The organism is Streptomyces spinoverrucosus, from assembly GCF_006539505.1.
Taxonomy (GTDB): Bacteria; Actinomycetota; Actinomycetes; order Streptomycetales; family Streptomycetaceae; genus Streptomyces; species Streptomyces spinoverrucosus.
Window position 1 is genome coordinate 1 of record NZ_BJND01000027.1, and the last position, 57671, is coordinate 57671.

47 protein-coding genes (1 of these 47 running past the window's edge) are annotated in these 57671 nt (G+C 69.6%); 14 read left to right on the forward strand and 33 right to left on the reverse strand.

The features are described from left to right. Nucleotides 1-90 precede the first annotated feature (90 nt). The 3 genes from SSP24_RS19925 to thyX all read right to left on the reverse strand — a co-directional run bounded on the left by SSP24_RS19925 (nt 91) and on the right by thyX (nt 3810). A complete protein-coding gene (locus SSP24_RS19925; protein WP_141311015.1) occupies nt 91-1776 on the reverse strand; it encodes a ribonuclease J in 1686 nt (561 codons plus the stop codon). Between the two features lie 153 nt (nt 1777-1929). After that, complete coding sequence (gene dapA / locus SSP24_RS19930) at nt 1930-2829, reverse strand: 4-hydroxy-tetrahydrodipicolinate synthase (RefSeq protein WP_141311016.1); 900 nt, start codon at nt 2827-2829, stop codon at nt 1930-1932. 222 nt (nt 2830-3051) lie between these two features. Continuing rightward, the gene (gene thyX / locus SSP24_RS19935; protein ID WP_141311017.1) at nt 3052-3810 is read right to left on the reverse strand and encodes an FAD-dependent thymidylate synthase; all 759 of its coding nucleotides are present in this window, start codon (nt 3808-3810) and stop codon (nt 3052-3054) included. A 214-nt stretch (nt 3811-4024) separates the two neighbouring features. On the opposite strand from thyX, the gene SSP24_RS19940 reads away from it, so the two are divergent. Beyond that, the gene (locus tag SSP24_RS19940) at nt 4025-4264 is read left to right on the forward strand and encodes a hypothetical protein (protein WP_141311018.1); all 240 of its coding nucleotides are present in this window, start codon (nt 4025-4027) and stop codon (nt 4262-4264) included. A gap of 101 nt (nt 4265-4365) precedes the next feature. Further along, on the forward strand, nt 4366-4920 hold the full coding sequence (locus SSP24_RS19945) for an SCO5741 family PH domain-containing membrane protein (RefSeq protein ID WP_141311124.1): 555 nt from the start codon (nt 4366-4368) through the stop codon (nt 4918-4920). A gap of 36 nt (nt 4921-4956) precedes the next feature. Here the strand turns inward: SSP24_RS19945 and SSP24_RS19950 are convergent, their stop codons facing one another. The 5 genes from SSP24_RS19950 to rpsO all read right to left on the reverse strand — a co-directional run bounded on the left by SSP24_RS19950 (nt 4957) and on the right by rpsO (nt 10455). Then, nucleotides 4957-5409, reverse strand: a complete 453-nt coding sequence (locus SSP24_RS19950; RefSeq protein WP_141311019.1) for a tetratricopeptide repeat protein — start codon at nt 5407-5409, stop codon at nt 4957-4959. An 11-nt stretch (nt 5410-5420) separates the two neighbouring features. After that, nucleotides 5421-6173: a 4-hydroxy-tetrahydrodipicolinate reductase gene (gene dapB, locus SSP24_RS19955; protein ID WP_141311020.1), complete on the reverse strand. Its 753-nt coding sequence runs from the start codon at nt 6171-6173 to the stop codon at nt 5421-5423. 28 nt (nt 6174-6201) lie between these two features. Then, a complete protein-coding gene (locus tag SSP24_RS19960; RefSeq protein ID WP_141311021.1) occupies nt 6202-7581 on the reverse strand; it encodes a M16 family metallopeptidase in 1380 nt (459 codons plus the stop codon). Next, entirely contained in the window at nt 7578-9797 is a 2220-nt protein-coding gene (locus tag SSP24_RS19965) for a polyribonucleotide nucleotidyltransferase (protein ID WP_141311022.1), read from the reverse strand. Before SSP24_RS19965 ends, SSP24_RS19960 begins: the two co-directional genes overlap by 4 nt. A gap of 370 nt (nt 9798-10167) precedes the next feature. Beyond that, nucleotides 10168-10455: a 30S ribosomal protein S15 gene (gene rpsO / locus SSP24_RS19970; RefSeq protein ID WP_059415298.1), complete on the reverse strand. Its 288-nt coding sequence runs from the start codon at nt 10453-10455 to the stop codon at nt 10168-10170. Nucleotides 10456-10767: 312 nt separating this feature from the next. Here rpsO and SSP24_RS19975 point away from each other — a divergent pair, with 312 nt between their 5' ends. After that, nucleotides 10768-11064 (forward strand): DUF397 domain-containing protein, encoded by a 297-nt coding sequence (locus tag SSP24_RS19975; RefSeq protein ID WP_141311023.1) that lies wholly within the window; start codon nt 10768-10770, stop codon nt 11062-11064. A gap of 45 nt (nt 11065-11109) precedes the next feature. Here the strand turns inward: SSP24_RS19975 and SSP24_RS19980 are convergent, their stop codons facing one another. Further along, a complete protein-coding gene (locus tag SSP24_RS19980; RefSeq protein ID WP_229866028.1) occupies nt 11110-12648 on the reverse strand; it encodes an outer membrane protein assembly factor BamB family protein in 1539 nt (512 codons plus the stop codon). 58 nt (nt 12649-12706) lie between these two features. Beyond that, nucleotides 12707-14215, reverse strand: a complete 1509-nt coding sequence (gene eccD / locus SSP24_RS19985; protein WP_141311024.1) for a type VII secretion integral membrane protein EccD — start codon at nt 14213-14215, stop codon at nt 12707-12709. Nucleotides 14216-14545: 330 nt separating this feature from the next. On the opposite strand from eccD, the gene eccCa reads away from it, so the two are divergent. Together eccCa and SSP24_RS19995 are read left to right on the forward strand one after the other, a co-directional pair. Continuing rightward, nucleotides 14546-18523: a type VII secretion protein EccCa gene (eccCa, locus tag SSP24_RS19990; RefSeq protein ID WP_141311025.1), complete on the forward strand. Its 3978-nt coding sequence runs from the start codon at nt 14546-14548 to the stop codon at nt 18521-18523. Nucleotides 18524-18849: 326 nt separating this feature from the next. Next, nucleotides 18850-19311: a GNAT family N-acetyltransferase gene (locus SSP24_RS19995; RefSeq protein ID WP_141311026.1), complete on the forward strand. Its 462-nt coding sequence runs from the start codon at nt 18850-18852 to the stop codon at nt 19309-19311. A gap of 206 nt (nt 19312-19517) precedes the next feature. Here the strand turns inward: SSP24_RS19995 and SSP24_RS20000 are convergent, their stop codons facing one another. The 5 genes from SSP24_RS20000 to SSP24_RS20020 all read right to left on the reverse strand — a co-directional run bounded on the left by SSP24_RS20000 (nt 19518) and on the right by SSP24_RS20020 (nt 23999). Continuing rightward, nucleotides 19518-19817 (reverse strand): WXG100 family type VII secretion target, encoded by a 300-nt coding sequence (locus tag SSP24_RS20000; RefSeq protein WP_141311027.1) that lies wholly within the window; start codon nt 19815-19817, stop codon nt 19518-19520. Between the two features lie 91 nt (nt 19818-19908). Beyond that, nucleotides 19909-20259 (reverse strand): WXG100 family type VII secretion target, encoded by a 351-nt coding sequence (locus SSP24_RS20005; RefSeq protein WP_141311028.1) that lies wholly within the window; start codon nt 20257-20259, stop codon nt 19909-19911. A 108-nt stretch (nt 20260-20367) separates the two neighbouring features. After that, nucleotides 20368-21642, reverse strand: a complete 1275-nt coding sequence (locus tag SSP24_RS20010; RefSeq protein WP_280527085.1) for a S8 family serine peptidase — start codon at nt 21640-21642, stop codon at nt 20368-20370. 66 nt (nt 21643-21708) lie between these two features. Continuing rightward, on the reverse strand, nt 21709-23490 hold the full coding sequence (locus SSP24_RS20015) for a WXG100 family type VII secretion target (protein WP_141311030.1): 1782 nt from the start codon (nt 23488-23490) through the stop codon (nt 21709-21711). 2 nt (nt 23491-23492) lie between these two features. Then, the gene (locus SSP24_RS20020; protein WP_308439650.1) at nt 23493-23999 is read right to left on the reverse strand and encodes a DUF2563 family protein; all 507 of its coding nucleotides are present in this window, start codon (nt 23997-23999) and stop codon (nt 23493-23495) included. A gap of 458 nt (nt 24000-24457) precedes the next feature. Between SSP24_RS20020 and SSP24_RS20025 the strand changes: the two genes are divergently transcribed. The 3 genes from SSP24_RS20025 (at nt 24458) to SSP24_RS20035 (ending at nt 27939) form a co-directional block, all read left to right on the forward strand. Then, nucleotides 24458-24973, forward strand: a complete 516-nt coding sequence (locus SSP24_RS20025) for a hypothetical protein (RefSeq protein WP_141311031.1) — start codon at nt 24458-24460, stop codon at nt 24971-24973. Nucleotides 24974-25079: 106 nt separating this feature from the next. After that, complete coding sequence (locus SSP24_RS20030; protein ID WP_141311032.1) at nt 25080-27383, forward strand: hypothetical protein; 2304 nt, start codon at nt 25080-25082, stop codon at nt 27381-27383. Between the two features lie 22 nt (nt 27384-27405). Beyond that, nucleotides 27406-27939 carry a hypothetical protein gene (locus tag SSP24_RS20035; RefSeq protein WP_229866031.1) on the forward strand — a complete coding sequence of 178 codons (534 nt, stop codon included), beginning with the start codon at nt 27406-27408 and terminating at the stop codon, nt 27937-27939. A gap of 133 nt (nt 27940-28072) precedes the next feature. Here SSP24_RS20035 and SSP24_RS20040 read toward each other — a convergent pair whose 3' ends face one another. The 3 genes from SSP24_RS20040 to eccB are packed head-to-tail and all read right to left on the reverse strand — an operon-like array spanning nt 28073 to nt 31486. Beyond that, nucleotides 28073-28672 carry a hypothetical protein gene (locus SSP24_RS20040; RefSeq protein ID WP_141311033.1) on the reverse strand — a complete coding sequence of 200 codons (600 nt, stop codon included), beginning with the start codon at nt 28670-28672 and terminating at the stop codon, nt 28073-28075. Further along, nucleotides 28666-29937, reverse strand: a complete 1272-nt coding sequence (gene mycP / locus SSP24_RS20045; protein ID WP_141311034.1) for a type VII secretion-associated serine protease mycosin — start codon at nt 29935-29937, stop codon at nt 28666-28668. Before mycP ends, SSP24_RS20040 begins: the two co-directional genes overlap by 7 nt. Before the next feature lie 22 nt (nt 29938-29959). Continuing rightward, the gene (gene eccB, locus SSP24_RS20050; RefSeq protein WP_141311035.1) at nt 29960-31486 is read right to left on the reverse strand and encodes a type VII secretion protein EccB; all 1527 of its coding nucleotides are present in this window, start codon (nt 31484-31486) and stop codon (nt 29960-29962) included. 205 nt (nt 31487-31691) lie between these two features. Between eccB and eccE the strand changes: the two genes are divergently transcribed. The 3 genes from eccE (at nt 31692) to SSP24_RS20065 (ending at nt 36962) form a co-directional block, all read left to right on the forward strand. Next, nucleotides 31692-33020 (forward strand): type VII secretion protein EccE, encoded by a 1329-nt coding sequence (eccE, locus tag SSP24_RS20055; RefSeq protein ID WP_141311036.1) that lies wholly within the window; start codon nt 31692-31694, stop codon nt 33018-33020. Continuing rightward, complete coding sequence (locus SSP24_RS20060; protein ID WP_141311037.1) at nt 33020-33805, forward strand: hypothetical protein; 786 nt, start codon at nt 33020-33022, stop codon at nt 33803-33805. The genes eccE and SSP24_RS20060 overlap by 1 nt, the downstream gene beginning before the upstream one ends. Nucleotides 33806-34073: 268 nt before the next feature. Further along, a complete protein-coding gene (locus tag SSP24_RS20065) occupies nt 34074-36962 on the forward strand; it encodes an SCO5717 family growth-regulating ATPase (protein ID WP_141311038.1) in 2889 nt (962 codons plus the stop codon). Nucleotides 36963-37058: 96 nt separating this feature from the next. Here SSP24_RS20065 and SSP24_RS20070 read toward each other — a convergent pair whose 3' ends face one another. The 9 genes from SSP24_RS20070 to rimP all read right to left on the reverse strand — a co-directional run bounded on the left by SSP24_RS20070 (nt 37059) and on the right by rimP (nt 48886). Beyond that, complete coding sequence (locus SSP24_RS20070; protein WP_141311039.1) at nt 37059-38015, reverse strand: bifunctional riboflavin kinase/FAD synthetase; 957 nt, start codon at nt 38013-38015, stop codon at nt 37059-37061. A gap of 123 nt (nt 38016-38138) precedes the next feature. Next, entirely contained in the window at nt 38139-41555 is a 3417-nt protein-coding gene (locus SSP24_RS20075) for a trypsin-like peptidase domain-containing protein (RefSeq protein WP_141311040.1), read from the reverse strand. 271 nt (nt 41556-41826) lie between these two features. Beyond that, on the reverse strand, nt 41827-42732 hold the full coding sequence (gene truB, locus SSP24_RS20080) for a tRNA pseudouridine(55) synthase TruB (RefSeq protein WP_141311041.1): 906 nt from the start codon (nt 42730-42732) through the stop codon (nt 41827-41829). Next, nucleotides 42729-43175 (reverse strand): 30S ribosome-binding factor RbfA, encoded by a 447-nt coding sequence (gene rbfA / locus SSP24_RS20085; RefSeq protein WP_141311042.1) that lies wholly within the window; start codon nt 43173-43175, stop codon nt 42729-42731. The genes truB and rbfA overlap by 4 nt, the downstream gene beginning before the upstream one ends. Before the next feature lie 40 nt (nt 43176-43215). Beyond that, the gene (locus SSP24_RS20090; protein ID WP_141311128.1) at nt 43216-43509 is read right to left on the reverse strand and encodes a DUF503 domain-containing protein; all 294 of its coding nucleotides are present in this window, start codon (nt 43507-43509) and stop codon (nt 43216-43218) included. A 251-nt stretch (nt 43510-43760) separates the two neighbouring features. Further along, entirely contained in the window at nt 43761-46820 is a 3060-nt protein-coding gene (gene infB / locus SSP24_RS20095; protein WP_141311043.1) for a translation initiation factor IF-2, read from the reverse strand. A 148-nt stretch (nt 46821-46968) separates the two neighbouring features. Continuing rightward, nucleotides 46969-47265, reverse strand: a complete 297-nt coding sequence (locus SSP24_RS20100; protein ID WP_141311044.1) for a YlxR family protein — start codon at nt 47263-47265, stop codon at nt 46969-46971. Between the two features lie 113 nt (nt 47266-47378). Next, entirely contained in the window at nt 47379-48365 is a 987-nt protein-coding gene (nusA, locus tag SSP24_RS20105) for a transcription termination factor NusA (RefSeq protein ID WP_141311045.1), read from the reverse strand. A gap of 2 nt (nt 48366-48367) precedes the next feature. Continuing rightward, nucleotides 48368-48886 (reverse strand): ribosome maturation factor RimP, encoded by a 519-nt coding sequence (rimP, locus tag SSP24_RS20110; RefSeq protein ID WP_141311046.1) that lies wholly within the window; start codon nt 48884-48886, stop codon nt 48368-48370. Between the two features lie 195 nt (nt 48887-49081). Between rimP and SSP24_RS20115 the strand changes: the two genes are divergently transcribed. From SSP24_RS20115 to SSP24_RS20125, 3 genes are all read left to right on the forward strand, one after another. Further along, entirely contained in the window at nt 49082-49615 is a 534-nt protein-coding gene (locus tag SSP24_RS20115) for a hypothetical protein (protein WP_141311047.1), read from the forward strand. Between the two features lie 430 nt (nt 49616-50045). Then, nucleotides 50046-50510, forward strand: coding sequence for a ferritin-like domain-containing protein (locus SSP24_RS20120; RefSeq protein ID WP_141311048.1), 465 nt, complete (start codon nt 50046-50048; stop codon nt 50508-50510). Nucleotides 50511-50537: 27 nt separating this feature from the next. Further along, nucleotides 50538-51428, forward strand: coding sequence for an aminoglycoside phosphotransferase family protein (locus SSP24_RS20125; protein WP_141311049.1), 891 nt, complete (start codon nt 50538-50540; stop codon nt 51426-51428). Nucleotides 51429-51505: 77 nt separating this feature from the next. Here SSP24_RS20125 and SSP24_RS20130 read toward each other — a convergent pair whose 3' ends face one another. From SSP24_RS20130 to dxr, 6 genes are all read right to left on the reverse strand, one after another. Beyond that, nucleotides 51506-53215, reverse strand: coding sequence for a proline--tRNA ligase (locus SSP24_RS20130; protein ID WP_141311050.1), 1710 nt, complete (start codon nt 53213-53215; stop codon nt 51506-51508). Nucleotides 53216-53287: 72 nt separating this feature from the next. Then, nucleotides 53288-53815: a GNAT family N-acetyltransferase gene (locus SSP24_RS20135; protein WP_141311051.1), complete on the reverse strand. Its 528-nt coding sequence runs from the start codon at nt 53813-53815 to the stop codon at nt 53288-53290. 89 nt (nt 53816-53904) lie between these two features. Next, complete coding sequence (locus tag SSP24_RS20140) at nt 53905-54753, reverse strand: GNAT family N-acetyltransferase (RefSeq protein ID WP_141311052.1); 849 nt, start codon at nt 54751-54753, stop codon at nt 53905-53907. A gap of 201 nt (nt 54754-54954) precedes the next feature. Next, entirely contained in the window at nt 54955-56112 is a 1158-nt protein-coding gene (ispG, locus tag SSP24_RS20145; RefSeq protein ID WP_141311053.1) for a flavodoxin-dependent (E)-4-hydroxy-3-methylbut-2-enyl-diphosphate synthase, read from the reverse strand. Nucleotides 56113-56281: 169 nt separating this feature from the next. Beyond that, a complete protein-coding gene (locus SSP24_RS20150; protein WP_167529638.1) occupies nt 56282-57586 on the reverse strand; it encodes a M50 family metallopeptidase in 1305 nt (434 codons plus the stop codon). After that, nucleotides 57583-57671, reverse strand: partial view of a 1-deoxy-D-xylulose-5-phosphate reductoisomerase gene (gene dxr, locus SSP24_RS20155; RefSeq protein ID WP_141311054.1) — the 3' end only. The gene runs 1192 nt beyond the window's last position; only the last 89 of its 1281 coding nucleotides appear in the window; its start codon lies off the right edge, out of view — the gene reads right to left on this strand; its stop codon occupies nt 57583-57585. The genes SSP24_RS20150 and dxr overlap by 4 nt, the downstream gene beginning before the upstream one ends.

Genomic DNA, 57671 nt, shown 5'->3' on the forward strand with positions numbered 1-57671 from the left:
GCTTCCGACTTTATCAGATGTTCTGAGTCGGAATTTCCGCCCCGCTCCAAGTCCGCGCGTACGAAGGGACGTACGACCGGTCGTACGCGGTCAGACCTCCACGACCACCGGCAGGATCATCGGCCTGCGGCGATACGTGTCGGAGACCCACTTGCCCAGTGTGCGGCGGATCAGTTGCTGCAGCTGGTGGGGCTCCACCACGCCGTCCTGCGCCGAGCGCTCCAGGGCTTCGGTGATCTTCGGGAGGACGTCGACGAAGGCCGCGTCCTCGATGCCGGAGCCGCGGGCCTGGACGTGCGGGCCTCCCGTGATCTTGCCGGTGGACGAGTCCACGACGACAAAGACCGAGATGATGCCCTCCTCGCCGAGGATCTTGCGGTCCTTCAGCGCCGGCTCGCCGACGTCGCCGACCGAGAGGCCGTCGACGTACACATAGCCCGCCTGGACCTTGCCGGAGATCTTCGCCTTGCCCTCGACGAGGTCGACGGCGACGCCGTCCTCGGCGATCACGATGCGGTCGTGCGGGACGCCGGTGAGGGCGCCCAGTTCGGCGTTGGCGCGTAGGTGCCGCCACTCGCCGTGGACCGGCATCAGGTTGCGCGGTCGGCAGATGTTGTAGAAGTACAGGAGCTCGCCCGCCGACGCGTGGCCGGAGACGTGGACCTTGGCGTTGCCCTTGTGGACGACGTTCGCGCCCCAGCGGGTGAGGCCGTTGATGACGCGGTAGACGGCGTTCTCGTTGCCGGGGATCAGGGACGACGCCAGGATCACTGTGTCGCCCTCGACGATCCGGATCTGGTGGTCCCGGTTGGCCATACGCGACAGCGCGGCCATCGGTTCGCCCTGCGAGCCCGTGCAGACGAGGACCACCTCGCCGTCCGGGAGGTCGTCGAGCGTCTTGACGTCGACGACGAGGCCCGGCGGAACCTTCAGGTAGCCGAGGTCCCTGGCGATGCCCATGTTGCGGACCATGGAGCGGCCGACGAAGGCGACCCGGCGGCCGTACTCGTGGGCGGCGTCCAGGATCTGCTGGATGCGATGGACGTGGCTGGCGAAGCTCGCCACGATGATCCGCTTGCGGGCGGATGCGAAGACCTGGCGCAGGACGTTGGAGATGTCGCGCTCGTGCGGCGTGAAACCGGGGACCTCGGCGTTCGTGGAGTCGCTGAGGAGGAGGTCGATGCCTTCCTCGCTCAGCCGTGCGAACGCGTGGAGGTCGGTCAGGCGGTTGTCCAGCGGGAGCTGGTCCATCTTGAAGTCGCCGGTGTGCACGACCATGCCGGCGGGCGTGCGGATGGCGACCGCGAGCGCGTCTGGGATCGAGTGGTTGACCGCGACGAACTCGCAGTCGAAGGGGCCGATGCGTTCGCGGTGGCCCTCGGCGACCTCAAGCGTGTAGGGGCGGATGCGGTGTTCCTGGAGCTTGGCCTCGATCAGGGCGAGGGTCAGCTTGGAGCCGATCAGCGGGATGTCCGGCTTCTCGCGGAGCAGGAAGGGGACGCCGCCGATGTGGTCCTCGTGGCCGTGCGTGAGGACGATGCCCTCGATGTCGTCGAGGCGGTCCCGGATCGATGAGAAGTCCGGCAGGATCAGGTCGATTCCGGGCTGCTCCTCCTCGGGGAAGAGCACTCCGCAGTCGACGATCAGCAGGCGGCCGCCGTACTCGAAGACCGTCATGTTGCGGCCGATTTCACCGAGGCCGCCGAGCGGGGTGACCCGCAGGCCGCCTTCGGGGAGCGGCGGGGGCGGGCCGAGTTCAGGATGCGGATGACTCAAAAGACTCTCCTCACCACGCGCGCCACGTACCGGTTGGGCACGTGGCGCGCGTGACGTTCGTGCAGAAGCAGTTGTCGTTGTGGGGTGCAGGCACCGGTGTCCTGCGTATTCAGTTGTGAAGTCCATGCGCGCCCGGTCGGGCGAAGTCTGATGTCAGAGCTGTACCCCGCCGGCGGCAAGATCGATCTTGAGCTGCTCGATCTCCTGTTGCGTGAGCTCGACCATGGGCGGCCGCAGCGGGCCGCCGGGCAGGCCCTGGAGGGCGAGGGCGGCCTTGGTGGTCATGACCCCCTGGGTGCGGAACATGCCGGTGTAGACCGGGAGCAGCTTCTGGTGGATCTCGGTCGCCTTCTGGACGTCACCGCTGGTGTACGCCTCGACCAGCTCGCGCAGCTCGGGGGTGACCACGTGGCCCACGACGGAGACGAAGCCGACGGCGCCGACGGAGAGCAGCGGCAGGTTGAGCATGTCGTCGCCGGAGTACCAGGCGAGGCCGGAGCGGGCGATGGCCCAGCTGGCGCGGCCGAGGTCGCCCTTGGCGTCCTTGTTGGCGACGATCCGCGGGTGCTCGGCGAGGCGGACCAGTGTCTCCGTGTTGATCGGGACGCCGCTGCGGCCGGGGATGTCGTACAGCATGACCGGCAGCTCGGTGGCGTCGGCGACGGCCGTGAAGTGCCGGTAGAGGCCCTCCTGCGGGGGCTTGTTGTAGTACGGGGTCACGACGAGCAGGCCATGTGCGCCGGTACGCTCCGCGGCGCGGGCCAGCTCGATGCTGTGGTGGGTGTCGTTCGTACCGACACCGGCGACGATGTGGGCGCGGTCGCCCACGGCCTCCAGGACCGCTCGTACGAGGTCCGCTTTCTCCGCGTCGCTGGTGGTGGGGGACTCGCCGGTGGTGCCGTTGATGATCAGGCCGTCGTTGCCTGCGTCCACCAGGTGCGTGGCGAGCCGCTGCGCGCCGTCGAGGTCAAGTGCGCCGTCCGCCGTGAAGGGCGTGACCATGGCGGTGAGGACCCGCCCGAAGGGGGTCTGCGGAGTGGAGGTCGGAGCCATGGGTTACACGCTACTCGTTACTCAAGGCGTGGTCTGCCCTCGGGGTGCGGGATAAGTCAGGACAAAGATGGAGCCCGGCACTGCCTGCTCGGGGGTTCAAGCAGTGCCGGGTCCGTTTGATCAGGCTAGATGAACTTCTCCAAATGCCGCAATACGGACACTTCGCCCGGCTGACCCGCACATCCGTGCCCGGCGGGGAATCACTGGGCAAACATGTGTGCGTTACGGCGCCACGCGGCCGTTGGCGTTGAAGGCGGCGTACGTGAGCGGCATGAGCCTGGCCCACTCGGCCTCCATCTTCTCGCCGACCATCTCGATCTCGCGCTGCGGGAAGGACGGGACCTTGGCGAGCTCGTGCTGGGTGCGCAGGCCGAGGAAGTGCATCAGCGAGCGGGCGTTGCACGTGGCGTACATCGAGGAGTACAGGCCGACCGGGAGGACCGCGCGGGCGACCTCGCGGGCGACGCCGGCGGCGAGCATCTCCTGGTAGGCCTCGTAGGACTGGCGGTACGAGTCCTCCATGACGCGGCCGACCAGCTCCTGCTGGGCCTGCGTGCCCTCGACGAAGCGGTACTTGCCGGGGCGGCCCTCCTGGACCAGCTTGCGGGACTCGTCGGGGACGTAGAAGACCGGCTGGAGCTCGCGGTAGCGGCCGGACTCCTCGTTGTACGACCAGCCCACGCGGTGCCGCATGAACTCGCGGAAGACGAAGATCGGGGCGCTGATGAAGAACGTCATCGAGTTGTGCTCGAAGGGGCTGCCGTGCCGGTCCCGCATCAGGTAGTTGATGAGGCCCTTGGAGCGCTCGGGGTCCTTGTTCAGCTCGTCAAGGGACTGCTCGCCGAGGGTCGAGACGCGGGCGGCGAAGAGCACGTCGGCGTCCGCGGCGGTGTGCTTGACCAGCTCGACGGTGACATCGCTGCGGAAGCTCGGCTTGAGATCCGGGGCGTCCTTGGCTGCGTCGGCGGGGGTGTCGGTCACGGCTTGGAGGGTCCCTTCCATCCACTTCTCTCGGGCGGCGCCCACTCTACGGCCCGGCACTGACATCGGGGCGTTCGGTGCCGGGCCGCGACATCTTCGGCGAACCTCGGTGAAAGTTCTGCCAATCCGGCTCAACCGGGCACCTTTCGCGGCAATCGCTCGTCTGTGTTGGTGACAGCGATTCGTTCGAGTCCAGAGAGGAGCAGGACCCCCGATGTTCCGTCGGCGCGAACCCGTACCCTTCGCCTTCCTCGCCGAAGCAGAGCGGTTCCGCAGCAATGTCGCTCCCCCGCCCCGCGAGCGAGCGACCGCCGGGCAGATAGCCGGGCGCTGGCTCATGGGGCTCACCATCGTGGCCGCGCTCGTGGGCGCCCTGGTGATCGGGATGCCGGCGCTGGAGCTGGACCACTCGTCCACGCCGACGCAGCAGTCCCAGGCGTCCGACGGGCGCTGAGCGGGGCCTGACTCGGACGGACCCCCGAGGGTGGTGAGCGGGGACACGGGTCGATAACCTCACCGGGCACAGCCCATGCATGCATGAGTGAGGACCCAGCCGTGCCCCTGCCCTTCCTGACGGCCGACCGCGCCTTCGACACCGCCGACGATGTCGCGCTGCCGTTCGATGACCGCGACCGCTGGCGGCGGCCCTACCGCCCCGGTCCCTGGCGTGTGGGCGTGGCCGCGATCTGGCTGCTGCTCGCCTCGTACGTGCTGTTCGCGGCGGTGATCATCGCGCTGACCGACACGCTGACCGCCGCCGGGGTGGTGTTCGGCATCGCGCTGGCGATCATCGCCATCGCCCTGCGGCTGCTGCGCATGGGCGTGTGGGTGAGCGCGCACGGGCTGCGTCAGGTGCGCTTCCTGCACACCCGGACGCTGCCGTGGGAGCGGGTCAGTGCGGTGCGGACGGTGCAGCAGCCGGTGCGCTGGCTGGGGCTGCCGCGGACGGTGCAGGGGCAGGCCCTGATCCTCGTACGCAAGGATCGTCCCGCGGACGACCTGCCCACGCTGCTGACCACGCACAACTCCGACTTCCTGGCCCGGCCGACGGCGTTCGACCGGGCGGCGGACGCGGTGGAGGCGTGGGCCGAGGAATACCAGCGAGGCTGAGACGTCTCGCACCGGGGCAGGGCTCCCCGGTCGGGGTCAGGCCTCGACGGGCTTGCCGTCGTGGAGGGCGATCGCGCGTTGCATCGCCTTGCGGGCGCGTGGGGTGTCGCGGGCGTCGTGGTAGGCGATGGCCAGGCGGAACCAGGTGCGCCAGTCGTCCGGCGCCGCCTCCGTCTCGGCCTTGCGCCGGGCGAAGACCGCGTCGGCCGAGTCACGGTCGATACGGCCGCTGGGCAGCCGCTTGAGCTCGTCGACGGGCAGGCCGCCCTCGGCGTCGAGTTCGGCGGTGAGGGCGTTGGCCCGGCGGACGAACTGGGTGTTCTTCCACAGGAACCACAGGCCGATCAACGGCAGGATCAGCACCGCGACACCGAAGGTCACGGCGAGCAGCGATCCGGTCTTGATGAGCAGCACGCCACGGCTGCCGACCAGGACGAAGTAGAAGACCAGGACGGCAGCCGTGACGAAGTAGGAGAGCTTGGCGCGCATGAGGGTCCGGCTCAGCCCAGGTCCAGGAAGTGTTCCAGGCCGAAGGTGAGGCCCGGGGTGCTCACCACGCGGCGGGCCCCCAGCAGGATGCCCGGCATGAAGCTGCTGTGGTGCAGTGAGTCGTGCCGGATGGTGAGGGTCTCGCCCTCGCCGCCGAGCAGGACCTCCTGGTGTGCGAGCAGACCACGCAGGCGCACCGCGTGCACGGGCACACCGTCGACGTTCGCGCCGCGCGCGCCGTCCAGGGCCGTGACCGTGGCGTCCGGCGCCGGTGCCGTACCCGCCTCGCGGCGGGCCTGCGCGATGAGCTGGGCGGTGCGGGTGGCGGTGCCGCTGGGGGCGTCGACCTTGTTGGGGTGGTGCAGCTCGACCACCTCGACGGACTCGAAGTACGGCGCGGCAATCTGCGCGAACTTCATGGTGAGGACGGCCCCGATGGAGAAGTTGGGCGCGATCAGCACGCCCGTCTCCGGGGACTGCCCCAGCCAGCCGCGCAGCTGCGCGAGGCGCTCGTCGGTCCAGCCCGTCGTACCGACGACGGCGTGGATTCCGTGCCGTACGCAGAAGTCGAGGTTGCCCATCACCGAGGCCGGCGTGGTGAGTTCGACGGCGACCTGGGCGCCGCTCTCGGCCAGCGTCTCCAGCTTGTCGCCCCGGCAGAGGGCGGCGACCAGCTCCATGTCCTCGGCGGCTTCGACGGCTCGTACCGCCTCCGCACCGATCCGCCCCTTGGCACCGAGGACCGCCACGCGCAGCTTGCTCATGTTGTTGCTTCCTTACCGGATACGGGTGTCAGGCGACGGCGTCGTGCAGACGCGACGCCTGCTTGTCCTTCAGCGGGCCGATGACCGACAGCGAGGGCCGCTGTCCCAGGATGTCGCGCGCGACCGCGCGGACGTCCTCCGGGGTCACCGCGGCTATCCGGGCCAGCATGTCGTCGACGGACATCTGCTCGCCCCAGCACAGCTCACTCTTGCCGATACGGTTCATCAGCGCGCCGGTGTCCTCCAGGCCGAGGACCGTGGAGCCGCGGAGCTGGCCGATGGCGCGGTCGATCTCGTCGTCGGACAGGCCGTGCTCGGCAACGTGGTCGAGTTCGTCGCGGCAGATCTTCAGCACGTCGTGCACCTGCGACGGCCGGCAGCCCGCGTACACGCCGAACAGGCCGCAGTCGGCGAAGCCGGAGGTGTACGAGTAGACGCTGTAGGCGAGGCCGCGCTTCTCCCGTACCTCCTGGAAGAGCCGCGACGACATGCCGCCGCCGAGGGCGGTGTTCAGCACGCCGAGGGCCCAGCGGCGGTCGTCCGTGCGGGCCAGGCCCGGCATGCCGAGCACGACATGGGCCTGCTCGGTCTTGCGGCCGATCAGCTCGACCCGGCCGGCGGTGCGCAGGGCGCGGCGGCCCTCGCGCGGGGCGATGGGCTGGGCGGCGGCGTCCTTGAGGGCGCCGGCCTGCTCGAAGGCGGCACGGACCAGTCGTACGACCTTGTTGTGATCGATGTTGCCGGCGCAGGCGACCACGAGGTGGGTCGGGTCGTAGTGCTTCTTGTAGAAGCGGCGGATGCGGTCGGCGGTGAGGGCGTTGACCGTGTCGACCGTGCCGAGGACCGGGCGGCCGAGCGGGTTGTCGCCGAACATCGTGTGCGCGAACAGGTCGTGCACGCAGTCGCTCGGGTCGTCCTCGGTCATCGCGATCTCTTCGAGGATGGCGCCGCGCTCGACGTTGACGTCCTCTTCGAGGATGAGCGAGCCGGTGAGCATGTCGCAGACGACGTCGATGGCGAGCGGCAGGTCGGTGTCGAGCACGCGTGCGTAGTAGCACGTGTACTCCTTCGCCGTGAACGCGTTCATCTCGCCGCCGACGGCGTCGAGGGCGGAGGAGATGTCCAGGGCGCTGCGCCGCTGCGTGCCCTTGAAGAGCAGGTGTTCCAGGTAGTGCGTGGCGCCGTTCAGGGACGGCGTCTCGTCGCGGGAGCCGACGTGCGCCCAGATGCCGAAGGTGGCGGAGCGCACGGAGGGCAGGGTCTCGGTGACGATGCGGAGACCGCCGGGGAGGGTGGTCTTGCGCACCGTGCCGATGCCGTTGAGACCCTTGATGAGAGTTTGGGTACGGGCGACGGCCCGCGCCTCCGAAGAGGGGCGGGCCGTCACCTTGGAGCTACGGGACGTCACTGGTCGGCGTCGTCCTTGTCGGCCTCGGAACCTTCCTCGCCCTCGATCACGGGGATCAGGGAGAGCTTGCCGCGGGAGTCGATCTCGGCGATCTCGACCTGGACCTTGTGGCCCACGCCGAGCACGTCCTCGACGTTCTCCACGCGCTTGCCGCCGGCCAGCTTGCGGATCTGCGAGATGTGCAGCAGGCCGTCCTTGCCGGGCAGCAGGGAGACGAACGCGCCGAAGGTGGTGGTCTTCACGACCGTACCCAGGTAGCGCTCGCCGACCTCCGGCATGGTCGGGTTGGCGATGGAGTTGATCGCCGTACGAGCGGCCTCGGCGGACGGGCCGTCGGCGGCGCCGATGTAGATCGTGCCGTCGTCCTCGATGGTGATCTCGGCGCCCGAGTCCTCCTGGATCTGGTTGATCATCTTGCCCTTGGGGCCGATGACCTCGCCGATCTTGTCGACCGGGATCTTCACGGTGATGATCCGCGGCGCGTTCGGGGACATCTCGTCGGGCCGGTCGATGGCCTCCATCATCACGTCGAGGATGTGGAGACGCGCGTCCCGGGCCTGCTTCAGGGCGGCGGCGAGCACGGAGGCCGGGATGCCGTCCAGCTTGGTGTCCAGCTGAAGGGCGGTCACGAACTCCTTGGTGCCGGCGACCTTGAAGTCCATGTCACCGAAGGCGTCCTCCGCACCGAGGATGTCGGTGAGGGTGACGTAGTGCGTCTCGCCGTCGATCTCCTGGGAGATCAGGCCCATGGCGATACCGGCGACCGGGGCCTTCAGCGGCACACCGGCGTTCAGCAGCGACATGGTGGAGGCGCAGACCGAACCCATGGACGTCGAACCGTTGGAGCCGAGGGCCTCGGACACCTGACGGATCGCGTACGGGAACTCCTCGCGCGTCGGCAGCACCGGCATGAGCGCACGCTCGGCGAGGGCGCCGTGGCCGATCTCGCGGCGCTTGGGGGAGCCGACGCGGCCGGTCTCGCCGGTGGAGTACGGCGGGAAGTTGTAGTTGTGCATGTAGCGCTTGCGGGTCACCGGGGAGAGGGTGTCCAGCTGCTGCTCCATGCGGAGCATGTTGAGGGTGGTGACGCCCAGGATCTGGGTCTCGCCACGCTCGAACAGCGCGGAGCCGTGCACCCGCGGGATGGCCTCGACCTCGGCGGCCAGCGTGCGGATGTCGGTGACACCGCGGCCGTCGATGCGCTTCTTCTCCTTGATGACGCGCTCACGGACCAGGGTCTTGGTCAGCGAGCGGTACGCGGCGGAGATCTCCTTCTCGCGGCCCTCGAACTCCGGCAGGAGCTTCTCGGCGGCGAGGGTCTTCACACGGTCCAGCTCGGACTCGCGCTCCTGCTTGCCGGCGATGGTGAGCGCCTGAGCGAGCTCCGGCTTGACGGCGGCGGTGAGCGCCTCCAGGACGTCGTCCTGGTAGTCCAGGAAGATCGGGAACTCGCCGACCGGCTTGGCGGCCTTGGCGGCGAGGTCCGACTGGGCCTTGCAGAGCACCTTGATGAAGGGCTTCGCGGCGTCCAGACCGGCGGCGACGATCTCCTCGGTGGGGGCCTCGGCACCGCCCTCGACCAGCTTGATGGTCTTCTCGGTGGCCTCGGCCTCGACCATCATGATCGCGACGTCGCCGTCCTCCAGGACGCGGCCCGCGACGACCATGTCGAAGACGGCGTCCTCGAGCTCGGTGTGCGTCGGGAACGCGACCCACTGGCCGCGGATCAGCGCGACGCGGACGCCGCCGATCGGGCCGGAGAAGGGCAGACCGGCCAGCTGCGTGGACGCGGACGCGGCGTTGATCGCGACGACGTCGTACAGGTGGTCGGGGTTGAGCGCCATGACGGTGCAGACGACCTGGATCTCGTTGCGCAGGCCCTTCTTGAAGGACGGGCGCAGCGGGCGGTCGATGAGGCGGCAGGTGAGGATGGCGTCCTCGGACGGCCGGCCCTCACGGCGGAAGAAGCTGCCGGGGATCTTCCCGGCGGCGTACATCCGCTCCTCGACGTCGACCGTCAGCGGGAAGAAGTCGAGCTGGTCCTTGGGGGTCTTGGAGGCGGTGGTGGCCGACAGCACCATGGTGTCGTCGTCCAGGTACGCCACGGCGGAACCGGCGGCCTGCTTGGCCAGGCGGCCCGTCTCGAAGCGGATGGTACGGGTGCCGAATGCGCCGTTGTCGATAACGGCCTCGGCGTAGTGGGTCTCGTTCTCCACTAGCGTTTTCTCCTCGTCTTCGTCCCTCCTCGCCCGTGTTGGCGGGGGGACGGTGGCGGAGAAGCGCTCCGTCTGGTGCGGGCCGGTCTTCGATCGAAGCACCCGGGGCTCGCTTCCCCCCGGGGGCCACTACCGAGGACCGGCGGCGGCGAGGCGCGCTTCTCCTCGTTCGTCTTGCGATGCCGCCTACCCCGGTGGGTACGCGGAATCACGGTGTGTCGTGCGTACTGCATGTCGTGTACGCGTGCAGTGCGTACGCGTGTCGTGCGTATTGCGTTGTGCTACCACACTACAAAGGGGCAGTGACACTCCGCACGTACAGCAAAGGGAGCGGCCCCCTCGAAGTGGGAACCGCTCCCTTCACGGCGTCTTACTTGGCGCCCGCCGCACCACGGCGGATGCCGAGGCGGTCGACCAGCGTACGGAAGCGCTGGATGTCCTTCTTGGCGAGGTACTGCAGCAGGCGGCGGCGCTGACCGACCAGGATCAGCAGGCCACGGCGGGAGTGGTGGTCGTGCTTGTGGGTCTTGAGGTGCTCAGTCAGGTCGGAGATCCGACGGGACAGCAGAGCGACCTGGACCTCGGGGGAGCCGGTGTCACCCTCCTTGGTACCGAACTCGGACATGATCTGCTTCTTCGTAGCGGCGTCGAGCGACACGCGTACTCCTCATGGTCTGTGAATGGCCACCGAGTGCCCCCGGTCTTCTTCTCGGGGGATCTTCCATGACTCGGAAGGCGGGGATCCGCTGGGCGCGGCCTCCAGAGCGGGGCTCCGGGGGTGCGTACACATACGGCCGTCACTCAGAGTACCAGGGTGGACGGGTGCCCTGGTCCGCGGTCTCCTTTGACGTGCCCAGTACGACGTGGGGTGTACGTGAGTGCGACTCTGGCAAACCTCTGACCTGGGGGAACGTCGGCAAGTAGGGTAGCGGAACAGCTCGTTCGCACAGACGGAAGGACCGGAGCCGTTATGGCCGATGCCCAGGACCAGGAACTCAAGGCACGCAAGGAGCGAGAGCGGGACGAGCTGTACGCGCTAGACATCTCGGGCGTCGAGTGGCACAGCGCGCCGGGCACCGAGGAGCACGAGGAACGGGTCGAGATCGCCTACCTGCCCGGCGGCGCCGTCGCCATGCGGTCGTCGCTCGACCCCGACACCGTGCTGCGGTACACGGAGGCGGAGTGGCGGGCGTTTGTGCTGGGGGCTCGGGACGGGGAGTTCGATCTGGAGCCGACGCCGCGGAACGGTGGGATTGCGGAGGAGTAGTCAGGTGCGGCGGTCGATGGGGGATCGGCCGCCGCCGGGCCGTGGTCACGGAGTCTTCCGCGCGGCCGACTCGATGCCGAGCACCAGGTAGACCCACCTCGGCTGGTCGGCCGCGGGGCCGGTGACCGACTTGGCGCCGAAGAAGAGGCGGCCGTCCTGGACGAGGACGTCGTTGAAGTCGATCGAGGTGAAGGTCTCGGCCTCGGCCGGCAGGTCGAAGTAGAAGAACGGCGTCTCCTCGCCCGTCTCCGGATCGAGGCTGACGAGCGCGGTGGGCGTGATGTTGTCCTGGCTCTCGCGCAGGGCGAGGAGCTTGTCGCCGCTCATCCGCACCGGGATCAGCAGGGCGTTGGGGCCGGACTCGAACTTCTTCGTGGTGTTCCCGGTCGCCAGGTCGAAGCCGATGACCCAGTTGGAGGTGTGCACACCGATGTCGTCCTCGCTGCGGAGGAAGACCTGGTTGCCGCCGACGGCGACCGTCGGGCAGTAGTCGACGACGAGATAGTCCCCGTACGAGCAGTCCCCCACGTAGGTGCCGTTCTGGAGGCGGATCGTGGCGCGGTTCTTGCCGTCATCGTCGAGGGAGAGCAGTTCGGTAATGCCGGTGTCGCCCGCGGAGACGGCCAGGACAGCCGGATCCGAGGATGGGACGCTGACGTCGCGGACGCCCTTTGCGGCCGAGTACGACCACAGAGTGCGGCCCGTGGCCGGATCGACCCTGCGCACCTTGAACGTGATGGCTTCCCAGGAGGCGACAGGCAGGCTCTTGTCGTTGCTCCAGCACTCCTCGCGCACGAGCAGCGCGCCTCCGCCGGCGGCGCCACTGTCCTGGCAGGCCCCGGTGGCCTTCGTGCTCCAGCGGATCTCGCCACGATCCATGCCGTACGCAATGGTGCCGCCGCCCCAGGTGACGGCGACCGTGTCGTGGACCAGGGTCACACTGGGGGTGTCCTGGACGGCACCGTTCGCGGGCGCACCGGGGTGGGTGCCGCTCGCGGAGGCGGGGAAGTCGTGGGACCAGATCTTGCGGCCGTCGTCGAGGTCGAAGAAGGCGACGCGGTCGCAGTAGGCCCTCTCCTCCTCGCTGTCATTCGCGCGGTACAGGACGGCCGTACGGTTCTCGCCGGTGACGTGGCGGGTGTAACCGCAGATGGGGCCGTCGAGGGGGAGTTTCCACTTCTCGTCGCCGGGTGCGGCGTCGGTGCCGATGGCCAGGCCGACGAGGGTCTTGTTGATGCCCTTGGCGAGGATCTTGTCCGTGGCCCACATGCCCGGCAGCTCGTACCGCTCGCCCGGGCTCATGTCGTCCACGGAGAAACGGAACGCCATCTTTCCAACGGTGTTCGCGGGCCGCTTCTCGACGCTCTCGCGGACGTCGAGGCGGCTCTGTCCCGCGGTGGTCTGTGTCTTCGTCCTTGAGCCGCCGCTGTCGCCGCTCCAGAGGAGCCAGCCGCCGGTGCCGAGTGCCACGACGAGCATGAGGGCGAGCGGCCACATCAGCATCTTGCGGCGGCGCTTGATGCGGGCGGCCTCCGCGGACGTTGCGGACTGCGTGTATATCGAAGGTGGTGGGCCGAAGCTCACGCTCCGAATTCCTTTCCGTGCCGTGCGGTCAGCTCGTCGCCTGGTTGCTGCACGGCGTTCAGCTCGCCATCGCCCGGGCGGCCGCGTACACGTCGAAGACGGCGAGAGCCAACGGCACCAGGGTCAGCAGGACGAAGCTCTCGCCGATCTCCATGAAGCGTCCCCAGAAGGGGCTGACGCCGCGCCGCGGAGTGATCAGGCCGATCGCGGTGACGAGGGCGGTGGCTCCGGCGATCGCCGCCGCGAGCCAGACGCTGCGGATGTCGAGCCCGATGGTGTCGCCCTGGAGGGCGTCGCGCAGGAACTCCGTGGGCGGGTTCAGGGCGAGCCCGAGGCCGAGGAAGACGAGGGCGGCGAGCCCGGCGGAGAGCGTGGCTCCGACCTGCGCGGTGTAGCGGAACAGGTGGGCGCGCATCAGCATGGCGATGCCCGTGGCGAGGGCGAGGAGCTGCGCCCAGACGTTGCTGGAGAAGCTGAGGACGATCGACGCGCCGACTGTGACGAGCGCGCAGCCGCCGACGAGGCCGACGAGGAGTTCGTGGCCGCGGCGGACCTGGGCGGCGATGCGCCGGGTGTCGACGGGCTCCTGCTCGGCGGTGGGTTCCTCGGTGGTGTAGCCGCGGCCGGGATTGGGCGGTTCGAAGCCGATGGGCAGCCGCGCGAAACGCATGGACAGGCCGGGCAGGAAAGCGAGGGCGCAGACCGCGAGCGGGGCGCAGACAGCGGCCGTCTCGATGGGCTTCAGATGCGTGAGCATCGCGATGAAGGTGGTCAGCAGCCCGATCGTCGAGGCGAACACGAACGCCACGAAAGGGCCGTCCCCGCTGGGCGACACCAGAGTGAGCACCACGGAGGCGACGAGGACCGCCGCACAGGCGAGCAGGAACTGCAGCCGTCCGATGCCCTGCCCCTCCGACACCGGGAGCAGTCCGGAGCCTGCCACGGCGATGTTCGGCAGGGCCCCCAGGCCGAGGGCGACGGCCGAGCCGCGGTCGTCGTAGACCCGCGCGCGGACGCACGCGACGGCGACCAGGAGGACACCGGTGACGGCGGCGAGGATGCCCTGGAGACTGTGCATGTCGTGGCGGATCTGCGAGCTCCAGACCACGAACGCGAGCAGTGCGGGCAGGATCCCGCCGGCGATCAGGCCGGCGGCACGGGTGAGGGTGCCGTTCCACAGGGTGCGGTCCTGGGTGACGGCGGAGGCGACCGCCTCGGAGACGTCGTCGTGGACCGCGGGCGGCAGCGACTCGGCGAACGGACGCAGCGTCAGCAGCTCGCCGTCGAGGATGCGCTGGGCGGCGAAGGAACCGGATCCGTCGAGGACGGTGCCATCCCTGCGTACGAGGTGGTAGCCGACCGGGGCGCCCTCGGCGGGGCTTTGCCGGGAGAGCCGCAGGATCTCCGGGTAGAGGTCGGCGACTGACACATCGTCGGGCAGCGCCACGTCGATGCGGCTGTCGGGCGCCACGATGGTGACCCGGCAGAACCCGAACCCGGTGCCCGCCCCGGAAGGAGCTCCGGTGCCCGCCCCGCCGGTCGCGCCGGTCGGCGCGGAGGCCGTCATGCTCACCTGCTGTTCCCCCTCGTCGGTGTACGGCGATCGCGGTGTCGAGCGCGCGATCGCCTGTAACGATCCTGTGTAGGTTGTGCCTTGCCGCCCGCGCCGCCGGCCGCATGCGCCGCGTTGCCCGGGAGCAGGCGGGGAGCACTCACAACGAACAGTGCGGATTGTCTGGTTTTCTGGGGCCCGATTCGCAACTGCTCACACGTCTCACGGGCACCCTACCGCCCACCATTGTCAGTGGTTCTCAGTAGGATCGCGCTTCGCGATCGACGTTCGCCGGACACGGGGCGGCGGACGGAACGGTCGAGCCGGTAAGGGAATTGGTGCGAAGTGAGCCACATCGTCGTCAAGCGCCCACCCAGGGCACTGCCGCGGGAAGTGCCCACGAACGAGGTCGTGCTGCAGCCGCCGCCGGAGCTGCCGCGCGGGCAGCAGGAAGGCGCTCTGATGCAGCTCCTGCCCATGCTCGGCATGGGCGGGTCCGTGGTGTTCTTCTTCAACCCCCAGGCACAGCCCTTCATGAAGATCATGGGCATGGTGATGGTGGCCTCCACCATCGCCATGGGCGTCGCGATGCTGATTCGCTACCGGCGAGGCAACCAGGGGCAGATCGCCGACATCCGCCGCGATTACCTGCGGTATCTGTCGCAGACCCGGCGGGATGCGCAGAACACCGCCAAGGCGCAGCGCGACGCCCAGTACTACCTGCACCCTTCACCGGAGCAACTGTGGGCGCTGGTCGCCGAGGGCAGCCGCGTGTGGGAGCGCCGGGCCGGCGACGAGGACTTCGGGCAAGTGCGCGTCGGTCTCGGCCCGCAGGCCCTGGCCACTCCCCTGGTCCCGCCGCAGACCGCGCCGGTGGACCAGTTGGAGCCGCTGACGGCGGGCGCCGTGGAGCATTTCCTGTCCACGCACAGCACCCTCGAGGACCTGCCGATGGCGGTCTCGCTACGGGCCTTCTACCACGTGTCGATCAGCGGTGAGCCGGTCACCGTGCGCGGCGCCGCCCGCGCGGTGACCGCCGCCCTCGCCTCACTGCACTCCCCCGAGGACCTCGTCATCGCCGTCGCCACCGGCCGGGAGTCCGCGCGCGAGTGGGAGTGGGCGAAGTGGCTGCCGCACGTGCAGGCCAAGAGCGAGGCGGACGGCGCGGGCAGCCTGCGCCTGATCACCACCAACCCGGTCGAGCTGGAGGACCTGTTGGCCGCCCGGCTCCAGGGCCGTCCGCGCTTCCACCCGAGCGCGCCGCCGGTGCCCGAGCAGCCGCACCTGGTGGTCGTCCTCGACGGTGTCTCCCTGCCGCCCACCTCGCTGCTCGCCAGCCCGGAGGGGCTGCAGGGCGTGACGGTCCTGGAGGTGGTGCCGGGCGAACTCACCACCGGGCGCGGTGACCTCTCCGTCGTCGTACACCAGCGCGAGCTGCGCCTGGAGTCGGCGCACGGCATGGTCTACGAGGGCACGCCCGACGTCCTGTCGTACGAAGCGGCGGAGGCGCTGGCCCGGCAGCTGGCGCCGCTGCGGATGGCCTCGGGCGGGGACGACGACGAACCGCTGCTCGCCAACCTGGAGTTCACGGACCTGCTGAACCTCGGCGACGCGGCCACCGTGGACCCGCGACGCACCTGGCGGCCGCGCTCGCAGTCCGAGCGGCTGCGCGTGCCGATCGGCGTCGGCGAGGACGGCCGACCGGTGATGCTCGACCTCAAGGAGGCCGCGCAGGAGGGCATGGGCCCGCACGGTCTGTGCGTCGGCGCGACCGGTTCCGGCAAGTCGGAGCTGCTGCGCACCTTGGTCCTCGGCCTCGCGGTCACCCACTCCTCCGAGACGCTGAACTTCGTCCTCGCCGACTTCAAGGGCGGTGCGACCTTCGCGGGCATGGCTCAACTGCCGCACGTGGCCGCGGTCATCACCAACCTTGCCGACGATCTGACCCTCGTCGACCGTATGGGGGACTCGATCCGCGGTGAGCTGAACCGCCGTCAGGAGATGCTGCGGGACGCGGGCAACTACGCCAACATCCACGCGTACGAGAAGGCCCGCGCGGCCGGTGCCGCGCTGCAGCCGATCCCCTCGCTGGTCCTCGTCATCGACGAGTTCAGCGAACTGCTCACTGCGAAGCCGGATTTCATCGAGATGTTCGTGCAGATCGGCCGTATCGGCCGGTCGCTCGGTGTGCATCTGCTGCTGGCCTCGCAGCGTCTGGAAGAAGGCCGTCTGCGCGGGCTGGAGACCTATCTGTCGTACCGGATCGGTCTGCGCACGTTCTCGGCGGCTGAGTCGCGTGCCGCGATCGGCGTGCCGGACGCCTACGAGCTGCCGAACGTGCCCGGTTCCGGCTTCCTGAAGTTCGGCACGGACGAAATGGTCCGCTTCAAGGCCGCGTACGTCTCCGGGGTGTACCGCTCCAGCGCCCAGCAGGCCGCGTCGTACGGCGGCCCGCTCCCAGTGGACCGCAGGCCTGTGCTGTTCACGGCTTCGCAGGTGCCCGTCCAGTACGTGGCGGTGCTGCCCCAGCAGCGGCAGGAGGACGAGCCGGACCAGACCGACGACGCGCTCGCCGACACCGTGCTGGACGTCATTGTGCGGCGGTTGGAGGCGCAGGGCCCGGCGGCCCACCAGGTGTGGCTGCCGCCGCTGGACAGCCCGCCGTCGCTGGACCTCCTGCTGCCCGGCCTGGCCGCCGTGCCCGGCCGAGGGCTCACCCAGCCCGGCTACGAGGGCGCGGGCCGGCTGGTCATCCCCGTCGGCATCGTCGACAAGCCGTACGAGCAGCGCCGTGACCCGCTGTGGACCGACTTCGGCGGCGCGGCCGGCCATATGCAGATTCTCGGCGGCCCGCAGTCCGGCAAGTCGACCCTGCTGCGCTCGATCATCGCCTCCTTCGCGCTCACCCACACCCCGCAGGAAGTGCAGTTCTACGGTCTCGACTTCGGTGGTGGCGGTCTGGCGTCCGTGGCGGGCCTGCCGCACGTGGGCGGGATCGCCTCGCGTCTGGACCCGGAAAGGGTCCGGCGTACAGTCGCCGAGGTGTACGGCATCATGACCCGCCGCGAGGAGTACTTCCGCGCCGCCGGTATCTCCTCCATCGCCGAGTTCCGCGCCCGCCGGGCCCGCGGCGACATCTCGACTACCGACCAGCCGTGGGGCGATGTCTTTCTGGTCATCGACGGCTGGGGCAACTTCCGCTCCGACTACGACGGACTGGAGCCGGCCGTCCTGGACATCGCGGCGCGCGGCCTCGGCTACGGCATGCACCTGATCCTCACCGCGTCGCGCTCCATGGAGGTCCGCTCCAACCTCAAGGACCACATGATGAACCGCCTGGAGCTGCGGCTCGGCGACACCATGGACTCCGAGTTCGACCGGAAGGTCGCGGCCAACGTGCCGAGCGGTGTGCCGGGCCGGGGCCAGACCCCGCAGAAGCAGCACTTCATGGCGGCGGTCCCGCGCATCGACGGCCTGTCCTCGGACACGGACCTGGCCGAGGCGACGCAGGCGCTGGCGGCGGAGGTTTCCCGGCACTGGCAGCAACCCGGCGCCCCCGAAGTGCGGCTGCTGCCACGCGAGTTCCCCGCTCACCAGCTCCCGCCGGGAAACCGCTTCCCCAACCGGGGCATCGCCTTCGCACTCGACGAGGACAACCTGGAGCCGGTGTTCGTCGATTTCGAGCAGGACCCGTTCTTCCTCGTCTTCGGTGAGAGCGAGTCCGGCAAGTCCAACCTGCTGAAGCTGCTCATCCAGCGGTTGACCGAGCGGTACGACGGCAACTCGGCGAAGCTCTTTGTGGTCGACAACCGTCGCTCCCTGCTCGGCGTGACCCCGGACTCGCATCTGGCGGAGTACATCCCCATGTCCAACCAGATGCAGCACCACATGGACGCGCTGGCCAACCTGATGCAGCGCCGCACGCCGACCGCCGACGTCACGCCCGAGCAGCTGCGCGACCGCAGCTGGTGGCAGGGCCCGACGGTGTACATCATCATCGACGACTACGACCTGGTGTCCACGTCCAGCGGCAACCCGCTGTCCGGCCTCACGGACCTGCTCCCGTTCGCCCGGGACGTCGGCGTCCGCTTCATCATCGCGCGCTCCACCGCGGGCGCGGGCCGCGCGGGCTACGAGCCGTTCATGCAGCGCATGAAGGAACTCGGCGCCCAGGGCGTGGTCCTCGCCGGCGACCCGAACGAGGGCGACCTGCTGGGCGGCGTACGACCGCGTTCGATGCCCGCGGGACGGGGGGTGTTCGTTTCGCGGAAGCGGGGGAAGCCGTTGGTTCAGGTGGGGTTGGTGCCGGACGCCCATCAGTGACGCGACCGTACGAACCGTGGGGCCGCGCCCGCGTCGGCGGGCGCGGCCCCGCTGCCGTCCGGGTGCCTGGACGGGGCTCAGAGGACGTTCCGGGCAGTCAGGTGAGGGACCAGATCAGCGCCGCCGCGGCGAGACAAGGGCAGGGCAGCCGCAGCCGGCCGGGTGTCCGGATCGCCGACACAGTACGAGCGGAAGTTCGCAACGCACCAGCCGGGGATCGTCTCACCCAGCGCGCCCAGATCGACGGCGAGGTCGTCCGTCGTACGCAAAGCAAGAATGACCGCAGGGTGCGAAGATCGAGAGACCCAGACCTGACCGGGGCGTGGATGAGTGTGCTGATCAGGCCGGCGCGGACGACGGAAGCCGAGGCTCTCAGTGATTTGGCACTGAGGTCCAAGGCGCATTGGGGCTATGACACGGAGTTCCTGGAGGCGTGCAGAGACGAGCTCACCGTTGAGGCGAGTGAGGTCGCATATCGGCGAGCCACGGTGGCTGAAAGGGACGGCCGCATCCTGGGCTTCACGACCCTCGAGGGAAAACCACCCACAGGCGTTTTGGGCATGATGTTCGTTGAGCCGCAGGTCATCGGCCAGGGCATCGGCCGCCTGCTGTTTGAGCACACCATGGCTGCCGGTCGAGCACTGGGGTTCGCCCAGGTCACGATCGATGCGCACCCTAACGCCGAGCCTTTCTACCGTGCGATGGGCGCGGTGCGCACAGGAAACGTACCCTCGGGCTCCATTGCCGGGAGACTGCTGCCGCGGATGGTCGTCACCATCCAGCGCTGAAACCAGAGCCGCTTTGCAACGTGATTGGGAAGCCATCTGCTCCCTACCCGCGATCAGTTCAGCCTCAGCCGCTCCGTGGCCGGATACGCTTTCGCTGAGAGCGCAGGTCCTCGTAAACGACTCCCAGGCCCCCACACAACAGCAGAGTGGGCGCCTCCCGCGCGCGCCCACCCTGGACTGCTGAACTGCTCTGAGAACCGACCGTCCTACAGGAAGTAGCTGGCGGCCTTCTTGTCGCCTTCCATGTACGTACCACCGGCCTGCCCGACGACCTGGCCGATGCCCGTCAGGGCCTGGTGGATGTCGTTGGCTTCCGTGTCCCAACGGGCCAGCTTCTGGCGGTACTCGTCCTGGGACACGCCCGTCCAGTACTGCTGGCTGCTCTCGACCATCTTCCGGAGCTCCTGAAGGTCTTGCTCCAGCTGCTTCGCCTCGTTGCCAATGTTGGTGGCCGCGAAGTCCAGCGCGTCATAAGAGACGGAAAGCCCATCGTTGTTACGGCTCATGCCTGCCTACCTCGTCTCGATCGTGTGCCGGGTGATGTGCTGTGAACTGTCGTGCTCGATACCGTGAACCAAAGGCCTTGGTTCAGGGCGCTCACATCGAGTTGAAGGCAGACGGCGGAACCGTGGGAGCACCGTCCTGGATGCTGATCCGGCTGACCGCGGCGCGCACCTCGTCCTCTTTGGAATCCTTGATGTTGCGTGCCGTGGTCATGGCTTCCATGACCTCACCGAGGATGTTGCCGATCTTGATCAGCGACTGGTTGATCTCAGCCTGCTTCCGGTCGAACTCGGCACGACCGATGCCCTGCCACTGGCCGCCTTCGAGGCTGTCGATGACGCCCTGGAGCTTGTGGACCCGCTTTCGGATGTTCTCGTACTTCTCGTACATCTGCTTCTGCAGCCTGACTACCGCTGCATCTTCGAGCTTCTGGTCCATAGACATGACCACCCATCCCTTCCACTGTCTGTTATCCGGTCGATTGGTCCGCGTCATCGCCTCGACGAGGCGAACGCGTTGTTGAGGCCGAACCGAGGCCCCATGGCGAGGTGTTCACTCGGCTGGGACAGCTGGTTCCCTCACCGCACGCCGCGCCCGCAGCACGGCCGCGCCGGCAACGCCGATCACGAGCACGGCGGCTGCGGCGCCCAGGGTGATCCACAAGGTGTTGTTGTCGTCGGCGGCGGTCGCTCCCGCGTTTGTTCCTGCTGCCGACGTGCCGCCGGTTGAAGATTCTTCCGGGGCCTGTGACGGGGCTGATGCAGAAGTGGAGGGCGCTGAGGATGAGTTGCCCGCGTTGTCTGCGTTGTTCGCGCCCCTTTCACCGGCCTTGGCCAGCACATCGCCGCCGTTCACCTTGGCCAGCGGGTCGACGTCCGGTGCGCCTGCGTCGTAATTGGGGTTCTCGAGGACCAGACGAGGGCGGATGAGCCCGTAGCCCGCGTATTTGCTCGGCTTGTCCTTCGGCCAGGAGCGGCTGGCGGTGTCGATCAGGGCGCGGGTAACCTGATTGACGGTCCAGTCGGGGTGGGCGGACCAGATGAGGGCGGCGGCGGCGGAGACGAGGGCTGTGGCGAGGCTGGTTCCCTCGCTCTCACAGTACGAACGGAAGGTCTCGTCACACCACGCCGGGAGGCCCTCACCCGGCGCAGTCAGGTCGGTGAAGCCATGGGACGACTTCTCCGAGAAGTCCGAAACCCTGCCGGAACTGTTGATCGCTCCGGTACCGATCACATAAGGCCACCTGGCTGGTGCATCAGGGACGCCCTCATTCCCTACGGCTGCGACAAGTAGCTTGCCCTTTGAGGCAGCGTAATTGACAGCGGCCCGGCTTTCTTCGGAGCTGATACCCCCGAGGGACATATTGATGATCTTGGCGTCGCTGTCAGCCGCCACCTTCAGTGCCTGCTCGAAGGGTGCCTCCTTCTCGCCTTTCTCCCCCGAATTGACCCCCAGGAGCTGCACCCGGTACGGGACGACCTTGGCCCCCGGCGCAAGCCCTTGGATGCCACCTCCGGCTCCCGTGCCGACCATCATCTCGGCGATGGTCGTTCCGTGGCCGAGGTAATCGTCAGTGGCCCCGTAGGCGACCGACTGGGGGACTTCGTCAGCCAGAACCTGTCCCTTCAGCGAGGGAGTGTTCGGGTTCACCCCGGTGTCGAGGACAGCGATTTTGACGCCCTCGCCCGTGCTGGCCTTCCACATCTGCTCGACCTGCATCGGGTCCAAGTACCACTGCTGGGACTGGACCTCAGCCGCGGATACGTTCGGGGCCAGCCCCACACTCACGGCAGCCAGGGCGCCGACGACGGCGCCCACCGCACGCACTTGCCTGCCGCACCTTGTCCTGAGGAGCGTCCCTGACTTCATGACGTTGTTGGTCCTCGCTAGCGCTCAGTTGACGACCGGCGGCACGTTGCGCCGGGGGTTGACGGGCCGGTGTGTCTCGGGGTCTTCGCCCACGTACTCGGGACGCGGTGATCCCTGCGTTTCTCTCTCGTCGTCGGGCTTTCCCCCGCCGGGCCGGCGGACAAGGCCCGCGCCTCCGCGGGTCATGCCGTTCCGCTCGGACTGACCGGCAGAGTTTCGTCCGGTCGGACTGCCGGTCACAGGCTGTACCACTCTCGTGGCACCGCCACGGGAGGCCGAGTACGTACCCGCACCAGGCCGGGCCCCTGCTTGCGGCGCCCCGAAGACGCCGCGCTGTCCGGTGCCGGTCGATGGCCGAGAATCGGCGGTCGGTCCAGTACCGATCACCGTGCCACGAGGGATTCTCGGCCCACCCTTCGCCCCGGCACCGCCGGTGGTCGTAGGCCGCCCTCCGACCACGCCGTTCGCGCGGCCTGCCCCTGTGGCCGGCCCCACATTCGCCCGCGCTCCTGTCGTGCCACCGGCGCGGGGGGTTCCTCCGGTCACGCCCGGCTGCCCCATGGGAAAGGGCTTCGAGCTGGAGCTGCCTCCCTTGCCCATCGCCTGTCCAATAGGCGTGGGGCGTCCCATCTGGTTCGTGGCACCCGGACCCGTGGTCCGCCCGGTGACGGAGTTGGTCAAGCCTGGTTGCGTGCGTCCCTGGGCGGAGACAGGGGGACGCAACCCGCTCGTTCCACCAGTGGTCCTGCCAGAGGACTTCCCTGGGAGCGAAGGCCCGTAGCTGTCGAACGTGCCGGACTGGCCGCCCACTGTGGGGGGAGTTCCGGTGGGGGGCGGTGTGTGCCCCGTGGTCGGCGTGGTCGTCGTGGGTGGCAGAGTGCCGACGCTGTCAATCGTGGTACCGACAGCGTCGTCGGGGTACTCGACCGCCTTCCCCTGGTCCGGGGTCACACGAGTCGGAGCATCACTAATGCCATGCCCTCCGGTCTGCCCCGTCGACTCAGCGGGCGGCGCGTAGTGACTCGCACCTACGGACGCTGCATCACTCGCTGCGGCGGAGCCGCCAGCAGCCACGCCCTGCGGACCCGGAGCCCTAGGCACCCCGACATTCGGCATCGGTCGAAACGTCGGAGGATTCTCCTGCAACACCGCGAGCTGCTGACTCGACACTGCGTAATACGACGCCAACCGATTCATCTGGTTGATCGCCTCTTGGCGGTCCTTCTCCACCTTTACGGCAGCGTCGTAGTCTTCCTTCTTCGCAGCCTTCTCGGCGTCGGTGAAGCTTTCGGGGCGCTTCAGATTCATCGAGTCACGCGCCGGCATGGCTTTGCGTACCGACGCCAGCCCCATCGCGGCAGCGGAGAGCTGGTCGCCCGCCTTCCCAGCGTATTCACTCAGATCCGTCGTGCTCGTGACGAGGGAAGCACCCCACTCACGGAAGGCATTGCCGGCCTCCCCAACCCAACGGACGTTGTCGATACGGCCACGAAGCTCGTCCGCGGCCGACTTGATGGCAGAGCGCGCCTCCCATAGCGCGCGACCGGACGACTCCAAGTCCTCGGGGTCCGTCTCCTCGACCAGATCGATCATTGCGTTGAGGTCGAGATCCTTCGCTGCGAAGTCCGTGCTGGCGAAGACGGCCTTGCCAGGGGCGGTGGACCCGACCGCCGCTCGCAGAGGATCGGTTACCAGCTGAGTGAAGAACGATCTGCCGGGCAAGTGCTCGACGTTCCGGGCAATGTCGGCGAAGGAGTTCTGGTTGGAGACGCGCTCCAGGTCTGCCTTGTGCTGTTCGTCGGTCATCCTCAGAGCTCCATCTCGGACTTGCCCTCGCCGGAGTACTGGCCACTCTTCTGGCCTTGGATCTGGTCGATCTCCCATTGGATCGCCCAGAACCGCTGACGCTGTTCGAGTTCAAGCTCGTCGAAGCCGTTGGCCGTACCTTTGACCGCGATACCGATCGCCTCGATCTGCAGATGCAGTGTCTTGGACAAGGTGGTGAGCTGCTCGTGGACGCTGTTGTACTGGGTGTACAGGCTCTGGGCTTCCGGAAAGACGTCAGCCCGTCCGTTGCTCAGGGACGACGCCCTGATCGTTTGTGCGCCCACCTTCGCCGGATCGCCGGCCGACTCCTCAAGCGTCCGCAGCACCGCGTCCACGCGCGACACGAACTCGCCGAGCGCCTCACCGCTGGCTTCCAGGTCCGCCGCCCTGGCTGCCGACACGCCCCCCACCATGTCCGCCGGAAGCACGACGCTCCTCCCCGTTTCCCCGTGACATCCACCGGCCTCGATCAGATCGGGACCGGTCACTCGCTCGCCGTACGATCGCAAAGCGAGCTGCGTCAGACAACGCTTTTACCACTCTAGTCAACCTGTACAACGGGCCCAAGCGCGGCAGGTCCTGACTCAGCCACAATGCTGATGCACGGACCACGGTTTGACCGATTTGCCGCTTCGCTGAGGCACGGCCCGCCCGCTGGCAGTGCCCACTTTGCGATCCTCGCAGAGCTTCTCCGTGCGATGGGTCTGCATCGCAACTGCTCGCCTCTCGGGGCTTGCCCATCTGCGCAGTTGCTACACACGCTGCTGACCCCGAACGCCTCTTCTTCAAGCCTTCACGCCGGACAAACCACCCATAGCCGGCCTGGCCCAGGTCTGCCCCCTATCAGGTTGCTAAGTTGGCCACAACTACAGCATCGGAACCAGGGCATCCATCTGACACGAGCTCCGGCAGCCGAGCAGAGCAGCACGGGGGAAGGGGTCCACCCATGGCGTGGGACGAGTGGGAGCAGCTCAAGTCTGAGGCTGCCGAACGGCAGTCCGCGCAGATGCAGTTGAACCAGCTCGACCCGGGCGACGGGTCGCCGGGGATGGCCGGAGGTCCGAGCACGTACGGCGATCTGGAGGTCCCGAACGCCTCCCTCACCAAGATCAGCAAGTCCGCGCACACCCTCTACAACGAGTTGTGGGACAAGGCTCGTGTCGCCGTTCCCACCAGCGACTCGGCGGCCAGTGACCTGTCGAAGCAGGGCTTCGCGCTCGGAGCCGGATTGCAACATGTGTCGAACCGGTGGGAACAGCAGCTCAAGTCCTTGATGGACGCCTGCGCGCAGATCACGAACCATTTGCAGCGCACCAAGAACATCCACGCCAGTGACGACAACTACATCGTGCGCCAGATGAGCAGCATCGCCACCCTTGACGCCGGGTTCGACGAGCGCGTAGGGCAGCCCGGCGAGAAGAACCCGATCTACGGGGAGAAGAAGGAGAAGAGGGAAGAGTAGCGGCGGACGGGATGGACGACGACGATTCCCGTCGCATCCCCCGGACCAACACCACCTCACCGACTCACTCAGCCGCTGCTCGACACCTCTTTTGGGATAGGGACCGATGGACCTCGACACTCTGCGCAACGCCAACTTCAAGCTGCTCGACGATGCCGTCAAGGACTGGTCGACCCTGGTCAAGCACCTTGAGACGTTGAAGAAGAACGCCGAGGACGAACTGCACCAAGCCGCGAACAAGGCGGACTGGGCCGGTGTGAACTCTCAGGTGACCAAGGAGTTCATCGGTAAGACGGCCGGCGAGTTCAGCGATGCGCACACCCAGGCCACGACCATCCACAAGATCCTGGACGACACTCGGAACGAGCTGAAGAAGTATCACCAGGAGCTCGTGGATGCCATCGAGGGCGGCCGGAAGAACAATCTGACGGTCATCGGTTACGAGGGCGGATTCACCGTCACCACGAATGTACCGCCGGAGGGGCGGGCGCAGCAGGACAAGGACAACCAGGCTGAGATCACCACGCTCCGCGACCACCTCCAGAGGATCCTGGACAAGGCGACCGAGAGCGACAATTCGGCCAAGACGGTCCTGCAGGCCATCGCCGACCAGAGCAAGCTCGGCTTCTCGGACGCCTCGTACAAGGACCGGGACAGCGCCGCCGAGGCCATCAAGCAGGCCGATGCGATGGCCAAACTGGCGCGTCAAGACCCCAAGGACCTCACGCCCGAGGAGTTCGACCGACTTCTCAAGGGCCTCAACACGTACGGCAACGACGATCTGTTTGCCGAGCGGTTCGCCACGACGCTCGGCCCGCAGAACACGCTGGAGTTCTGGACCGGGGTCAGCGACCCGCACCGGGGCAATTTCGAGCTGGGGCGGCAGCGCCACGAGCAGTTCGACGATCTCCAGCGCGTCCTGGGGACCACGCTCGCCAACGCCACGCAGAGCGACTCAGTCGCGATGACCGAGTGGAAGCGCACGATGGTCGACATCGGCGACAAACCGATCTACGGCAACAGCGGCGGCCCCATCGGCTTCCAGGTCATGAGCAACTTGATGCGGACCGGTGACTACGACGACCAGTTCCTGAAGGACTACGGCAACAAGCTCATGGCCACCGAGCGCAAGCTCACCGGCAACGGCGAGCACGCCAACCTGGCGTGGCAGCACACGGGCATGGACCCGTGGCTGAACCGCATCGGCGAGGACAGCGGCTCCGACCCGCTTACCGGCTATCTGAAGGGACTGTCCAACAGTCCTGACGCGGCCACCGATTTCTTCAATCAGCCGTTCATCTCGAGGAATGATCCGGACAATCCATTCGAGAGGGACAGGGACGGCGATGGAAAGGAGGGCAAGGTCTCGCTGTCCAACTTCCAGTACCTCTTCGAGGAACGGGACTGGCCTGAGGAGGCTGATTCCAAGGGTGACGAGCTTGACACGGGGAAGAACAACTTGGCGCTTGCGCTGGAAGCTGCCACTACCGGGCACCCCGCAGGCGAGCTGCCGACGCTGGACACGCCCGCTCACAACGCTGAGCAAGCCAAGCTGTTCAATGCCATCGTGTCATCTGTGGCAGACAACCCTGGGCGTCTCACCGACCACGGATACATGTCGGACAGTATGGGTCAAATCGCCTCCGAGTATCTTCCTGATATCAACCGGGCCACGACTGATGTTTCAAGGGACTCCAAGTCTTGGGAAGACATCGAAAAGCTCTATCCCTTGGCTGGTGTAGACGCCGCACTGACTCATCCGGATGTGACTAAGTTCCTCTTCGCTGTGGGACAGAACGACGAGGGGTACGCAGCGGTAGAAGTCGGCCAGAATGCATATATGGCGAAGCTGATGGAACACCATCTCAACCCCGACTTGCCAGCCGATCAAAGGTACTCAGACACCGAAACCACCGTTAAGTACTTCGCGGAGCGCTCAGGCGAGGTGTCGGGCACACTAGGGCTTGCCCGACAGGAAGCCATCGGGAAGCCAGGTTCAGACGAGGACAAGGCATACGACCACTCCATCGCCCAGCGTAAGAACTTGATCGCTGGTGGCGTAGGGACCGTCGTCGGAGTGGGCGCGTCCCTCATCGCCACACCCTGGGTCGGGGCTGCAGTAGGAGGAACTGCTGGCACGGTAACAAGCGTTGTCCTGGAACGAGTCTTCAAAGATGCCGAGGGACATGCACTCCAGCAAAAATACGACGCAATGGGCGATGCCTGGCAGGCCTCTCTCTCCACAAATAACGAATACGTAAGCACTGCCGCACTCACCACTGCCGAGCAATACAAACTGAATGGCGACGACGTAGACAAATGGTCTAGAGAAGCAGCCCGCCAGGGCTTCATCAACGCTCGCGCCATCCTCGACGGGCAGGCGCCCGGCAGCACGACCAATCCAGGATAAATCAACCTTAAGCGAGCACGCCATGAAGAACTCTCAAGTTCACACGCCGTCGCGCCGCGTCTGGGTAGTTGTCGGGACGACTACTTTCCTTGCCGCGCTTGCAGGATGCACAGGGGAACAGACGGAACGCGAATATGCGATTCCGCAGTCGGCGTGCGGAACGCGCATCAACGCGGAGGAACTCGCCAATTTCCTGCCGCCAGGAAAGAAGCTGTCCATCAAAACGACTTCGAAATCGGAAAATGTAGTTAAGTGCGCGATCTCTGTAGATGGCAAGTTGATCGTTCAAACCTCTCAGGAGTGGTGGAACGACATGTCCGTGATTGAATTCGCTCGTGGTATGACTCTGGAGAACCCGGAGCATCGCACAGATGACGGGAAGTACGCCTACTCGGGCTACCAAGCATTCAGTAAGATGACGGACTGCCAAAGGAAAGATCAAGTTCTTTATGCGGCCGTCCAGGCTTCTGGCTCAGAACACCGAGACGCGGAGGCAATGAAAAAAATCATCACTGATTACACACGGGCTGTCGAGGAATCTCGAGCATGCAATTGATTCGCGAATACGGCTGGGCAGGCCGCTGAGCCCGGGTTGCGCTCAGAGGTCTAATTCGACGGTATCTCGGCATTGCACAGAAGCGTCGTCATGCTGACCGTGGGCGAATCGGGCCCGGCATTCGCCTGACGGATCAGCAGGCCCCCTCCCGCGTCGTCACAGTAAGCCGGTAAGCCAACTGGGTCCAGGTGCCCTCGTCCAGCCCTGGCGGCGTGTAGTCGTCCTGCTTCGAGCGCACGCGCTTGATGTGCGTGCAGAATTCGGCGTCCGTGCCGTTGCCGGAGACGTTGAAGTAGGCATCGGTGCCAGAGTTACCGGCGGCCGGCTCGGCGGCCACGCCACCCTGCGGGGCGTCGCCTCCGCCGTTCTCGACGACCTCGCTCTCGATCAGCGTTTCGTAGTCGTCGGTAACGGCCACGGGCTCGCCCGACTCGTCGACACGGTACAGGTATCCATCGAGTTCGTAGGTGGCCTGATTCACTGCGCTCTTCAGCTCGTCGTCGCTCCACTTCAAGTCGTCCTCGACACCCAGGCCCTGGACGCCCGAGACGGCGCAGGCCACCGCCACTCCGATCAGGGTGATGCGCGCGACCACGAACGCCGCGTCGGGGATCTCGGGGGCGGAGGGGTTGACGGATTCCCTCCATCTCCGGATAACGTCCGCCTTCAGGCAGGCCATCAGGATCAGCAGGGCGGACAGGACGAAGAGCGTGATGGAGAGTTCTGTCAGCATGCCGGGCCTCCCAGGCCCCGCCGCCGACGCCGCGCGTCCCGTACCGCCACCGCCGTCCCCCCGAGACCCGCTGCCAGGACCAGCCCGCCAACCACCACGTACGTACCCAGGCGGATATTGCGTTCGTCCGGTGTTTCGCCGAAGTGGACAGGCGCGATCGAGGGGGCCCTCGCGCCTGTGAGGTTCTGCTCGGGCTGGGGGGACTCGATCGGGTTGGCAGGGTCGACGTCTGTCAGGGCCTTGACCGGGTCGACGACGCCCCAGCCGACCAGGCGGTCATGGCCGGGGATCGAGCGTTCCGCCGTCTGTTCGATCTGGGCGACGATCTGCTGGGCCGTCCACTTGGGGTACTTGGCCTTCAGCAGCGCGGCCACGCCGGCGACGTAGGGGGCGGAGAAACTGGTGCCGTTGTCGGAGCAGTGGCCGTTGCCGGGGACGGTGGAGATCATGTCGACGCCCGGGGCCGCCACACCTACGAACTCGCCCGACTGGGAGAACGGGGCCCGTTCGTTGTTGCGGTCCGACGAGGCCACGGCCAGGACACCTTTGTACGACGCCGGGTATGTGATCTTGACATTGCCGCCGAGGCCGTCGTTGCCGGCCGACGCCACGACGACGATCTCCCGGGATAGGGCGTAGTTCACGGCCTGCTCCAGGCTCTCGTCGGGTTTGATCGCCTTGGCCGTGTCCTGGGAGATGTTGATGACGTCCGCGCCCACGTCCACCGCGTGGCGGATCGACATCGCCAGGGTGTCCGCCGTTCCGTTGCCCTCCGCGTCGTTCTGCTTGATCGGGATGATCGTGGCCTCAGGGGCCAGGCCCACGAAGCCGGTTCCCTCGGCGGGGCGTGCGGCGATGATGCCGGCCACGCGGGTGCCGTGGCCGACGGTGTCCGTGGTGCCGCTCGCGTTGCCGCGTTCGATCTCCTCACCCTTGGTGTTCTTCGGGGGCAGGAAGTTCTGGCCCTTGGATGCGTCGACGGCCTTGGTGAGCTGGGGGTTCTTGGCGTCGACGCCCGTGTCGATGACGGCCACCTGGACGCCCGCGCCCTTCGACTGGGCCCAGAGCTCATCGAGGTTGACGCGTTGCAGCGCCCAGGGGCGGCCCTCGTACGGCTTCGAGGGGAAGGTGCACTGGCCGCTGTCGTCCGCCCGCGCTTCGGGGGCCGGCAGGGCGAGTTGCGTCGTCACCGTGAGGACTGTCGTGGCGAGCAGGGTCGCCACGACCGTACGGCCCTTGGGCCTCATCTCTCGTGCCTTCAGCATGAGTTCCACCAAGGCCTTTCCGCTACGAACCCTGCGGCTGCCGCGCCGCCGCCTCCGACAGGCGGGGGCCCGTGGGCAGGAACGTCGACCAGGCCGCGGGGACGGGCGCCGGGTCGACCTTTTCGTAGCCGAGCCTGGTCTGGGCGATCTTGGCCTCGGTCAGTTCCTGCTTGCGCTGCTCGGCGGAGGTGCCGATGCCCTTGTCATCGGTGGCGCTGTCGCTGTTGGACTGCAGGGCGTAGCGCAGGCCGGTGTCGGTCACCAGGAAGACACTGCCCGCCTTGGTCTCCTGGCCCTGGAACTGACGGTAGAGCTGTCCGGAGCCGGGGGTGACGTACGCGCTGGAGGAGCCGGTGGGCAGCTGCGCGGGGAAGTCGGTGCCCGCCCAGGTGGACAGGGTCGTCGCGCCGCTCTCGGCGTTCACGGAGCGCAGGACGTTGCAGACGGCGTTGCGGCCGGTGGTGGTGCTGGTGCCGTTGTTGACCGTCTTCGGCTTGTACGTCGGCCACTTCCTGTCGCCGAGGAAGGTCGTGCTGTCGGCCACCGCGCCGGGGCTGACCTGCTGCGCCTCGCCGGTCTGGCCGACGGCGACGAGGGCACCGCTGTTGAGCAGGAGCGTGGCGGTGAACTCGGTAATCCGGGCGACCTCACCGGGGAGGACGACGTAGTACTGCATGCGCGAGCCGTCGTAGGCCTTGATGACCATGCCGACCTTGTCGTACTTCCCGAGCATGTCGGACGCACCGGCCTCGGCGCCGGGCGTGCCCTTGATCGACGGGATCGACAGGGGGTCGCCCTTGTGCAGGGTGTCGAGCCAGTCCTGGGAGACGCGCTGCGGGGCGCGGCCCTGGGTGTCGAGGGCTTTGAGGAGCTCGTTGTCGGTGGGGTCCTCGAGCGGGTAGGCGTAGCCGCGGGAGTCGACGACGTACTGCGTCTTGCCGTCCGGGCCGATGACGTACATCAAGTCGCCCCCCGAGAGCTTGTTGCGGCCCTCGGTCTTCGACCACTCCTTCTCGGCCAGGACGAACGCCGCCTTCTGGATGGCCCGGCCGCCGTCGCCGGGGCGCTCGCAGACCGCCCAGCGCTTGGGGGTCTCCGCCTCGCCGGCGGAGGGCAGCCGGTCGGGCGCGTACGGGATACCGATGGTGGCGCCGTGCGGGGGCTTGCCGCTGTCGAGGACCTTCTCGTCGACGGTGATGATGCTGTTCTTGCCGGGGTCCAACAGCAGCTTCGCGGAGGCCATGTTGAGCACCGGGTGCAGCTGCTTCTTGCCGTCCGTCTTCAGTACGACGTAGCGGGTCGTCGAGTCACTGGCGACGATGACGTGTTCGCCCGGGTTGTCCCAACCCTTGCGTGCGGTGGGGCTGAAGAGGCCGATGGCGCCGAACACCGCGAGGATCACCACGCCGACGACGACACCGGGCCAGACCGCGCTCAGCGGCTTCGGCGCGCCCTCCTCCGAACCCGACGGCGAGGGCCGCAGGAAGGACGCGAGTGTGCGGCGCTTCGCGAAGGTGTAGGCGTTGAGTTCATCGCGGCGTGATGCCATCTGTGTCCGCTCTCTCCCCGTGCGGAGCCCTGGGGACGGTGAAAGTGCCGTCGCCCGCCCTTGGTTGCCTCTGGTGCCTCGGTTGTCAGACCCGGCCCCTACTATGCCTGTTGCGTGACCGTGCGTGTGTCATGGGTAGGGCGCTCAGCACTCGCAGGAGCGTGTGGACAAGGGTTTTCGGGACGGATTCGGGGGGTTTGGAGTGATGGCTTCCGCACCGCGGGCCGGGTCACGATCGCAATCGAGGTCACGATCGGGCAGCGCCGGTCCGGCGGGGTCCCTCGGCACCGCTGTCGCCGAAGGCGCTGTCACACCGCACCTGAGGGCACGTTCGGGGCGCGCAGGCTCGTTCGCCGTGCAGCGGCTGGTGCTGCTCGAACTGGCGGCGGCACTCGTGGTGTGCGGCTGGCTGATCGGTACGTACGCGCTGGTCCCGGCCGCCGTGGTCGCCGTGCTTCTCGTGGCGCTCGCGCTCGTACGGCGCCGAGGGCGCTCGCTGCCCGAGTGGCTGGCCGGCGTGCAGGCCCTGCGCTCCCGCCGCCGCAAGGCCGCAGCCACCCCGGTGCCGCCGGGCACCGACTCCGGGCTGGCCCCCGCCGTCGAGTGCGACCCGAGCCTGCGCACCTACAGCTACAGCCGCGGCAACGACCGCGACCAACGGCCCGTCGGCATGGTCGGTGACGGCGGCTTCCTCACAGCCGTTCTCCAAGTGGAGGCGGACTTCGGGGCGCTGCGCGCCGAGCGCAGCCGCCGACCGCTCCCCCTCGCCCTGGTGCGGGACGCGCTGGATGTCGACGGAATCCGCCTGGAATCCGCACAGATCGTGCTGCACACCCAGCCCGCGCCCGCCCCGTACCTGCCCCAGCAATCGGTCGTGGTGACCAACTATCAGCAGCTCCAGGCGCAGACCGCCTCCCCCGCCGTCCGCGTGATGTGGATCGCGCTGAAGCTGGACCCCGAACTGTGCCCAGAGGCGGTGACCGCCCGCGGCGGCGGCCTCGTCGGCGCACAGAAGTGCCTGGTGCGGTCGGCGGAGCATCTGGCGAGCCGGCTGACGGGCGCCGGATTCCGGGTGAGCGTGCTCACCGAGGACGAGGTGACCGCCGCCATCGCGACCTCCGCCTGCGCCAACCCCATGGTCACCGCCCAGGCCGCGCAGAGTGACGCGCCCCGGCGGCGGACCGAGGAGACCAGTCGCAGCTGGCGCTGCGACAACCGCAGACACACCACGTACTGGGTGCGCCGCTGGCCCGCGCTCGGCGGCTCCGGCACCGGTCTGCCGCAGTTGGTGGCGCAGTTGACCTCCGTGCCCGCACTGGCGACGACGCTCAGCCTCACGCTGGCCAGGGGTGGGCAGCAGGACGTCGCCCTCACCGGGCACGTGCGGATCACCGGGCGCAGCAGCACCGAACTGGCCGCCTCGCGGCAGGAGCTGGAACGCGTCGCGCGGCAGACACGGACCGGACTGGCCCGTCTGGACCGCGAACAACTGCCCGGGGTCCTCGCCACCCTGCCGCTCGGAGGTGCCCGCTGATGGCCGCCGTGACGACAGCGACATCGACCTTGACATCGGCCGCGTCGTCCCTGACACGCTCCGAGGGTGGCGGCCTCGCGCAGCGGCTGCGCACCGGTTTCGGACTGCTCGGTCCCCGGCACCCGCGGCACACCCTGCCGGTCGACCAGTTCGACGCGCTGTCGCTTCCCATCGGGGACGACGGCGTGGTCGTCGGCGTCACCGCCGAGGGCCAGCCCGCCGTGCTCGGGGTGAATCGTCCTACGCCGTACGACGTGCTGCTGATCGGTGGTCTGTGGACGGCCCAGGTGCTCGCGCTGCGCGCCACGGCGACGGGCGCGAGGGTCGCCGTCGAGACCGGCCGCGCCCAGCACTGGGCGCAGGTGGTGCAGGCGGTGGGCGGCGGCCAGTCCGGGATGACCGTGCACGAAGTGGGCCGGGTTCCTCCGCTCGGCGCCTCGGCGGGCAGCCCGGTCCTGGTGATCCGGGACTGCGGCATGCGCCCGCCTCGCGGACGCGTGGTGTCGGCGCCCTGGCAGTCGGTGCTGACGCTGCTGCCCTATCTCAGCCCGGTGGCACCCCGGTTGATGCGTCAGGCGCGGCTGATCGGAGTGCAGCGGGTGTCGCCGGACGAGGCGGCGGAGGTCGGTCGGGTGATCGGCCTGCCCCGCGCCGAGTACGAACCGCTGCCCACGCTCGGCGACGGCATCACCCTTTGGTGCACTGACGGCGATCGCCAGTACGTGGTCACACAGCCCACGGACGCCGAGATCGGTCTGCTGGGCGTGGCCCGCCGAATGGACTGACCGGGAGGGACAACCGACGGATCCGTGCCCCATTTGACTGTCGGTCGACGGCGACCACCCGGCTTTGTGCCCGGACGTGCGTCGGGGCGCAGACGCGCCTGCCGTGCCCGCCCCTTTCTTGATTAGGCTGGGGCGGGGCACGTAGCGAGTACCCGGCACAGGGTGATGCGCGTTCCGGGGTGACCCGGGGGGACAGCCCAGTGAATCGAACGACAGCAATGGTCGCCCCAGCACGGCATGAGGGTGCTCGACCACACCAGGAGGAATTGTGAGCAGCGATCGGGACGGGATCCGCGGGGGCTGGGCGACGCCCGGCGATGACCAGCCCGACGCGGAGGCGGCCGTCGATATGACGGGCGAGTTCACCATCGACTATGCGCCGCCTGCCTGGTACACGCAGAACGCGTCCGGGGGGTCGGGGGATTCGGGGCACTCGGGGGATTCGGGGGCCGGTTCGTCCGAGTCTGGGGCTTCGGGACCTTCTGGGTCTTCTGGGCCTTCTGGGGCTGCTTCCGGTTCTGCGGTGCCCTCTGCGCCCGCGCCCTCCTCCCCCTCCACCCCGTCCGCGGACTTCGGGCCGTCGGCTCACTCCGGTCCGGCGGCGCCTTTTGCGCCGCCCGCGCCCGTGCCGATGCCTGGCGTGCCGTTCACGCCGCCTCCGCCCGCTCCCGTGCCGGGGGTTCCGTTCCCGCCGCCGGCCGCGCCGGTGAGCGGGGAGTCCGGGGGTGTGCCGAGGCTTCCCGAGGGGAGTGGGTTCGAGCCTCAGCCGCCGGTCGCTCCCGCACCGGAGGCTCCCAGGGCTTCCGAGGAGGCCGAGTCCGGGAACGGGGACCTGGAGAGCGGCGCCACCATGCGGTTCTCCGCGGCCTCTCTGAAGCGGGAGATCGCCGACCTCGCGGCCGCAGCCGACGCCGAGGCCAAGGCCGGCGCGCAGCCCGAGGGTGAGTCGGAGGAGGCGGGCGCCACCGCGGACGGTGGCGTCGAGAACGACCGTCCCTCCGCCGACCCCGACGCCAGCGCCGACGAGTCAGAGGTCACCGACGCGACGGAAGACGCTGCTCCCACCGACGCCGAGTCGACCGATGCAGCCGACCCTGCCGAGACGGAATCCTCCGACGCGGCGCCACACGACGACGCTCCCCAGGACAACACCCCCCAGGCCGACGCACCGGCAACGTCCGACGCGCCCTCCGCCTGGACTCCCCCGCCCGCCCCGCAGACCGGAGTGCCGCCGCTGCCGCCGTCGTACCAGCCCGCGGCTCCGGCCTCCCCCGCCCAGTGGCCCGCACAGCCGCAGCCCCAGCCCCAGCCCCAGCAGCCGGACCCGAGCGCGCCCTCCACGCAGCCACAGCCCCAGCCACAGCCGACCGCCGCGCAGGGCCAGCCGCCCCTGCCTCCGCAGCAGCCGCCCTTCCAGCCCCAGCCGCCGCAGCCCGCATGGACCCCGCCGGCCCAGGCACCGGCCCCCAACACCCCCAACGCCCAGCAGCCGGCCACCCCCGACCCCAACGCCCAGCAGGGCTACGGCTTCCCGCACCCCGGCACCCCCAACGCCCAGGGCGGTTACGGCTTCCCCCACCCCGGCGTCCCCAACCCCCAGGGCGGCTACGGCTTCCCCCAGCCCCCAGCGCAGCATCAGGCGCCGCACCAGGCCGCCGCCCACCCAGGCATCCCCCCACAGCCCGACGCCCAGAACCCGCACAACACCCCAAACCCCCAAAACCCGCAAATCCCGGCCCAGTCCCCCACCGGCGCCCCCCAGGGATTCCCCCAGCCCCCGCACCAGCCCCAGGCTCAGCCCCAACCCCCACACCAGGCCCAGCCCCACCCCCACCAACCCCCCACCCCACCCGCAGACCCCCGTCTCGGCACCGCCTGGCCGCAACCCCTCCAGCACGACCAGCGCCAGCCCACCAACCCCGGTGCCGCGCCGCTCGGTTACACCGCGGCCGTCGAGCTGTCCTCCGACCGGCTGCTCAACAACAAGAAGCAGAAGGCGAAGAGCGGACGTCCGGGCGCGGCCGGCTCCCGGTTCAAGTTGGGCGGCAAGAAGGAGGAGGCCGAGCGTCAGCAGAAGCTGCAGTTGATGCGGACGCCGGTGCTGTCCTGCTACCGCATCGCCGTGATCAGCCTCAAGGGCGGCGTCGGCAAGACCACGACGACCACCGCCCTCGGTTCCACGCTCGCCACCGAGCGCCAGGACAAGATCCTCGCGATCGACGCCAACCCGGACGCCGGTACGCTCGGCCGCCGCGTCCGCCGGGAGACCGGGGCCACCATCCGTGACCTGGTCCAGGCGATCCCGTACCTCAACTCGTACATGGACATCCGGCGGTTCACCTCCCAGGCCCCCTCCGGCCTGGAGATCATCGCCAACGACGTCGACCCGGCCGTCTCGACGACCTTCAACGACGAGGACTACCGGCGCGCGATCGACGTGCTCGGCAAGCAGTACCCGATCATCCTCACCGACTCCGGTACCGGCCTGCTCTACAGCGCCATGCGCGGTGTGCTCGACCTCGCCGACCAGCTCATCATCATCTCGACGCCGTCCGTGGACGGTGCGAGCAGCGCCAGTACGACGCTGGACTGGCTGTCCGCGCACGGGTACGCCGACCTGGTCTCACGTTCCATCACCGTCATCTCCGGCGTCCGCGAGACCGGCAAGATGATCAAGGTCGAGGACATCGTGGCGCACTTCGAGACGCGGTGCCGGGGCGTCATCGTCGTGCCGTTCGACGAGCATCTCGCCGCCGGTGCCGAGGTCGACCTCGACATGATGCGGCCGAAGGTGCGGGAGGCGTACTTCAACCTCGCGGCCATGGTCGCCGAGGACTTCGTACGCCACCAGCAGATGCACGGCCTGTGGACCAGCGACGGCAACCCGCCACCGGTCGCCGCCCCGCCGATGCCGGGCCAGCCCTTGCCCAGCCAGCCCATGCCGGGACAGCCGATGCCCGGCCAGCCGCCCATGCCGGGACAGCCCATGCCCGGCCAGCAGTACGCCCCCGGCCAGCCCTACCCGCCACAGCCGGGCCAGCCGGGTCAGCCCGGACAGCAGGCTCCCCACCCCCAGCACCCCCAACAGCCCCAGCACCCGGGCTACGGCTACGGCTACCCCCAGCCCGGCCAGCCCGAAGGCCCACCCCAGCAGTAGCGAACGGCCGTGAACAAAGGGCGGCCGGTGCCCCACAGGCACCGGCCGCCCTTCATATCGAAGTATCGGAGCATCGGAGTATCGGAGAAACAGAGGCTACGCCGCCCCCTCCGCCGCCCCAACCAGCTCCCGGCACCGCTTCACATCGTCCGCCATCTGCTCCAGCAGAGCCTGAAGCGTCTCGAACTTCGCCTGCCCCCGTACAAAGGCCAGGAAGTCGACGGCGACATGCAGCCCGTACAGATCCAGCCCCACCCGGTCGATGGCGTACGCCTCCACCGTGCGCTCGGTCCCGTCGAACTGCGGGTTGGTGCCCACGGAGATCGCGGCCGGCATGGCCTCGCCGTCCACCACGAGCCACCCCGCGTACACCCCGTCGGCCGGGATCGCGGTGTGCGGCAGGGTCTCGACGTTGGCCGTGGGGAAGCCCAGGTCACGGCCGCGCTGAGCCCCGCGTACGACGACACCTTCGACCCGGTGCGGGCGGCCGAGGATCTCCGCGGCGCCCTCCACATCCCCCGCGGCCACCAGCCGCCGCGTCAGCGTCGACGAGAACGGCTCGCCGCCGCCCGCCTCGCCCGACACGAACAGATCGATGACCTCGACCTCGAAGTCGTAAACCTTGCCCTGTTCGGCGAGGAACTCCACGTTTCCCGCGGCACGGTGGCCGAAGCGGAAGTTGGGGCCCTCGACGACCGCCTTGGCGTGCAGCTTGTCGACCAGGACCTTGACGACGAAATCGGCCGGCGAGAGTTTCGAGAACTCCGCCGTGAAGGGCAGGATCAGCACCGCGTCCACACCCAGCTCCGCCATCAGTTCGGCGCGGCGGTGGTGCGGGGCGAGCAGCGGCGGGTGGCTGCCGGGGCGGACGACCTCGCTCGGGTGCGGGTCGAAGGTGACGACGACGGCAGGGACACCCAGCTCCCGGGCGCGTTCCACGGCGTGCCGGATGATCAGCTGGTGTCCGCGGTGGACACCGTCGTAGGAGCCGATGGTGACGACGCTGCGCCCCCAGTCCTCGGGGATGTCCTCCAAGCCACGCCAGCGCTGCACTGTGACCGCTCCTCGAACCCGTGTCCGTGTATGCCTCTTACGCAGGTCTAAGGGTGCCATGCCGAGGGGGTCCGGCCCGCACCGGCATGGGGGCTGTGACCGGACGCACGTGCACTCCCGTGGTCATGCGGGAACCCGTCCGCCGACCACCTTCTCGATCATCCTGCGGGTGCTGGGTCCCACCACCGCGGCCCAGTCCTGCGGGGCGTCGTTCAGCCAGTGTGCGACCCGGGCGGCGAAGCCGGGGACCTCGCGGCCGAGGTCGAGGAGGGTGCGGTCGAAACGGGTCGCGCCGGCCGGGGTGCGGACGAGGAGCATGCCGGTGCGGTGGACCAGGGCGCGCAGCTCGTCCCCGCCGTGCCGGGCGGCCGTACGCAGCAGGGTTTCCAGCACGGGCGGGGCCTGCTCGTGGACGAGGAGGAAGTCGCACAGTTCGCGGCGCAGGGCGCGGGAGGCAGGCGCGCCGGGCGCGCCGAGGACGGCGGCGAGCGCCATCCGCAGCTGCTCGGGTCCACCGTTCAGCAGGCCGGTGACCAGCGGGAACAGTACGGTCCTGGCGGTGGGCCCGGCGTCGAGGCGCCGGTCGACGTACGCGGCCACGGGCGCGGCCCGGTCCGGGCGCAGCGTCACGGCGTCCCGCACGAGGCCGGCGACCCGCCGCGCCAGCGCCGGGGTCGCCGCGTCGGCCAGTGTGAACAGCGCCTCCCCGGCGTCCGGCCGGTGCAGCCGGGCCCGGAAGGCGCCGAGCACCGGCTCCGGGTGGGTCGCCAAGGCGGTCACCAGTGCGCTCGCGGGCAGCTGTGGATCAACGGCCGCGAAGTGCTCGACGGCCCGTGGCAGGTGCCGGGCCCGGGTGTGCGGATCGCGTACGAGGAGGGCGAGCGCCCCGCCGTGCAGGCTGCCGTCGGCGGGGCGGGCGAGCAGGGCGAGGGCGGCGTAGCGCAGCAGCTCGCGGTCGGCCTCGCTGCGGGCGTGCGGCGCGGCGCGCAGCCCGTGCACCACCGCCGCGAGCCGCCGCGCCGACCGCTCGTCGTGCGCCCACCGGTCCACGGCCCGGCACACGGCGGAGGGCTCCTCCTCGGCGAATACGCCGAGCAGCTCGTCGCCCCGCCGGTGCCCACTGTCCAGCAGCGCCTCCGTGAGGTCGTCCAATGCCCGGTGCCGATGCGTGTGCAGCAGCGCCTGCGCGGCCGTCGCCACGGTCGCGTGCGGCGCCGCCGGGAGCGGCCGCTCGTCGTCGAACCAGCGCATGAGATGCGGTTGTACGGCAGTGGGGTCGGCGGCGAGCAGCTGGGCGGCGGCGTCGAGGTAGCGGCCCCCGTCGGCCGGGCCGGTGTCGGCGAGGACCAGGCGGCGCAGCAGGTCGAAGCGCTCGGCGTCGGGCAGTGCCGGCTCCGTCCAGAAGCCGGGCCCGAACTCCCCCGGCACGGGCCGCCCCCGCCACCGCCAGTCGACGATCGCGTCGGCGAGCAGCCGCAGCACCCGGAGATACGGCGTGGCGTCCGGCACCTGGCGCAGCGTCGCGCCGAGCAGCCGGGCGGCCCACCAGGAGTGCGGGTCGGCGTCCAGCGCGTGCACCAGCTCCTCCAGACGGACGGCGAGCCGGTGCGTGCCGTGCTGCCGGGCGAGCAGGAGCAGCGCCTGCACGACGGGGCCGATGCGGTGGTGCGGGAGGGAAATCGGCTGGTCGGCGCCGGGAGCCCGGCGATGGTGGACCAGGGCGCGCAGGGCCTCGTCCAAGTCGAGGTGCGTGCCCTGGAGCCAGTCGGCCAGTTCCTCGTGGGCGAAGCGGTAGCCGGTGCCGGCCGGGACGAGGAGGCCCTCGGTGAGGACGGCGGACGCCCAGCCGGTGCCGCCGCCGAGCCGGGCCGGGGCCGGGCCTGGCGGGAACAGCGCCTCGAACACCTCCCGGTCCAGCTCCCCCTGCCCGGGCCCGAGGCTGAGCCGGGCGGCCTCGTGCACCTGCCCGGCCACCTTCGCCGCCAGCCGTCGTACGGCGGTGCCGCGCAGTCCGTCCTCGGCGGCGAGCCGTACGGCCACGCGCAGGCACAGCAGGTCCAGGTGGGCGGCGAGGACGTCGTGCCGGTCGAGCGGGCCATCGAGCCGGGCGTCCGGGACAGCGGCGAGAACCTCGGAGAGGAGACGGAGGGTGAGGGGGTGGCGGGCGTCGGTGGCGGCGAGGGCGTCTTCGGGGAGGCCGTAACGCGCGCGGGCGCGGCGGGCCTCGTCCTCGTCGAGGTCACCAAGGCAGACGCAGGGCGGCAGGCCATCGGGCTGTCCCGCCCCCGGGTACAGGCACTCCTCGGGGAACTCCGCCCCCGCCCGCTCCCAGTACTCCGCCCGGCACGCCACGACCAGCCGCGCCCCCGTCTCCCCCAGCCACCGCACGGTCCCCTCTGTCCACTCGGGGAGACGGTGGGCCAGAGCCGGGGGCATCTCTTCGGGACTGTCGAGCAGCAGAAGCAGGGGACGACCGGCGGCACGCGCGAGCGCGGCCAGGCGTTCGGGGCCGGTGTCACCCTCAGCCGCCGCCACACCCCGGGCCGCCCGGCTCAGCGCCCGCCGAACCGCGTCCCCCACCGACCGGTCCCCCTCCCTCAGATCGGCCCCCCGCAACCACACCGTCGGCGCCGGTTCAGCACCCCGGCCGCGCCGGGCGGCAAGCGCCGCGAGTTCCGTCGTACGACCGCTGCCCGGCGGCCCGACGAGCCCGAGAACGGCGGCCGACCCCTCGGCGAACGCAGCGAACTCCCGTACGACCGCCGCGCGTTCAACAGGCGCGACGACCCCCTCCTCGCCGGCGTGACCCACCGTCGCTGTCGGCGGACCGTCCTGCGCCACCGACATGGCCGTCAGTTCCAGCACCCCGGCGAGATTGAGATCAGCCCCGTACGCGGGCACCGTCGCCGCGTTGCGCGCGAGCAGGTCGGCGAGCGGACCGCTCGCGGTGGGCCGCAGCGGCACGGCGAACCCCCAGTCACGCCGGCCGGTGTGCAGCGCGGTCCCGAGCACGGCGATCACGGCACCGGTGACAACGTCGACGACCGGCCCCCCGGCCGCCCCACCGCCCAGCCGCAGCGCGTCCCGCCCGGCCGTGCCGATAGCCAGCTCCAGTACGTCGTCGAGCCGGCGGAAGCGATCCGTGGCCGTGTACGTCACATCCGTCGCCGCTCCCAGCACCCGCGCCTCACGCCAGCAGCCCGCCGCGATGCGCACGTACGCGCCGGTCTCGACCTCGTCCCGCACGGTGATCGGCAGCGGCTCCACGCCAAGCCCTTCGGTGCCTACGAGGGCCAGGTTCCGCTCCGGCAGCGCGGTGACCGCGTCGGCGGGCACGACACAGCTGCGGTCCCCGGCGCGCAGGACCAGCCGGGCCAGTCCGTCGACGGCCTCGTGGCTGGTGAGGACGGTGCCGTGGTGGTCGGCGACGACGCCGGTGCCGCGCGGACGCCCGGCGAGGTCGTGGATACGGACGAGGACGTCGTCGCGCGGGTCGAGCCCGCCGTTCTTCGGTGCGGCCCCCCGGCCTTGTACCGCCATGGTCGAGCCTCCCCGCCGTACCGCCGTACATCTGTGCCCTGACCTCGACGGTAGGGGCGGGATGATCAGGGAAACAGCACGCGTGGCGAACGCGCCCCCTTGCGCTCCCCTGGTTCACTCCGAGCGCCTGCCTGGTCGGGTGAACGGACCGGGATCGCTGGATACACCCTAGGGGTGGGGGAACCGAGGGGGGACCGTGGAGCGGCGGGAACGCAGAACCCCGTGACCGCCGCTCCACGGGCAAGCCATGACGAGACAGCTCTAGTGGCTGTCAGCCGAAGACGGCGAGGCTCTTGGCCTTGCCGCGCTGTGCCTCCACGAGCGCGAGGAAGCGGCCCTCGGGATCGAAGACAGCCACCGGCCCGGCGCCCGCGTACGCGTCGGGCATGTCGAGCCGCACGCCGTTGGTGAGCAGCCGGGCCCGCCTGCCGTCCACGTCCCAGCGCGGGAACGCGGCCGCGGCCGCCTCGGCGATCGGCATCACGGTCAGCTCCTCCTGGAGTTGCTCCAGAGTGCGGGCCGAGTCGAGCTTGTACGGCCCGACGCGCGTCCTGCGCAGCGCCGTGAGGTGGCCGCCGACGCCCAGGTCGGCGCCGAGGTCACGGGCGAGGGCGCGGATGTAGGTGCCGGAGGAGCAGACCACCGACACGACCAGGTCGAGCACGGGGGTGCCGTCCTCGGCGACGGCCTCCCGGACGTCGTACACGCTGAACGACGACACCGTCACACGGCGGGCCGGGATGTCGAAGTCCTCGCCGTCCCGGGCCCGCTTGTAGGAGCGCACGCCGTTGATCTTGATGGCGCTGACCTTGGACGGCACCTGCATGATGTCGCCGGTCAGCTTGGCGATCCCGGCGTCGATGGCGTCCCGGGTGATCTTCGATGCGTCGACCGATCCCGTGATCTCGCCCTCGGCGTCGTCGGTGACGGTCGTCTGGCCCAGGCGGATCGTGCCCAGGTACTCCTTCTCGGTCAGCGCGAGGTGCCCGAGGAGCTTGGTCGCCTTCTCGACGCCGAGGACGAGGACGCCCGTCGCCATCGGGTCGAGGGTGCCGGCGTGGCCGACGCGGCGCGTCCTGGCGATGCCGCGCATCTTGGCGACCACGTCGTGCGAAGTGAAGCCCGACGGCTTGTCGACGATGACAAGGCCGTCGGGCGTGGTGTGCTTCTGGGTCATGCGGTGGTGTCGTCCTCGTCCTCACCCGGCTTCTTGTACGGGTCGGCCTCACCGGCGTAGGTGGCGCCCGCCGAGGCCTCGCGCACCTTCTCGTCGGACTGGCGGGCCTTGTCGAGGAGGTCCTCGATGGTCCGGGCGGTGTCCGGGAGGGCGTCGGCGACGAAGGTCAGCGTCGGCGTGAACTTCACGCCGGCCGCCTTGCCGACCTCGGAGCGCAGGATGCCCTTGGCGCTCTCCAGGCCGGCGGCCGCGGCCGTCCGCTCCTCCTCGTCCCCGTACACGGTGTAGAAGACGGTCGCCTCCCGCAGGTCGCCCGTCACCCGGGTGTCCGTGATGGTGACGTGTGAGCCGAGCCGCGGGTCCTTGATCCCGCGCTGCAGCTTCTGGGCCACCACCTCTCGGATGAGGTCCGCCAGCCTCTTGGCACGCGCGTTGTCGGCCACTGGTCCGTCTCCCGTTCTTTCCTGATCTACGTTCTCTGGGTCAGTCGTCGTCGCCGTGGAAGCGGCGCCTGACCGACAGCAGTTCCACCTCGGGGCGCCCGGCGACCAGCCGCTCGCACCGGTCCAGCACGTCGCTCACGTGCGCCGCGTCTCCGGAGACCACCGCCAGGCCGATCTGGGCCCTGCGGTAGAGGTCCATGTGGTCCACCTCGGCCGCGCTCACCGCGTACTTCCGCTGGAGTTCGGCGACGATCGGGCGGACGACGGAGCGCTTCTCCTTCAGCGACCGTACGTCGCCGAGGAGCAGGTCGAAGGACAGCGTCCCCACATACATGTGTAACCGGTTCACCCGCCGGTACGGGATCGATGAAGCCCTCAAGAACGGTACCGCGCCGCCCGCCGGGGGTTCGACCGGTTTTGCCTGGGGCTGCGCCCCGGCAATCCGCGTTGTCGCCGTGGTGGTGAGTGTTGTGTTGCGTCCGGCGGTTGTCTGTGGCTGGTCGCGCAGTTCCCCGCGCCCCTTGAAGGCAAGCTGCGGTGGCCGACAGGAACAATGTCCTGTCGGCCACCGCCTACCACTGGCTGTTACGCCCGGGGCTTCTCGCGCATCTCGTACGTCGCGATGACGTCGTCGACCTTGATGTCGTTGAAGTTGCCGAGGTTGATACCGCCCTCGAACCCTTCGCGGATCTCGGTGACGTCGTCCTTGAAGCGACGCAGACCCTCGATGGTGAGGTTCTCCGCGATGACCTTGCCGTCGCGGAGGAGGCGCGCCTTGGTGTTGCGCCGGACCTCGCCGGAGCGGATGAGCACACCCGCGATGTTGCCCAGCTTGGACGAGCGGAAGACCTCGCGGATCTCCGCCGTACCGAGCTCGACTTCCTCGAACTCCGGCTTGAGCATGCCCTTGAGGGCCGCCTCGATCTCCTCGATCGCCTGGTAGATGACCGAGTAGTAGCGGACGTCCACGCCCTCGCGCTCGGCCATCTGCGCGGCACGCCCGGCGGCGCGCACGTTGAAGCCGATCACGATGGCGTCCGAGCCCATCGCCAGGTCGATGTCGGACTCCGTGACCGCACCGACGCCGCGGTGCAGGACGCGGATGTCGACCTCTTCGCCGACGTCGAGCTGGAGCAGCGAGGACTCCAGGGCCTCGACGGAACCAGAAGCGTCACCCTTGATGATGAGGTTGAGCTGCTGGACCTCGCCGGCCTTGAGCACCTTGTCCAGGTCCTCCAGGGAGACCCTGCGGGTGCGCTTGGCGAAGGCCGCGTTGCGCTCGCGCGCCGCGCGCTTCTCGGCGATCTGGCGGGCCGTGCGGTCCTCGTCGACGACGAGGAAGTTGTCGCCGGCGCCCGGGACGTTGGTCAGACCCAGGACCTGGACCGGCGTCGAGGGACCCGCCTCGGCGACGTTGTTGCCGGTGTCGTCGAGCATCGCCCGGACGCGGCCGTACGCGTCGCCGACCACCATCGTGTCGCCGACCCGCAGCGTGCCTCGCTGGACGAGGACCGTCGATACGGCACCGCGGCCGCGGTCGAGACGGGACTCGATCGCGATGCCCTGCGCGTCCTGGTTCGGGTTGGCCCGCAGGTCCAGGGCGGCGTCGGCGGTCAGCACGACCGCCTCCAGCAGGCTGTCGATGTGCAGGCCCTGCTTGGCGGAGATGTCGACGAACATCGTCTCGCCGCCGTACTCCTCGGCCACCAGGCCGTACTCGGTCAGCTGACCGCGCACCTTGGTCGGGTCCGCGCCCTCGACGTCGATCTTGTTGACCGCGACCACGATCGGCACGTCGGCCGCCTTGGCGTGGTTCAGCGCCTCGACCGTCTGGGGCATCACACCGTCGTTGGCCGCCACCACGAGGATCGCGATGTCGGTCGACTTCGCACCGCGGGCACGCATGGCGGTGAACGCCTCGTGACCCGGGGTGTCGATGAAGGTGATCGCCCGGTCCTCGCCGTTGACCTCGGTCGCGACCTGGTAGGCACCGATGTGCTGGGTGATGCCACCGGCCTCGCCCGCGATGACGTTCGTCTTGCGGATGGCGTCGAGCAGGCGGGTCTTACCGTGGTCGACGTGACCCATGACGGTCACGACCGGCGGACGGACGACCAGGTCCTCCTCGGAGCCCTCGTCCTCACCGAACTCGATGTCGAAGGACTCGAGCAGCTCGCGGTCCTCCTCCTCCGGGCTGACGATCTGAACCGTGTAGTTCATCTCGTCGGCGAGGAGCTGGAGCGTCTCGTCGGAGACGGACTGCGTGGCCGTGACCATCTCGCCGAGGTTCATCATGACCGCGACGAGCGACGCCGGGTTGGCGTTGATCTTCTCCGCGAAGTCGGTGAGCGAGGCACCGCGCGACAGGCGAATGGTCTCGCCGTTGCCGCGAGGCAGCATCACACCGCCGACCGACGGGGCCTGCATGGCCTCGTACTCCTGACGGCGCTGCCGCTTCGACTTGCGGCCACGACGCGCGGGACCACCGGGACGCCCGAAGGCACCCTGCGTGCCACCACGGCCGCCGGGGCCACCGCCGGGACGACCGCCGAAGCCGGGACGGCCACCGCCGCCACCGCCGAAGCCGCCGCCACCACCGGGACCGCCGCCACCGGGACGACCGGCGAAACCGCCGCCGCCACCCGGACGGGCGCCGCCGCCACCACCGGGACGACCGGCGAAACCGCCGCCGCCACCGGGACGACCGCCGCCGCCGGGACGACCGGCACCGGCCGGGCCGCGACCGCCGCCGGGGCCGGGACGCGGGCCGGCAGCGGGACGCTGCGGCATCATGCCCGGGTTCGGACGGGGACCGGCGGGACCGCCGCCGGGACGCGGGGCGCCACCCTGCGGACGCGGCATCGAGCCGGGGCTCGGCCGGGAGCCGCCCGGAGCCTGCGGACGCGGACCGCCGCCCTGGGCACCGGGGCCCTGCGGACGGGGACCGGCGCCGGGGCCACCGGGGCCACCGCCGGGACGCTGGCCCTGCGGACGGGGCGCCTGCGGGCGCGCCATGCCGGTCGAGCCACCGGAGGTGAAGGGGTTGTTACCCGGGCGCGGACCGGCCGGACGGGCACCCGGACGCGGCGCCGAAGCGCCGGGACGCGGGCCCTGACCGCCGGGACGCTGGCCCTGACGGTCCTGGCCGCCGGGACGGCCACCGGGCTTGGGGGCACCGGGACGGGCGCCCGGCTTGGGGCCGGACGCGGCGGCCGGGGTCGGGGCCGACGGCGGAGCGGTGAACTCCGGGGCGGCCGGGGCCGGACGCGGCGCGGGCTTCGGGCCCGGCGTCGGACGCGGGCCGGGGGTCGGCGCGGACGCCGGAGCGGCGGGAGCCGCCGGGGCCGCGGGCTGCTGGGCAGCCGGAGGCTTGGGGACGACCGGCTTCGGGGCAGCCGGACGAGCCGCCTGCGCCGGAGACGGCGCGGCGGGCTTGGGGGCCGCCTTCCGGGGCGCGGGCTTCGCGGCGGACTTGCCGTTGCCACTGCCCTGCTGGAAGGCGTCAGTCAGTTTGCGCACTACGGGCGCCTCGATCGTCGAAGACGCCGATCGGACGAATTCACCGAGTTCCTGGAGCTTGGCCATGACGACCTTGCTCTCGACACCGAACTCCTTGGCGAGTTCGTAGACCCGGACCTTAGCCACTTCGCTCCTTTGAGGTCCGGGTTGCGGCCGGACCGTCGCTAGTTCATGGGCGTACTCATCGCGTACTCATCGAGTGCTCATCGCAATCTCGACCTGCTTTCGACTCGCGAGGTACCAGGCCGCACGGGGGGTTCCGTACGGCACGCTCTTACCGTGTTGCCTGCTCAGCAACTGTTGTCCGCTCGACGTATTGGCGCAACGCCTTTGTGTCGAGCGCTCCCGGGGCGCGCAGTGCCCGCGTGAACGCCCGGCGACGTATCGCCTGGTCGAGACAGACCAAGGCGGGGTGTACATAGGCACCCCGGCCGGGCAGCGTACCGCGAGGATCGGGGACGCATGCGTCCTTGATCGCCACGATGCGCAGCAGCTCGGTCTTGGCCGCTCGCTCCCGGCACCCCACACAGGTGCGTTCCGGGCATGCTCGGGCACGCGTCCGGCCAGACACTCCTTAGTCTACCTCCCCGTAACGACCTCACCCCTTTGGGGCAGAGATCGAACAGTTGCAGGGCGTATAACTGACGTGATCCAACCCACCGGGGGCGAGATCTATTCCTCCGGCTATTCGCCGGGCTGTTCGATGTCCGGACGGATGTCGATCCGCCAGCCGGTGAGCCGGGCCGCAAGTCGGGCATTCTGCCCTTCCTTGCCGATCGCCAGGGACAGCTGGTAGTCGGGCACCGTCACGCGCGCGGAGCGGGCGGTCATGTCAACGACCTCGACCTTGGACACCCGAGCGGGGGACAGCGCGTTCGCCACCATCTCGGCCGGGTCGTCCGACCAGTCGACGATGTCGATCTTCTCGCCGTTCAGCTCGGCCATCACGTTGCGCACCCGCCCGCCCATGGGGCCGATGCAGGCGCCCTTGGCGTTCAGGCCCGCCCGGGTGGACCGGACGGCGATCTTGGTGCGGTGACCGGCCTCGCGGGCGATGGCGGCGATCTCGACGGACCCGTCGGCGATCTCCGGCACCTCCAGCGCGAACAGCTTCTTCACCAGATTGGGGTGCGTACGGGACAGGGTCACCGACGGGCCGCGGACGCCCTTCGCCACTCGCACGACGTACGACCGCAGCCGCATCCCGTGCGGGTAGCTCTCGCCGGGCACCTGCTCCTGCACCGGCAGGATGGCCTCCAGCTTGCCGATGTCGACGAGCACGTTCTTCGGGTCGCGGCCCTGCTGGACCACGCCGGTGACGATGTCGCCCTCGCGGCCGGCGTACTCGCCGAGCGTGGCGTCGTCCTCGGCGTCGCGCAGCCGCTGCAGGATGACCTGTTTGGCGGTGGTCGCGGCGATCCGGCCGAAACCGGACGGCGTGTCGTCGAACTCGCGGGGCTCCTGGCCCGGCTCCAGGTCCTCGGGGTCCTCCTTCGCCCACACGGTCACATGTCCGGTCTCCCGGTTGAGCTCCACGCGCGCGTGCCGGCGGCTTCCCTCGGTGCGGTGGTAGGCGATGAGGAGGGCCGCCTCGATCGCCTCGACGAGCAGGTCGAAGGAGATCTCCTTCTCCCGGACCAAGCCCCGCAGGGCGCTCATGTCGATGTCCACGGCTACGCCTCCTCCTCTTCCGTCATGTCCTTGTGGTCCTGCTTTTCCTTGCGGCTGAACTCGACCTGGACACGCGCCTTGGCGATGTCGTCGAAGGTGAGCCTGCGCGCCGTGGGCCTGCGGCCCTTGACCCCGGGTACCTCGATGTCGACGCCCTCGTCGTCGACGGTGAGGATTCTGGCCACCAGCTCTTCGCCCTCCGTCAGCTGGAATCTGACCAGCCGGCCGGTGGCGCGCACATAGTGCCGGTGCTGTGTGAGGAGGCGTTCCGCGCCCGGGGTTCCGACCTCGAGGGTGTACTCGCCCTCGCCCATCGCGTCCGTTTCGTCGAGCCTCGCCGAGAGCGCACGGCTCACATCGGCGATCCGGTCGAGATCCGCTCCGGTGTCGGAGTCGACGACGACACGCAGCACTCGCTTGCGTCCGACCGAGTCCACCGCGATCTCCTCGAGATCCAGCCCCTGGGAGGTGACGAGCGGTTCCAGCAGCTCTCGCAGCCTCTCGCTCTGGGTGGTGCTCATCCGGGTGACTCCTCGGCCGCGTGTGCTGTTGTGGGAAGGTCGCGTGTCTGGTCAAAGGGTATCCGGTCCCGGACAGTGTTGCCGTCCACCTCGGGCCGGGCGGTGCCGATGACTGGCCTCGGACACATGCGCGGGTACGGTGATCATTGGGCGTGCCGCCCAGTCCTTTCGTACGAGCCTTCGAGGACGTCAGCCGTGTCGTTTTCTCTGTCGCCGCGCATGCCCTCGGGGCCGCGCAGAAGGACCCTGCTCGCCTCGGCCGCGGGCGTCGCCCTGCTCACCGGCTGCTCGCCCGGCCCAGCCGACTCCGACGCCACGGGCGGCAGCCCGTCGGCCGCCGACCGGGCACGCGCGCGTGCGGCCCGTGACAGCGACGGGCTGGCCGCGCGGTACGACGCCGTGATGGCCGCCCACCCGGGGCTCGCGGAGCGGCTGCGGCCGTTGCGGGACGAGGCGGTGCGGCATGCGGAGGCGTTCGGCGGCCTCGCGGCTCAGCCCTCTCCCACGGTGTCGACCTCGGCCCCGGCCACCGCAAAGACCCCCCTGCCCGTCCCGGACACCGAACAGGCCGCCCTCACCGACCTGGCCACCGCCGAGCGAGCACTGGCGGACCAGCGGGCCAAGACGCTGCTGGGCGTGCCGGGCGAACTGGCCCGCCTGCTGGCGTCGGTGGCAGCGGCCGGGGCGGCGCATGCGTATTTGCTCACGGAGGGTGAGGGCGAGGCATGAGCGAGGCGGCGAAGGACAGGGGGCTGCGGGCCGTACAGGCGGCGCTGGCTGCCGCCCGAGCGGCGCATCCGGATCTGCTCACGGGAGGCGAGGGCACGGCATGAACGCGGCGAAGGACAGGGGGCTGCGGGCCCTGCAGGCGACTCCGGCCGCCGCCCGAGCGGGGCACCAGAATCTGCTCACGGGAGGCGAAGGCACGGCATGAACGCGGCGAAAGAGCGGGCCCTCCAGGCGACTCCAGCCGCCGCCCGAGCGGGGCACCCGAATCAGCTCACGGAAGGCGAAGGCGAGGCATGAGCGAGGCGACGGACGGAGAGCTGCGGGCCCTCCCGGCGACTCCGGCCACCGACCGAGCCGCGCACCTACATGCGACTCCGGCGGCCGACCGAGCCGCGCGCCCGGATCTGCTCACAGAAAGCGAAGGCGAGGCATGAGCGAGGTAAAAGACGGGGAGCTGCGGGCCCTGCAGGCTGCGTTGGCGGCTGAGCATGCTGCGGTGTATGGGTACGGCGTGGTCGGTGGGCGGATTGGTGAGGAGCGGCGTGCGGAGGCGCGGGCGGCGTACGACGGCCATCGCGCGCGGCGGGATGCCCTGGTGCGCGAGGTACGTGCGCTGGGCGCCGAGCCGGTGGCCGCGGCGGCCGGGTACGCGCTGCCGTTCCCGGTGACCGACCCGGAGACGGCCGTACGACTCGCCGCCGAGCTGGAGGAACGTGTGGCCGGGGTGTACTCCGACCTGGTGCGGGCGGCAGACGGTGGGCGGCGGGGCTCGGCCGCGGCCGCGCTGCGTGAGGCGGCGGTGCGGGCGGTGCGCTGGCGCGGCCGGAGCGTAGCCTTCCCTGGGCTCGCCGAGCGGGCCGGCGCCACCTCGGCGCCGGCGACACCGACGGCGTGACGCGTACTGGAAGGGGACACCTCGCGTATGGCTTTCGAACCGCCGCAGCGTCTGGTCAGGGCGCTCGGTGAGACGGCAGCGGACGGTGACGACTGGCTGCGGAAGCTGCCCGAGGCGGCGCAACAGGCCGTGGCTCTACGCGAGTTGACCGTGGAACGGGTGCAGGTGCCGGGCGGCCGGAGCAGCCTCGTGCTGCTGGTGCGGCGGGCGGACGGCACGCCGGCGGTGCTGAAGCTGGCCCCGCCCCGGGCCCGCCCGGAGAGCGAGCGGGCCGCGCTGGCGCACTGGGGCGGCCGGGGCGCCGTACAGCTGCTCGAACCGGTCGCCGCGGACGGTGCGCTGCTGCTGGAGCGGCTGCATCCGGAGATGTCGGTGCGGTCGCTGCCGGAGGCGAAGGCGCTGCTGGAGGCGGCGGGCACGCTGCGGAAGCTGTGGGTGGAGCCGCCGGGGTATCCGTTCGAGACCGTGGCCCGGCGGACCGGGCGGCAGGCCGAGGCGATGCGGGCGAGCGCCGACGCGGAGCTCGTCCCGCTGGTGGACGCGGCCCTCGCCGCCCGGGAGGAGCTGCTGGCGGCGCCGCCCGAGCAGCGGTTGCTGCACGGCACGTTCCGGCAGAGCAAGGTGCTCGCCGGGGACCGCATGCCGTGGCTTGCGGTCGGACCCGATCCGGTGGTCGGCGAGTGCGCCTTCGACCTGGCACGGCTCGTCCGGGACCGGGTGGAGGACCTGATCGCCACGCCGTCGGGCGCCGCGACGACCCGGCGGCGGGTGAAGCGGCTCGCGGAGTCCCTGGACGTCGACCAGGAGCGGCTGCGCGGCTGGACGCTGTTCCGGGCCGTGGAGTCGGGGGTCCGGGCACGGCGGGTGGGGCGGCTCAAGGATGCGGAGCTGCTGCTGGAGTTCGCCGCGTGGTTGTAGGGCGTTGAGGCTGGTGCTCCGACAAACGCCGGACTGGCTGAGTCGGTCAGCCCGTCCGGCGTTGTCTCGAAGTCCCGTCAGGAGGTGGCCGTCAGGCGGGCGATCGCCTCGTCGACCGGGAGTTCCTCGCGCTCACCCGTCCTGCGGTCCTTGAGCTCGACCACGCCCTCGCCCGCGCGCCGCCCGGCCACCAGGATCTGCGGTACGCCGATCAGCTCCGCGTCGGTGAACTTCACGCCCGGGGAGACACCCGCGCGGTCGTCCACCAGGACGCGCACACCGGCCGCCGCCAGCTTGTCGGAGACCTCCAGGGCCAGCTCGGTCTGCAGGGCCTTGCCCGCGGCGACCACGTGCACGTCGGCCGGGGCGACCTCCTTGGACCAGCACAGGCCCTTGTCGTCGGCGGTCTGCTCGGCGAGCGCGGCGACCGCGCGGGAGACGCCGATGCCGTACGAGCCCATGGTCACGCGGACCGGCTTGCCGTTCTGGCCGAGGACATCGAGCTTGAGGGCGTCGGCGTACTTGCGGCCCAGCTGGAAGATGTGGCCGATCTCGATGGCGCGGTCCAGCTTCAGGCCCGTGCCGCACTTCGGGCAGGGGTCGCCCTCCTGCACGACCACGACGTCGACGTACTCGTCGACCTCGAAGTCACGGCCCGCGACGACGTTCTTGGCGTGCGTGTGCTCCTTGTTGGCGCCGGTGATCCAGGCCGTGCCGGGGGCCACGCGCGGGTCGGCGACGTACTTGACCTTCTCGCCCAGGCCCTGCGGGCCGACGTAGCCGCGGACCAGGTCGGGGCGGGTCGCGAAGTCCGCCTCGGTGACCATCTCGACGACCGCCGGGGCGAAGTGCGCCTCGACCTTGCCCAGGTCGACCTCGCGGTCACCGGGCACGCCGACGGCGACGATCTCGCCGTCGACCTTCACCAGGAGGTTCTTCAGGGTGGCGGAGGCCGGGACGCCGAGGGAGGCGGCGAGGGTCTCGATGGTCGGGGTGTCCGGGGTCGGGATGTCCTCGGCGGCGGGCATGCCGGAGGCGTCCACCGGCTTGAGCTCGTACGTGATCGCCTCGGTGTTGGCGGCGAAGTCGCAGTTCGGGCAGTCCGCGAAGGTGTCCTCGCCGGCCTCGGCCGGGGCGAGGAACTCCTCCGACTTCGAGCCGCCCATCGCGCCGGCGGTTGCGGCGCAGATGCGGTAGTCGAGGCCGAGCCGCTCGAAGATCCTCTGGTACGCCTGCCGGTGCAGGGCGTACGACTCGGCGAGGCCCTCGTCGGCGAGGTCGAAGGAGTAGGAGTCCTTCATCAGGAACTCACGGCCGCGCAGGATGCCCGCTCGCGGGCGGGCCTCGTCCCGGAACTTGCTCTGGATCTGGTAGAGGATCACCGGCAGGTCCTTGTAGGACGTGCACTGGTCCTTCACCAGCAGGGTGAAGATCTCCTCGTGGGTGGGGCCGAGGAGGTAGTCGCCGCCCTTGCGGTCCTTCAGCCGGAACAGCTCCTGGCCGTACTCGTCCCAGCGGCCGGTCGCGTCGTACGGCTCACGCGGCAGCAGCGCGGGGAGCAGCACCTCCTGGGCGCCGATCGCGTCCATCTCCTCGCGGACGATCCGCTCCACGTTGGCGAGGACCTTCTTGCCGAGCGGCAGCCAGGACCACACGCCGGCGGCGGTACGGCGGACGTAGCCGGCGCGGACGAGCAGCTTGTGGCTGAGGACCTCGGCGTCCGCCGGGTCGTCGCGCAGCGTCTTCGCCATCAACTGGGACATGCGCTGGACCGATGCGTTCGCCATGGTTCTCGTACTCCTGCTGCGTAAGGGTTATGGCAGGAGGTTAGCCGGGGGGCACCTGGCGGTGGAAATCGGTTATCGGCGCAGGGGCAGTGGGGCGCCCATGACGGCGTACGGCTTGGGGGCGCTCGGGAAGTGGACCTGGCGGGCCAGGTCCTGGTAGCCGAGGGAGTGGTAGAGGCCGCGGGCGGGGCTGTCGGTGTCGATCGCCGAGAGGATGGAGCGGGGTTCGCTCGCCGTGTCGGTGATCGCGGTGATGAGGGCCCGGCCGATACCGCGGTTCTGGTAGTGGGGGTGGACGTGCAGCTCGGTGATCACGAAGGAGTTGTCGAGCCAGTCGGCGTGGCCCTGGGCGCGGAGGTAGGGCTCCACGACGGTGGACCACCAGTGGGTGCGGTCGTTGGGCATGCCGTAGACGAAACCGACGAGGCGATCCTCTGCGGTGGCGCCGAGGGCTCGTGCGCCGGGGTAGGTCATGTGGCGCAGGACGATCTGGCGGCGGACGGCTACCTCGTCGGGGCCGAGGCCGAAGGCTGCGGCTTGGACTGCGAGGGCCTCGTCTACGTGGGCGGGGAGGTCCAAGGGGCCGATGACGAGGTCCATGGCGGGGAGCTTACAGGTGGGTTTCGGTTGTCGTCCGGGTGCGGGTGCGCGGGGGCTGGCAGCGCAGTTCCCGGCGCCCTTTGGGGCGTCTAGAACAGGACACTCATGAACGCCCCGACCTCCTGGAAGCCCACCCTTCGGTACGTCCTTCTCGCCGCCGTATTGAAGTCGTTGACGTACAGGCTGACCACCGGGGCGAACTCGGCCAGCGCATACCGCAGTACCGCCGCCATCCCTGGGGCCGCCAGGCCCCTGCCCCGGTACTCGGGGGCCACCCAGACGCCCTGGATCTGGCAGGCCCGGTCCGTCGCGGCGCCGATTTCCGCCTTGAAGACGACCTTGCCGTGCTCGTCGAGGCGGGCGAAGGAGCGGCCGGAGCCGACGAGTTCGGCGACGCGGGCCTGGTAGAGGAGGCCGCCGTCGCCGGCCAGCGGGGAGACGCCGACCTCCTCGGTGAACATCGCCACGCAGGCCGGCATGATCGTCTCCATCTCGTCCTTGCGGACGCGGCGGACGTAGAGGTCCGGGGCGATGTCGGCGGGCATGCGGTCGGTGACCATGAGGGGCTGGTGGGCGCGGACCTCGCGGGCCGGGCCCCAGTGGGGTTCGAGGAGCCGCCAGAGTTCGGCGGTGGGTTCGGCGGGGCCGACGACGGAGGAGCAGCGGCGGCCCGCCCTGCGGGCACGGTCGGCGAAGGCGCGGATGGCGCGGGGGGTGGCGCAGATGGGGACGAGGTTGGCGCCCGCGTAGCAGAGGGAGGTCAGCATGCCGTCCTCGTACCAGCCCCACATCTCGCCGCCGAGCCGCCACGGGTCGAGGCCGGCGACCTGGACCCGGGAGGTCACGAAGGCGTTGGCCACCGGCTCGCGGTCGAGGACGGCGAGCGCGGCGTCCAGGTCGCTCGGTTCGAGGACCCGGGAGGTGGTCTGGGTCAACACGGGCGGGGCCTCACGGGTGGGGTCTGCTGATCTCCGCACTGTACCTGCGGAAGCTGAGCAGTGCCGACCCGCGTGAGGTACCGGCCGTTTTGGGGTGGGCTTCGTTGGGGTGCGCCTACTGACTCGGGGCTTTGTGTGGCTTCGCGGGTGCGGGTTTCGTGTGGCTTGTCGCGCAGTTCCCCGCGCCCCTTGGGGCGTTGTTCAGCCCGCTACTGAAACAGACGGCTCGCCCGACTCCGTGCCCTCGGCCTCCATCTGTTCGGCCAACTTCATGGCCTCCTCGATGAGGGTTTCGACGATCTTGGATTCCGGGACCGTCTTGATGACCTGGCCCTTGACGAAGATCTGGCCCTTGCCGTTGCCGGAGGCGACGCCGAGGTCGGCCTCGCGGGCCTCGCCGGGGCCGTTGACGACGCAGCCCATGACGGCGACGCGGAGCGGGACCTCCATGCCGGTGAGGCCGGCCGTGACCTCCTCCGCCAGCTTGTAGACGTCGACCTGGGCGCGGCCGCAGGACGGGCAGGAGACGATCTCCAGGCCGCGCTGCCTGAGGTTGAGCGACTCCAGGATCTGGATTCCGACCTTGACCTCCTCGACGGGCGGCGCCGACAGCGAGACCCGGATGGTGTCGCCGATGCCCTGCGAGAGCAGGGCGCCGAAGGCGACCGCCGACTTGATCGTGCCCTGGAAGGCGGGGCCCGCCTCGGTGACGCCGAGGTGCAGGGGGTAGTCGCACTGGGCGGCGAGCTGGCGGTAGGCCTCGATCATCACGACCGGGTCGTTGTGCTTGACGGAGATCTTGATGTCCCGGAAGTCGTGCTCCTCGAAGAGGGAGGCCTCCCAGAGGGCCGACTCGACCAGGGCCTCCGGCGTCGCCTTGCCGTACTTCTGCAGCAGGCGCCTGTCCAGGGAGCCGGCGTTCACGCCGATGCGGATCGGGGTGCCGTGCTCCTTGGCGGCCTTGGCGATCTCCTTGACCTTGTCGTCGAACTGCTTGATGTTGCCCGGGTTCACCCGGACCGCGGCGCAGCCCGCCTCGATCGCGGCGAAGACGTACTTCGGCTGGAAGTGGATGTCGGCGATGACGGGGATCTGCGACTTGCGGGCGATGGTCGCGAGGGCGTCGGCGTCGTCCTGGGTGGGGCAGGCCACCCGGACGATCTGGCAGCCGGAGGCGGTGAGCTCGGCGATCTGCTGGAGGGTGGCGCCGATGTCCGACGTACGGGTCGTGGTCATGGACTGGACCGAGACCGGCGCGTCCCCGCCGACCGGCACCGATCCGACCTGGATCTGCCGGCTCTTCCGGCGCTCGGCGAGCTTGGTCGGAACGGACGGCATGCCGAGAGAAATCGCAGTCATCTGCTGTGCAACCCCAAGTCGTGGATCAAGGTCCGGTCCCGTCAGCAGCGGGCTCCAGGCTTCGAGATTACGGCACGAGGTTGTGCCTGAGCACATCCCGTCCGGCAACGCCACTCAATGGAAGGCGGCCCGGCATCCAACATGCCGGGCCGCCGCCAACTCCGTATGACTAGGAGATTCTCACCGGGTTAACCACGTCCGCGATCAGGACGAGGACGGTGAAGCAGATGAAGATCCCCGCCACCACATAGGCCACCGGCATCAGCTTCGCCACATCGAACGGGCCCGGGTCCGGGCGCCGCAGCACCTTCGCCACGTTTCGCCGCAGCGACTCCCACAGCGCGCCCGCGATGTGCCCGCCGTCGAGCGGGAGCAGCGGGAGCATGTTGAAGAGGAACAGGGAGAGATTGAAACCGGCCACCAGCATCAGGGCCATCGCCAGCTGCTGGGTGGGCGGGATGTCGAGGGTGAAGATCTCGCCGCCGACGCGGGCCGCGCCGACCACGCCCATCGGGGAGTCGGGTTCGCGCTCGGCGCCGTCGAAGGCCGCGTTCCACAGGGCCGGGATCTTGCCGGGCAGGGCGGCGAGGGAGTCGACGGCCTCACCGACGCGGTCGCCCATCCACACCAGGGACTCGTCGAAGTCCTGCCGTACGACGCCGGTGGCGGCGCTGAAGCCGAGGAAGCCTGCGTTGACGTACTCGCCCTGGACGATCTGGCCGCTGGAGTCCTTCTTGGCGACCTGGTTGGTGGCGATCTTCGCGTGCAGGGTGACGTCCTCGCCCTTGCGGTCGACGACGATCGGCACCTCCTTGCCGGGGTTGGCGCGGATCAGGTCGGACAGTTCGTTCCACTCGTCAGTGCGGACGCCGTTGAAGGAGACGATCTTGTCGCCCGCCTTCAGGCCGGCCGCGGCGGCCGGGGAGGGCTGGTCCGCCGAGGTGCACTTGTCGCGGTTCTCGCTCTGGGCGATCACGCACTGGGAGACCGAGCTGACGGTGGTGGTCTGCTGCGAGATGCCGAAGCCCATCAGCACGGTGAGGAAGAGGACGGCCGCCAGGATCAGGTTCATGAACGGGCCCGCGAACATCACGATGACCCGCTTCCACGGCTTGCGCGTGTAGAACATGCGGGTCTCGTCGCCGGGCCGCAGCTCCTCGAAGGCGGCCGAGCGGGCGTCCTCGATCATGCCGCGCCAGGGTGAGGTGGAGCGGGCCTCCACGCGGCCGTCGGGGCCGGGCGGGAACATGCCGATCATGCGGATGTAGCCGCCGAGCGGGATGGCCTTGATGCCGTACTCGGTCTCGCCCTTGGTGCGCGAGAACAGTGTCGGGCCGAAGCCGACCATGTACTGCGGGACGCGGATGCCGAAGAGCTTGGCGGTGGACAGATGCCCCAGCTCGTGCCATGCGATCGAGATCAGCAGGCCGACCGCGAAGACGACTATGCCGAGGATCATCATCAGGGTCGTCATGCACGCGCCTCCGCGGTGGCTGTCTGCGCCGTATGTCCGGTCTGTGCCGTCAGTTCACGGGCCCGGGCGCGGGCCCAGGTCTCCG

What these genes read in the sequence shown, in the direction of transcription:
- dapA (WP_141311016.1), bottom strand. Translation starts at nt 2,829, where the DNA reads ATGGCTCCGACCTCCACTCCGCAGACCCCCTTCGGGCGGGTCCTCACC.
- SSP24_RS19940 (WP_141311018.1), top strand. Translation starts at nt 4,025, where the DNA reads ATGTTCCGTCGGCGCGAACCCGTACCCTTCGCCTTCCTCGCCGAAGCA.
- SSP24_RS19950 (WP_141311019.1), bottom strand. Translation starts at nt 5,409, where the DNA reads ATGCGCGCCAAGCTCTCCTACTTCGTCACGGCTGCCGTCCTGGTCTTC.
- dapB (WP_141311020.1), bottom strand. Translation starts at nt 6,173, where the DNA reads ATGAGCAAGCTGCGCGTGGCGGTCCTCGGTGCCAAGGGGCGGATCGGT.
- SSP24_RS19975 (WP_141311023.1), top strand. Translation starts at nt 10,768, where the DNA reads ATGGCCGATGCCCAGGACCAGGAACTCAAGGCACGCAAGGAGCGAGAG.
- eccD (WP_141311024.1), bottom strand. Translation starts at nt 14,215, where the DNA reads ATGACGGCCTCCGCGCCGACCGGCGCGACCGGCGGGGCGGGCACCGGA.
- SSP24_RS19995 (WP_141311026.1), top strand. Translation starts at nt 18,850, where the DNA reads ATGAGTGTGCTGATCAGGCCGGCGCGGACGACGGAAGCCGAGGCTCTC.
- SSP24_RS20000 (WP_141311027.1), bottom strand. Translation starts at nt 19,817, where the DNA reads ATGAGCCGTAACAACGATGGGCTTTCCGTCTCTTATGACGCGCTGGAC.
- SSP24_RS20005 (WP_141311028.1), bottom strand. Translation starts at nt 20,259, where the DNA reads ATGTCTATGGACCAGAAGCTCGAAGATGCAGCGGTAGTCAGGCTGCAG.
- SSP24_RS20015 (WP_141311030.1), bottom strand. Translation starts at nt 23,490, where the DNA reads ATGACCGACGAACAGCACAAGGCAGACCTGGAGCGCGTCTCCAACCAG.
- SSP24_RS20025 (WP_141311031.1), top strand. Translation starts at nt 24,458, where the DNA reads ATGGCGTGGGACGAGTGGGAGCAGCTCAAGTCTGAGGCTGCCGAACGG.
- SSP24_RS20030 (WP_141311032.1), top strand. Translation starts at nt 25,080, where the DNA reads ATGGACCTCGACACTCTGCGCAACGCCAACTTCAAGCTGCTCGACGAT.
- SSP24_RS20035 (WP_229866031.1), top strand. Translation starts at nt 27,406, where the DNA reads ATGAAGAACTCTCAAGTTCACACGCCGTCGCGCCGCGTCTGGGTAGTT.
- SSP24_RS20040 (WP_141311033.1), bottom strand. Translation starts at nt 28,672, where the DNA reads ATGCTGACAGAACTCTCCATCACGCTCTTCGTCCTGTCCGCCCTGCTG.
- mycP (WP_141311034.1), bottom strand. Translation starts at nt 29,937, where the DNA reads ATGCTGAAGGCACGAGAGATGAGGCCCAAGGGCCGTACGGTCGTGGCG.
- eccB (WP_141311035.1), bottom strand. Translation starts at nt 31,486, where the DNA reads ATGGCATCACGCCGCGATGAACTCAACGCCTACACCTTCGCGAAGCGC.
- eccE (WP_141311036.1), top strand. Translation starts at nt 31,692, where the DNA reads ATGGCTTCCGCACCGCGGGCCGGGTCACGATCGCAATCGAGGTCACGA.
- SSP24_RS20060 (WP_141311037.1), top strand. Translation starts at nt 33,020, where the DNA reads ATGGCCGCCGTGACGACAGCGACATCGACCTTGACATCGGCCGCGTCG.
- SSP24_RS20075 (WP_141311040.1), bottom strand. Translation starts at nt 41,555, where the DNA reads ATGGCGGTACAAGGCCGGGGGGCCGCACCGAAGAACGGCGGGCTCGAC.
- truB (WP_141311041.1), bottom strand. Translation starts at nt 42,732, where the DNA reads ATGACCCAGAAGCACACCACGCCCGACGGCCTTGTCATCGTCGACAAG.
- SSP24_RS20090 (WP_141311128.1), bottom strand. Translation starts at nt 43,509, where the DNA reads ATGTATGTGGGGACGCTGTCCTTCGACCTGCTCCTCGGCGACGTACGG.
- rimP (WP_141311046.1), bottom strand. Translation starts at nt 48,886, where the DNA reads ATGAGCACCACCCAGAGCGAGAGGCTGCGAGAGCTGCTGGAACCGCTC.
- SSP24_RS20120 (WP_141311048.1), top strand. Translation starts at nt 50,046, where the DNA reads ATGAGCGAGGTAAAAGACGGGGAGCTGCGGGCCCTGCAGGCTGCGTTG.
- SSP24_RS20125 (WP_141311049.1), top strand. Translation starts at nt 50,538, where the DNA reads ATGGCTTTCGAACCGCCGCAGCGTCTGGTCAGGGCGCTCGGTGAGACG.
- SSP24_RS20130 (WP_141311050.1), bottom strand. Translation starts at nt 53,215, where the DNA reads ATGGCGAACGCATCGGTCCAGCGCATGTCCCAGTTGATGGCGAAGACG.
- SSP24_RS20135 (WP_141311051.1), bottom strand. Translation starts at nt 53,815, where the DNA reads ATGGACCTCGTCATCGGCCCCTTGGACCTCCCCGCCCACGTAGACGAG.
- ispG (WP_141311053.1), bottom strand. Translation starts at nt 56,112, where the DNA reads ATGACTGCGATTTCTCTCGGCATGCCGTCCGTTCCGACCAAGCTCGCC.
- SSP24_RS20150 (WP_167529638.1), bottom strand. Translation starts at nt 57,586, where the DNA reads ATGACGACCCTGATGATGATCCTCGGCATAGTCGTCTTCGCGGTCGGC.